The sequence below is a fragment of the Mesorhizobium sp. M1D.F.Ca.ET.231.01.1.1 genome (assembly GCF_003999155.2).
Classification (GTDB): domain Bacteria; phylum Pseudomonadota; class Alphaproteobacteria; order Rhizobiales; family Rhizobiaceae; genus Mesorhizobium.
On sequence record NZ_RZOZ02000021.1, the window covers coordinates 1 to 45,291 of the forward strand.

General features: G+C 64.9%; 39 protein-coding genes and 1 pseudogene. 20 read left to right on the plus strand and 20 right to left on the minus strand.

Annotated features, from left to right (window positions below):
* Positions 1-470 precede the first annotated feature (470 nt).
* Positions 471-1,394, plus strand: coding sequence for a DMT family transporter (locus EN874_RS31125; protein WP_127428734.1), 924 nt, complete (start codon positions 471-473; stop codon positions 1,392-1,394).
* A gap of 20 nt (positions 1,395-1,414) precedes the next feature.
* Here the strand turns inward: EN874_RS31125 and EN874_RS31130 are convergent, their stop codons facing one another.
* Positions 1,415-2,317: a phosphotransferase family protein gene (locus EN874_RS31130; protein WP_127428733.1), complete on the minus strand. Its 903-nt coding sequence runs from the start codon at positions 2,315-2,317 to the stop codon at positions 1,415-1,417.
* A 98-nt stretch (positions 2,318-2,415) separates the two neighbouring features.
* On the opposite strand from EN874_RS31130, the gene EN874_RS31135 reads away from it, so the two are divergent.
* Positions 2,416-3,048 carry a class I SAM-dependent methyltransferase gene (locus EN874_RS31135; RefSeq protein WP_127428737.1) on the plus strand — a complete coding sequence of 211 codons (633 nt, stop codon included), beginning with the start codon at positions 2,416-2,418 and terminating at the stop codon, positions 3,046-3,048.
* Positions 3,049-3,060: 12 nt separating this feature from the next.
* On the opposite strand, the gene EN874_RS31140 is transcribed toward EN874_RS31135, so the two are convergent.
* Positions 3,061-5,514, minus strand: coding sequence for an FAD-dependent oxidoreductase (locus EN874_RS31140; RefSeq protein ID WP_127428732.1), 2,454 nt, complete (start codon positions 5,512-5,514; stop codon positions 3,061-3,063).
* Positions 5,511-6,407, minus strand: a complete 897-nt coding sequence (locus EN874_RS31145) for a phosphotransferase family protein (RefSeq protein ID WP_245513810.1) — start codon at positions 6,405-6,407, stop codon at positions 5,511-5,513. The genes EN874_RS31140 and EN874_RS31145 overlap by 4 nt, the downstream gene beginning before the upstream one ends.
* 400 nt (positions 6,408-6,807) lie before the next feature.
* On the opposite strand from EN874_RS31145, the gene EN874_RS31150 reads away from it, so the two are divergent.
* From EN874_RS31150 to EN874_RS31185, 8 genes are all read left to right on the plus strand, one after another.
* On the plus strand, positions 6,808-7,572 hold the full coding sequence (locus EN874_RS31150; RefSeq protein WP_127428731.1) for a DeoR/GlpR family DNA-binding transcription regulator: 765 nt from the start codon (positions 6,808-6,810) through the stop codon (positions 7,570-7,572).
* 63 nt (positions 7,573-7,635) lie between these two features.
* On the plus strand, positions 7,636-8,547 hold the full coding sequence (locus EN874_RS31155; RefSeq protein ID WP_126086140.1) for a LysR substrate-binding domain-containing protein: 912 nt from the start codon (positions 7,636-7,638) through the stop codon (positions 8,545-8,547).
* Between the two features lie 279 nt (positions 8,548-8,826).
* Positions 8,827-9,981 carry an ABC transporter substrate-binding protein gene (locus EN874_RS31160; protein ID WP_126089612.1) on the plus strand — a complete coding sequence of 385 codons (1,155 nt, stop codon included), beginning with the start codon at positions 8,827-8,829 and terminating at the stop codon, positions 9,979-9,981.
* Positions 9,982-10,120: 139 nt separating this feature from the next.
* Positions 10,121-11,119 carry an ABC transporter ATP-binding protein gene (locus EN874_RS31165; RefSeq protein WP_127428730.1) on the plus strand — a complete coding sequence of 333 codons (999 nt, stop codon included), beginning with the start codon at positions 10,121-10,123 and terminating at the stop codon, positions 11,117-11,119.
* 14 nt (positions 11,120-11,133) lie between these two features.
* A complete protein-coding gene (locus EN874_RS31170) occupies positions 11,134-12,084 on the plus strand; it encodes an ABC transporter permease (RefSeq protein WP_189394148.1) in 951 nt (316 codons plus the stop codon).
* Positions 12,074-12,889, plus strand: a complete 816-nt coding sequence (locus EN874_RS31175) for an ABC transporter permease (protein ID WP_127428728.1) — start codon at positions 12,074-12,076, stop codon at positions 12,887-12,889. Before EN874_RS31170 ends, EN874_RS31175 begins: the two co-directional genes overlap by 11 nt.
* Before the next feature lie 105 nt (positions 12,890-12,994).
* A complete protein-coding gene (locus EN874_RS31180) occupies positions 12,995-14,422 on the plus strand; it encodes a gamma-aminobutyraldehyde dehydrogenase (protein WP_127428727.1) in 1,428 nt (475 codons plus the stop codon).
* Positions 14,423-14,522: 100 nt separating this feature from the next.
* Positions 14,523-15,008, plus strand: a complete 486-nt coding sequence (locus EN874_RS31185; RefSeq protein ID WP_127428726.1) for an ester cyclase — start codon at positions 14,523-14,525, stop codon at positions 15,006-15,008.
* A gap of 149 nt (positions 15,009-15,157) precedes the next feature.
* Here EN874_RS31185 and EN874_RS31190 read toward each other — a convergent pair whose 3' ends face one another.
* The 11 genes from EN874_RS31190 to EN874_RS31240 form a co-directional block, all read right to left on the minus strand.
* Positions 15,158-15,472, minus strand: coding sequence for a hypothetical protein (locus EN874_RS31190; protein ID WP_127428725.1), 315 nt, complete (start codon positions 15,470-15,472; stop codon positions 15,158-15,160).
* 43 nt (positions 15,473-15,515) lie between these two features.
* Positions 15,516-15,878, minus strand: coding sequence for a nuclear transport factor 2 family protein (locus tag EN874_RS31195; protein WP_126086132.1), 363 nt, complete (start codon positions 15,876-15,878; stop codon positions 15,516-15,518).
* Between the two features lie 75 nt (positions 15,879-15,953).
* A complete protein-coding gene (locus EN874_RS31200) occupies positions 15,954-16,427 on the minus strand; it encodes a carboxymuconolactone decarboxylase family protein (RefSeq protein WP_126086131.1) in 474 nt (157 codons plus the stop codon).
* A 108-nt stretch (positions 16,428-16,535) separates the two neighbouring features.
* Positions 16,536-18,089 (minus strand): alpha/beta fold hydrolase, encoded by a 1,554-nt coding sequence (locus EN874_RS31205; protein ID WP_127428724.1) that lies wholly within the window; start codon positions 18,087-18,089, stop codon positions 16,536-16,538.
* Between the two features lie 124 nt (positions 18,090-18,213).
* Positions 18,214-18,528 (minus strand): formate dehydrogenase subunit delta, encoded by a 315-nt coding sequence (locus EN874_RS31210; protein ID WP_127428723.1) that lies wholly within the window; start codon positions 18,526-18,528, stop codon positions 18,214-18,216.
* Positions 18,518-19,348 carry a formate dehydrogenase accessory sulfurtransferase FdhD gene (gene fdhD / locus EN874_RS31215; RefSeq protein ID WP_127428722.1) on the minus strand — a complete coding sequence of 277 codons (831 nt, stop codon included), beginning with the start codon at positions 19,346-19,348 and terminating at the stop codon, positions 18,518-18,520. Before fdhD ends, EN874_RS31210 begins: the two co-directional genes overlap by 11 nt.
* A 3-nt stretch (positions 19,349-19,351) precedes the next feature.
* Complete coding sequence (gene fdhF, locus EN874_RS31220) at positions 19,352-22,264, minus strand: formate dehydrogenase subunit alpha (RefSeq protein ID WP_127428721.1); 2,913 nt, start codon at positions 22,262-22,264, stop codon at positions 19,352-19,354.
* Between the two features lie 10 nt (positions 22,265-22,274).
* Positions 22,275-23,831: an NADH-quinone oxidoreductase subunit NuoF gene (locus tag EN874_RS31225; RefSeq protein WP_127428720.1), complete on the minus strand. Its 1,557-nt coding sequence runs from the start codon at positions 23,829-23,831 to the stop codon at positions 22,275-22,277.
* Positions 23,828-24,307 carry a formate dehydrogenase subunit gamma gene (locus EN874_RS31230; RefSeq protein WP_127428719.1) on the minus strand — a complete coding sequence of 160 codons (480 nt, stop codon included), beginning with the start codon at positions 24,305-24,307 and terminating at the stop codon, positions 23,828-23,830. Before EN874_RS31230 ends, EN874_RS31225 begins: the two co-directional genes overlap by 4 nt.
* Positions 24,308-24,501: 194 nt before the next feature.
* Complete coding sequence (locus EN874_RS31235) at positions 24,502-25,401, minus strand: LysR family transcriptional regulator (protein WP_127428718.1); 900 nt, start codon at positions 25,399-25,401, stop codon at positions 24,502-24,504.
* A gap of 92 nt (positions 25,402-25,493) precedes the next feature.
* Positions 25,494-25,871, minus strand: coding sequence for a VOC family protein (locus EN874_RS31240; RefSeq protein WP_126086122.1), 378 nt, complete (start codon positions 25,869-25,871; stop codon positions 25,494-25,496).
* Positions 25,872-26,092: 221 nt separating this feature from the next.
* On the opposite strand from EN874_RS31240, the gene EN874_RS31245 reads away from it, so the two are divergent.
* Complete coding sequence (locus EN874_RS31245; protein WP_245513814.1) at positions 26,093-27,268, plus strand: Mrp/NBP35 family ATP-binding protein; 1,176 nt, start codon at positions 26,093-26,095, stop codon at positions 27,266-27,268.
* Between the two features lie 175 nt (positions 27,269-27,443).
* Here EN874_RS31245 and EN874_RS31250 read toward each other — a convergent pair whose 3' ends face one another.
* Positions 27,444-27,896: a carbon monoxide dehydrogenase subunit G gene (locus tag EN874_RS31250; RefSeq protein ID WP_127428716.1), complete on the minus strand. Its 453-nt coding sequence runs from the start codon at positions 27,894-27,896 to the stop codon at positions 27,444-27,446.
* 150 nt (positions 27,897-28,046) lie between these two features.
* Here EN874_RS31250 and EN874_RS31255 point away from each other — a divergent pair, with 150 nt between their 5' ends.
* Together EN874_RS31255 and EN874_RS31260 are read left to right on the plus strand one after the other, a co-directional pair.
* Positions 28,047-29,852 carry an IlvD/Edd family dehydratase gene (locus tag EN874_RS31255; protein WP_127428715.1) on the plus strand — a complete coding sequence of 602 codons (1,806 nt, stop codon included), beginning with the start codon at positions 28,047-28,049 and terminating at the stop codon, positions 29,850-29,852.
* Between the two features lie 127 nt (positions 29,853-29,979).
* A complete protein-coding gene (locus EN874_RS31260) occupies positions 29,980-30,378 on the plus strand; it encodes a hypothetical protein (RefSeq protein ID WP_127428714.1) in 399 nt (132 codons plus the stop codon).
* A 28-nt stretch (positions 30,379-30,406) separates the two neighbouring features.
* On the opposite strand, the gene EN874_RS31265 is transcribed toward EN874_RS31260, so the two are convergent.
* Together EN874_RS31265 and EN874_RS31270 are read right to left on the minus strand one after the other, a co-directional pair.
* On the minus strand, positions 30,407-31,996 hold the full coding sequence (locus EN874_RS31265; RefSeq protein ID WP_127428713.1) for a trimethylamine methyltransferase family protein: 1,590 nt from the start codon (positions 31,994-31,996) through the stop codon (positions 30,407-30,409).
* Positions 31,997-32,214: 218 nt separating this feature from the next.
* Positions 32,215-33,708: a PLP-dependent aminotransferase family protein gene (locus EN874_RS31270; RefSeq protein ID WP_040993852.1), complete on the minus strand. Its 1,494-nt coding sequence runs from the start codon at positions 33,706-33,708 to the stop codon at positions 32,215-32,217.
* A 441-nt stretch (positions 33,709-34,149) separates the two neighbouring features.
* Between EN874_RS31270 and pgi the strand changes: the two genes are divergently transcribed.
* On the plus strand, positions 34,150-35,793 hold the full coding sequence (gene pgi / locus EN874_RS31275) for a glucose-6-phosphate isomerase (protein WP_127428712.1): 1,644 nt from the start codon (positions 34,150-34,152) through the stop codon (positions 35,791-35,793).
* Between the two features lie 5 nt (positions 35,794-35,798).
* Positions 35,799-36,524, plus strand: coding sequence for an HAD family hydrolase (locus tag EN874_RS31280; RefSeq protein WP_126086114.1), 726 nt, complete (start codon positions 35,799-35,801; stop codon positions 36,522-36,524).
* Here EN874_RS31280 and EN874_RS31285 read toward each other — a convergent pair.
* Positions 36,521-37,234 (minus strand): methyltransferase, encoded by a 714-nt coding sequence (locus EN874_RS31285; RefSeq protein WP_245513812.1) that lies wholly within the window; start codon positions 37,232-37,234, stop codon positions 36,521-36,523. The two genes, EN874_RS31280 and EN874_RS31285, sit on opposite strands and share 4 nt — an antisense overlap.
* Positions 37,235-37,236: 2 nt before the next feature.
* Complete coding sequence (locus EN874_RS31290; protein WP_127428711.1) at positions 37,237-39,213, minus strand: long-chain fatty acid--CoA ligase; 1,977 nt, start codon at positions 39,211-39,213, stop codon at positions 37,237-37,239.
* Positions 39,214-39,701: 488 nt separating this feature from the next.
* Between EN874_RS31290 and EN874_RS31295 the strand changes: the two genes are divergently transcribed.
* From EN874_RS31295 to EN874_RS31315, 5 genes are read left to right on the plus strand one after another with little or no spacing between them, the layout of a single operon-like run.
* On the plus strand, positions 39,702-41,300 hold the full coding sequence (locus EN874_RS31295; RefSeq protein WP_127428710.1) for an ABC transporter substrate-binding protein: 1,599 nt from the start codon (positions 39,702-39,704) through the stop codon (positions 41,298-41,300).
* Between the two features lie 51 nt (positions 41,301-41,351).
* The gene (locus EN874_RS31300; protein ID WP_127428709.1) at positions 41,352-42,359 is read left to right on the plus strand and encodes an ABC transporter permease subunit; all 1,008 of its coding nucleotides are present in this window, start codon (positions 41,352-41,354) and stop codon (positions 42,357-42,359) included.
* A 26-nt stretch (positions 42,360-42,385) separates the two neighbouring features.
* On the plus strand, positions 42,386-43,270 hold the full coding sequence (locus EN874_RS31305) for an ABC transporter permease subunit (protein ID WP_245468309.1): 885 nt from the start codon (positions 42,386-42,388) through the stop codon (positions 43,268-43,270).
* Complete coding sequence (locus EN874_RS31310; protein WP_127428708.1) at positions 43,270-44,121, plus strand: ABC transporter ATP-binding protein; 852 nt, start codon at positions 43,270-43,272, stop codon at positions 44,119-44,121. The genes EN874_RS31305 and EN874_RS31310 overlap by 1 nt, the downstream gene beginning before the upstream one ends.
* Before the next feature lie 13 nt (positions 44,122-44,134).
* On the plus strand, positions 44,135-44,959 hold the full coding sequence (locus EN874_RS31315) for a dipeptide ABC transporter ATP-binding protein (RefSeq protein ID WP_127428707.1): 825 nt from the start codon (positions 44,135-44,137) through the stop codon (positions 44,957-44,959).
* Positions 44,960-45,028: 69 nt separating this feature from the next.
* On the opposite strand, the pseudogene EN874_RS34115 reads toward EN874_RS31315, so the two are convergent.
* Positions 45,029-45,291, minus strand: a pseudogene (locus EN874_RS34115) (hypothetical protein); the annotation flags it as partial.

The window sequence follows — 45,291 nt, forward strand, 5'->3', positions numbered from 1 at the left end:
CCAGTGTCAGGCGCAACAGGTCGCTCGCCGATCTGATGCCGCGCGGGCGCAGGAACGCCTTCGTCTCGCGAGCACTTCCTGCGATCAACTCTTCCCCGCCGAGAAGCTCAATCGTCTCGGCCCAGCCGTCATCAACAAGCGATTCGTGTGTCATCCCAGCGTAGAATCACAATCGATTCCGCGCCGCAATCCCTATCTTAGCGCCTATGCCCACAAGGGGGGAGATCGGCAGTTCCTCCACGGCGCCATTCCTGCAACGTCGATGAGTGGCGAAGGCCGGCGTGACGGCCAATCTCCCCCCAAGTGGGTGAGATGTCCGGCAGGACAGAGGGGGCGCTGTCCCGCCGGCCCCTCAAAGTTCCTGCATCGCCGCAACGCCCTGTGCACTCACCACTAGAACCGGCGGCTTTCCGCCGGTGGTCTTACGGATTTCCCTCGTCAAACCGGCGGCTTGCGGCTAGGGAGCCGGCATGATTCAGACCATCGCCCGCAATTTCACGATCAGGAACGTCCTGCTCGCCGGCATCCTCTTGATGCTGGCCGGCGACTTCATGTTCGCGCTGAACGACGCCATGGGCAAATGGCTGGTCGCCTCCTTCTCGGTCGGCCAGGTGGTGCTGATCCGCTCCATCGGCGCCTTCTTCGTGCTCGGGCCGATGATCGCCAACCAGGGCACGGGCAAGCTGTTCCAGATGGAAAGGCCGCTGCTGCAGCTCCTGCGCGTCGTGGCGACGACGCTCGACACCGGGCTCTTCTACGCCGCGGTTGTCTATCTGCCGCTCGCCGATGTGATGAGCTTCTACATGGCGGGGCCGATCTATGTCGCCGCGCTCTCGCACCTGCTGCTCGGCGAAAAGGTCGGCTGGCGGCGCTGGCTGGCGATCCTGGTCGGCTTCTGCGGCGTGCTGATCATCCTGAAGCCCTCGTCGGCGGCGTTCTCGCTGTCGTCGACCTATGCCCTGATCGGCAGCATCGCTTTCGGCTTCGCCATCATCCTCGGCCGTCGTTTGCGTGGAACGAGCGACACGACGCTTGTCACCTGGCAGACCATCGGCACGCTGATCGTCGGCGGCGCGCTCACCATCGGCGCCTGGCGTACGCCGTCCGCGCTCGATTTCGGCGCCATGCTTTTGCTCGGCGTCGTCTCCTGCGCCGCCCACCTGATGATCACCCGGGCGTTGAAGCTGGCCCCGGCCTCGACGCTGGCGCCGTTGCATTACAGCCTGCTTCTGTGGGCCATCGTCTTCGGCCTGGTTTTCTTCGGCGATATGCCGAGCCCGCGCATCCTCGCCGGTTCGGCGATCGTCGTGCTCGCCGGCATCTTCATCTTCCACCGCCAGAAGGTGGTCGAGACCGTCGTGCCGCCGGAGAACGTCCCGAAGGGCGTGAACTGACACTCAGGATTCCCTGGCGCTCAGCCGGCCCGCACGGCTGCAAGGTGGCGTGAAAACTCGGCGGTCTCCATCAGCGCCCTGCAGCGGGCGAAGCGTCCGTCGGCATAGGCGCGGAAATCGTCGACCGGGTTGTCGTTGGCGAGCTGGATCAGCCCCCAGAGCGTCCAGAGCAGGTCGCACATGGCCTTGTAGATGATGACGCGGCCGCGTTCGGCCGGCCTTGCCTCGCCGCCGAAATAGGCGCGCATCAGCGCCTCGTCCTGGGCGGCGTCGAACCTGCCTTCGACGGAGAGGTCGCCAAGGTCCCACAGCGGATCGTTCATGCCGGAATATTCCCAGTCGACGATCCACATCCGCTCGCCGGTATCGAGAAAATTCTCGCAGAGCGGATCGCAATGGCAGGCGGCAAGCTGGATCGGATGGGCGGCAAGTGCTTCGCGCACCACTGCGGCCTCGCGCACCACGTCGTGATAGCCGGGAGGCAGCGCGACGTCTTTCGTCGACAGGACCTTCAGATAGTCGTCGATCATCGCGAACAGCTCGAAACGGAACGGAAAGACAGCGCCGGACGAATGCAGCTTGCGGAAGGCCTCGCCGGCGCGTGCCGGGCTGCCCTCGCGCGTTTTGAACTTCTCCGGCGACATCGTCTCGGCGCCAACGACGAAGCGCGTCGCCATGACACCGGTTGCGGCATCGACATGCAGCAACTCGGGGCTGACGCCGGCCTTGGCCGCCTCGCGCGCCGCAATCGCCTCGTTGGCGCGGTTGATGTATTCCTCCGTGCCCTTGCCAGGAATGCGCAGGCAGACCTCGCCGGCCCTGTAGACGCGGTTGGTGAGGCCGCCAAGCCGCTCCAGCGGACCCTCGTAGCCGGCAAGCGCCGGAATGGCGGCCAGCGCCGCGCGCGCCTCGTTCATCGTCATCCCCCTTTACCATCACGCCATGTTTAATGGCCGAACGGTTCCACAGTTTTTGCCGCTTGGCTACCATGGGCGAACGCGAATCGGCGGCGGGAGCGGCAATGAAGGACGGCAAGCACAACAGCGCGCTCGGTGCGGCGTACGCGGCGACGCGGCCTGACGAAGTGGCCGCCATCTATGACGACTGGGCGGAGACCTATGACGCCGACATGTCCGCGGCTGGCTATCGCCACCCGACGATCTGCCTGGCGCTGCTCGCCCGCCATCTGCCGCGCGGTGCCGAACCTGTGCTCGATGCCGGCGCCGGGACCGGGCTGATCGGCGAATGGCTGGCCATCACCGGTTACCCCCAAGTCGAGGCGCTCGACATCTCGCAAGGCATGCTGGACAAGGCGGCGGCAAAGGGCGTCTACACCGCCCTGCATCGCCTGGCGCTCGGCGGTGATTTGCCCTTCGCCGACGGCGCCTATGCCGGCATCGTCTCGGCCGGCGTCTTCACCTCGGGCCATGTCGGGATCGAAGGCCTGGACGAGTTGATCCGCATCTGCCGCCCTGGCGGCATCATCGTGCTGACAGTCAAGAACACGCTCTGGCAGGCCGGCTTTGCCGAGCGGATCGCCGACCTGGAGAAACGGGGCGTCGTAGCCCGCGTCGAGGAGACTCGTCCGTACGCCTCGATGCCCGGCGAGGCCGATACCGTGCCGAGCAGGGGGCTGGTGCTGCGCGTCGGCTGACGCTCCCGTGGCTTAGGCCCTGATCTTCGCCCCGGCCGGATCATACATTGGCTCGAGATGGATCTTGGCCGGCGTGCGCTCCATCGCCACCACCAGCTCATAGTCTCCTGAAGCCAGGAAATCGTCGCTGACGCCGTCGGCGTTGCGGACGTAGCCGTAGCCGATGTTCTTGCCGATGGTGTAGCCATAGCCGCCGCTGGTGAGGTAGCCAACCGGCTGGCCATTGCGCAGGATCGTCTCGCGCCCAAGCAGGACGACCTCCGGATCATCGACGGTGAAGCCGGCAAAGCGTTTGGTCGGCGGCAGGCCGGCCACTTTCTCCAGCGCCCGCCGCCCGACGAAATCGGTGTTCTTCCTGAGCTTCACAGCCCAGCCGAGACCCGCTTCCGGCGGCGTGTCGTTCGGCGTAATGTCGGAACCCCAGGCGCGGTAGCCCTTTTCCAGCCGCAGCGATTCCAGCGCCCGGTAGCCGACGGGACGGATGTCGTACTGTTTTCCCGCTGCCATCAGCGCGTCGAAGATCTCGCCCGTGGCGGCGATCGGCACGTGAAGTTCCCAGCCAAGCTCGCCGACATAGGTCACCCGCAGCGCCCGCACTATGTGGCCGGCAATCGCGATCTCGCGCGCATGGCCGAAGGGGAAGGCGGTATTGGAAACATCGGCGTCCGTCACCGCCGCCAGCACGTCGCGGGCGCGCGGTCCCATCAGCGACAGCGTGCCGAAATCGTCGGTGACGTCTTTCAGCCTGGCGTCGAGACCCTGGCCGATATGGTCGCCGATCCACGACAGATCATGCGTGCGGAAGCCGGTGCCGGTGACGATGTAGAACCGCTCCTCGCCGAGTCGCGCCACCGTGAGGTCCGCCTTGATGCCGCCGCGCGTGTTGAGAAGCTGCGTGTAGGTCAGCCGCCCGACCGGCTTGTCGATGTCGTTGGCGCAGATCCAGTCGAGCGCCTTCAGCGCGTCGGCCCCGGTCATCTCGAATTTGGCGAAGGAGGACTGGTCGAAGATGCCGACCCTCTCGCGCACATGGCGGTGCTCGTTGCCGACGGGTCCGAACCAGTTCTGCCGGTCCATCGAATAGATGTCTTGGGGCTCGACGCTATCGGGCGCGAACCAGTTCGGCCGCTCCCAGCCAAGCTTGGAGCCGAACACGGCGCGGTGCGCCTTCAGCCGCTGATAGAGCGGCGAGACGATGCACGGCCGGCCAGACAGATACTCCTCATGCGGGAAGCCGATCGTGTAGTGCTTGCCATAGGCCTCCAGCGTGCGGTCGTGCACCCAGTCGCGGTCGCGGTGCAGGCCGGAAAAGCGGCGGATGTCGACCACCCAGAGGTCGAGCGGCGCCTCGCCGTCGACCGCCCATTGCGCCAGCACCCAGCCGGCGCCGCCGCCGGACGCGATACCGAAGGCGTTGAAGCCGGCGCCGACGAACATGTTGGCGCATTCGGGCGCTGCGCCGAGGATGAAATTGCCGTCCGGCGTGAAGCTCTCCGGCCCGTTGATCATCTGCTTGACGCCGGCGTTGGCCAGCGCCGGAACGCGCTCGATCGCCTGGGCCATATGCTGCTCGAAGTGATCGTAATCGTCGTCGAACAGGCGGAACTCCCATTCGTCGGGAACGTCGCCGCCCGGGAGATCGGTCGCCCAGGCCTGCGGGTTCGGCTCGTAGCCGCCCATCACCAGCCCGCCGACCTCCTCCTTGAAATAGGTGCGGCGGTCGGGATCGCGGATCGTCGGCGCGTCGTTGGCGAGCCCATCGATCTTCTCGGTGACGATATATTGGTGCTTGACCGGCTGCAGCGGCACGTTGATGCCGGCCATTGCGCCGACCTGCCTTGCCCATTGCCCGGCGCAGTTCACCACCTTGTCGCAGGCGATGTCGCCCTTCTCGGTCTTCACCGCGGTGATGCGGCCGTCCTTCATCTCGAAACCTGTGACGCGCACGCCCTCGTAGAGCCTCGCGCCGTGCATGCGCGCGCCCTTGGCGAGCGACTGCGTGATGTCGGAGGGGCTCGCCTGGCCATCGGTCGGCAGCCAGGAGGCACCGACGAGGTCGCCGGTTTCCATCAGCGGCCACATGCGCTTCACGTCGGCCGGCGACAGAAGCTGCATGTCCATGCCGAAGCTCTTGGCGGTGGTCGCCAGCCGCTTGAACTCGGTCCAGCGGTCGGTGTTCGTCGCCAGCCGCAAACAGCCGGTCATCTTCCAGCCGGTCGCAAGCCCGGTTTCGGCTTCGAGCCCCTTGTAGAGCTCGACCGAATATTTGAGCACCCGGGTAATCGAGGCCGACGAGCGCAACTGCCCGACCAGGCCGGCCGCGTGCCAGGTCGAGCCCGAGGTCAGCTTGCCCTGTTCGAGCAGCACCACGTCGGCCTTGTGGTCGCGCGCCAGATGATAGGCTGTCGAACAGCCGATGATGCCGCCGCCGATGACGACGATGCCGGCATGGCTGGGCAAGGTCATGGCTTTGCCCCGTATTTCGTCCGGTAGTTTTCCAACGCCGCGTCGAGCCGCACGAGGTTCTCCTCGGTATAGGCAACGTAGTCGATGCCGGGCGCGTCGAGATAGAGTTCGGAGACCATGCTCCACATCGCCTCGCGCAGCAGCGAGGCGCATTGCATGGCGGCATGCGACCGCCTGATCTCGCCATCCGGCTCCTTCATGAAATAAGCGGTAAGGAAAGCGAAGGACTCCTCGTCGCTCATGCCGGCATTGGAGGCGGCGCCGGCGAGGTCGAACATGGCTGTGTTGAAGCCTGCGTATTCGAAATCGATAAGCCACAGCCTTTTGCCGTCGTCGAGGATATTAGCCGGCAAAAGATCGTTGTGGCCGAACACGATCGGTAAAAGCTTCTGCGCCCGTTCGAGCTCGTCCGCCAGCGCAAGATAGCGCGGCAGTTCGTCCTTCTTGCGGCTGCCGCCTTCGTCCAGTGTGCGGGCATAGTCGCGGATGACGTGGAACACCCAGAACATGAAGCCCGCGCCGGAGACATGGTTCGGCATCTCGCGATGGAAGCCGCGCAGCAGCGCCGCCACGCGTCCGAGATCGGCGCGCACATCCGCGGCGAGGAACGTCCTGGCGACGAGGAATTCCGTCACCAGAATTCCGGGCTCGGCATAATGCACGGCAGGCGCGAAGCCGGCCGCATGTGCCGCCCGCGCCGTCATCACCTCGCGCTCGCGAAAGACATGATGGAACGGAAAGTCCTGGCCGAAGCGCACGACATGCTGTCCGGCGGCGTCCGTGACGACATAATTGGCGTTGCTCAAGCCCCCCGGCAGCGGTTCGATCTCGATGCTGCTGGCCCAGCACGGCAGGGCGCGGATGCGGTCTTCGGCGATTGCGGGGGCGCTCACGGGTTCGTTCCTGCTTCAGCCGGCTTTCGACAAAGCGCCGGTTTCCGACAAAGCGGTAAGAGAGAACAAAAGAGCCTCGTCGGTGCGAGACGCTGGGATCGATATCCCGCACTGCACCGACGAGCCCCTTGGCCAGGTTTAGGATCCCGGCATCCGCCCCCGCGGATTTGAAAAAAGCGCGCGCCAGGCACGTTCCAGAAGGTCTGGTCGGTCGATTGCGGCTCTGCCATCACCCTCCCGTGGCAGTTCCGAGCCTGTCACTGGATCAGTCTCACGCCAGCGTGATCTTGCTGTCAATAAAAAGCTGTGACCTTTTTTGGGTGTTTTGCCCGAAAACATAAGCAATTCCTTTAAAAGCGTTAGGAATGCCTTAGAATCGGTCAAAATCGCGGACATCCACATGATCCACTCGAAACGGCATGGCGAGATCCTGCGACTCCTCAACGAGGAGGGCACCGTCACCATTGCCAGCCTGGCCGAGCGCCTGGGAGTGTCGCTGGAAACGGTACGGCGCGACGTCCGACCGCTCACCGACGAGGGATCGATCCTGAAGATGCACGGCGCCGTCAGCCTGCCCTCGATGGCGGGAGAAGCGCCGTTCGAACGCCGCATGCGCGAGAATGCCGAGACAAAGCGCCTGATTGCCCGAATGGTCGCGGCCACCATCCGCGACGGCGAGTCGATCATGCTCGACACCGGCACCACCACTTCCTTCCTGGCGCGCGAGCTGCTCGGCCATCGCCGGCTGACGGTGGTCACCAATTCGTCCGACATCGCCCGCACGCTGGCGACCGTCAACGGCAACAAGGTCTACATGGCCGGCGGCGAGTTGCGCAGCGATTCAGGCGCCGCCTTCGGCGCCACCGCGATCGAGTTCGTCAGCCGCTTCTCGGTCAGCCACGCCGTGATCTCCATCGGCGCGGTCGACGCCGTCGCCGGCCTGACCGACTACGAGCTGGAGGAGGCCGAATTCGCCCGCATGGTGCTGTCGCGCGGCCAGCGCTCGCTGGTCATCACCGACCACACTAAATTCGGCCGGCAGGGCCTGGTTCAGGTCTGCGGCTTCGACGGGTTTTCCGAGCTGGCCACCGACCAGCCGCCGCCGCGCGACATCGCCGCCGCGCTCAGCCAGGCCGGAGCGCGGCTCAGCATCGCCGCGGCCTGAGCGAGATCTGAAGGCGGCCGGCCGGCACTTCCCTCCGCCATCATCCCGGTGTTTAGTCCGGCCATGGCCTTCACCATCCGCCAACTCCAGTTCTTCGTCGCCGTCGCCGAGCAGGGCACCGTCTCCGGCGCCGCGCAAAACCTTTCGATCTCGCAATCCTCGGTCACCGAGGCGATCAAGGAGCTCGAGAGCGATCTCGGCGTCGAACTGTTCGAGCGTCATCCGCGCGGCCTCAACATCACCCACAAGGGCCACCAGTTCCTTCGCCACGCGACGAAGATCCTGGCCGATGTCTCCGACGCGCGCCGCGCCTTCCTCGGCGACCAGCTGACGGCGGGCGGGCGGCTGCAGCTCGGCGTCACCTCGCTGGTTGCCGGCTATGTGCTCTCCGACCTGCTGGCGCGCTACCGCCGCGCCTATCCAAGCGTCGAGGTCTCGGCCATCGAGGACAATGGCGACTATCTCGAGCACCTCCTGGTCGGCGGCAAGCTCGATATCGCCGTCATGGTCACTTCGAATTTGCGCGATCGCACCGCGCTACAGTCCGAAATCCTCGAAGTCTCGGCCTATCGGCTCTGGCTGCCGCTCAGCCACAAGCTCGCCAGCGCCGACATCATCTCGATCGGCGATATCGCGTCCGAGCCGCTGATCATGCTCACTGTCGACGAGATCGAGGAGAACACCGGCAAGCTCTTGTCGGCGATCGGCGCGAGACCGCATGTCGCCTTCCGCACCCGGTCGGTCGAGGCTGTGCGCAGCCTCGTCGCCACGGGGGCCGGCGTCGCGCTGCTGCCCGATCTCGTCTACCGCCCCTGGTCGCTGGAAGGCGACCGCATCGAATCCCGCGATATCTCCGGCTCGCTTCCGGTGGTCCAAGTCGGCATGGTCTGGCGGCGCGGTTCCGGCCTGCCGCAGGCCGCGCGCGACTTCATCGGCCTCGCGCAGTCGCAGCGCATGGTACGCCAGCGGCTCTGATCAGAGCAATTACAGGAAAAGTGTGAAACGGTTAGGTTCGGCGACTTCGACGTAGCCTTCCGCCCGGAATGGCGCTAAAGTATCGGAAAAACCGATATCGGCTTTCTGATAAATGAATTTGCGAAACCGGATTTTTCACAGCACCTTTCGCCAAGGGAACAAAGCCGCTCGGGAGCGCGGCTGTCAGGGCGCTGAGAGCTCTGGCGTTCAGGTTCGCGCATGATTCTTCCCGAAAACCGGACTGGTTTCGGGGTCACGCGCCAAAATGGGAGATCGATGATGAATGCATTCCTGAAGTCATGCACGGCGTTGACGGTTGCGCTGACCTTCTCGGGTCAGGCGATCGCGCAGGTCAAGGAGCTCGGCAAGGGCGAGGGCGAGCTCAACATCGTTGCTTGGCCGGGCTATATCGAACGCGGCGAGACCGACAAGAACTATGACTGGGTGAGCGCCTTCGAGAAGGAGACCGGCTGCAAGGTCAACGTCAAGACCGCCAACACCTCGGACGAGATGGTCTCGCTGATGAACGAAGGCGGGTTCGACCTGGTGACGGCTTCGGGTGATGCATCGCTGCGCCTCGTCGCCGGCAAGCGCGTGCAGCCGATCAACACCGACCTCATCAAGAGTTGGAAGACGGTCGACGACCGCCTGAAGGACGCGCCCTGGTTCACCGTCGACAAGGTGCATTACGGCGTGCCCTACCAATGGGGCCCGAACATCCTGATGTACAACACCGATGTCTTCAAGGAAGCGCCGAAGAGCTGGAACGTCGTCTTCGAGGAGATGAAGCTGCCCGACGGCAAGTCGAACAAGGGCCGCGTCCAGGCCTATGACGGGCCGATCCATATCGCGGATGCCGCCAACTACCTGATGTTCCACAAGCCGGAGCTCGGCATCAAGGACCCCTACGAGCTCAACGAAGACCAGTACAAGGCGGCGCTCGAACTGCTGCGCACCCAGCGCACGCTGGTCGGCCGTTACTGGCATGACGCCGCCATCCAGGTCGACGACTTCCAGAACGAAGGCGTTGTCGCTTCCGGCTCGTGGCCCTATCAGGTGAACACGCTGGTCGCGGCCAAGAAGCCGGTCGCCTCGACTGTTCCGGAAGAAGGCGTCACCGGCTGGGCCGACACCACCATGATGGAGGCCGACGCCGCCCATCCCAACTGCGCCTATATGTGGCTGGAACACTCGCTCTCGCCCAAGGTCCAGGGCGACGTCTCGTCCTGGTTCGGCTCGCTGCCGGTCGTGCCGGCCGCCTGCAAGAGTAATGAATTGCTCGGCGACGAGGGCTGCAAGACCAACGGCTACGACAATTTCGAGAAGATCAAGTTCTGGAAGACGCCGGTGTCGAAATGCGCCAGCCAGAACGACCAGTGCGTGCCTTACTATCGCTGGGTGTCGGACTACATCGGCGTGATCGGCGGGCGGTGAGTTTCTAACCCTCCCTCATGCGGGAGGGTCGCACACGGCGTCGGGTGGGGGGTAACCCCACCCGCGGCTTCCCCGCAAGGGGAGGCAGGACGTTGTGCGAACCCGCCTTCGCTGACCCGGCAACTGACTGACAGGGCTCATGACCTCCGCCGTTTCCTTCAAACAAGTCTCGCGCCATTTCGGCAGCGTGCGCGCCGTCGACGCGGTCGATCTCGAGATCGCGCCGGGCGAGTTCTTCGCCATGCTCGGCCCGTCCGGCTCCGGCAAGACGACCTGCCTCAGGCTGATCGCCGGCTTCGAGCAGCCGACGGCGGGCTCGATCTCGATCTTCGGCGAACGCGCCGAAGGCGTCCCGCCCTATCGCCGCAACGTCAACACCGTGTTCCAGGACTACGCGCTGTTCCCGCATTTGAACGTGCTCGACAACGTTGCCTACGGCCTGATGGTCAAGGGCGTCGGCAAGGCCGGGCGGCTGAAGGCGGCGGAAGAGGCGCTGTCGCTGGTGCGGCTGCCGGGCTACGGCGCCCGCCGCCCCGGTCAGCTTTCCGGCGGCCAGCGCCAACGCGTCGCGCTGGCCCGCGCGCTGGTCAACCAGCCCAAGGTGCTGCTGCTCGACGAGCCGCTCGGCGCGCTCGACCTCAAGCTGCGCGAGAACATGCAGGAAGAATTGAAGTCGCTGCAGAAGGTGCTCGGCATCACTTTCGTCTTCGTCACCCACGACCAGGGCGAGGCGCTGTCGATGGCCGACCGCGTCGCCGTTTTCAACGACGGCAGGATCATGCAGGTCGGCACGCCGGAGGATATCTACCAGCGGCCGAAGACGCGTTTCGTCGCCGACTTCGTCGGCTCCTCCAACGTGCTGCCGCCGGATTTCGTCCAGCGCTACTCCGGCCAGCGCCGCTGGGGCAGCCTGCGCCCTGAATCCATCCGCGTCTCCAGCGCGACGAGTGGCGACGGCGTCGCCGCCCGCCTCGTCGGGACCAACTATCTCGGCGCCACGACCAGGCTGGCGCTCGATGCGGACGGGCTGAGGCTCCACGCCATGGTGCCGGCGGGAACGGTGCTGCCCGCCGAGGGCGAGGCCGTCATGCTCACCTTCAACCGCGAGCACCTGCATCTGATGGACGAGACGGCATGAACCTGGATGCCGCCATGCCGCGCGCCACGGCCCCCGCCATCCTGCCGGGCAGCGGCGGCATGCGCGGCGCGCTCTCCGACCTCTTCTGGCGCCGACCGAAACTCCTGCTTGTTCTGATGCTGCTGCCGCCGGTGCTGTGGCTCGGCATCGTCTATATCGGCTCGCTCTTCGCGCTGCTTTTGCAGAGCTTCTTTTCGATCGACGAGTTTTCCGGCCTCATCAACCGCGAGTTCACGCTGAAGACCTACGGCGACCTGCTGCAGGCCGCCAATCTCGACATCATCCTGCGCACGGTGACGATGGCGGCGCTCGTCACGCTCGCCTCCGCGGTCATCGCCTTCCCCATCGCGTATTATGCGGCGCGCTATGCGCGCGGCCGCTGGAAGGCGCTGTTCTATCTCGGCGTGATGCTGCCGCTGTGGTCGAGCTACCTGGTCAAGGTCTATGCCTGGAAGCTGATCCTCGCCAAGGAAGGCATCCTCACCTGGCTGTTTGGCAAGCTCAATCTGCTTTGGCTTCTCGACGGCTGGCTGTCGCTGCCGATCGTCGGCGGCAACTCGCTGTCGGTGTCCTTCACCGGCACCTTCATCGTCTTCGTCTATGTCTGGCTGCCTTTCATGATCCTGCCTGTGCAGGCGGCGCTCGAGCGCGTGCCCGGCAATCTGGTCGAGGCCTCGTCCGATCTCGGCGCCTCGCCCGGCCAGACTTTTCGCAACGTGCTGTTCCCATTGGCGCTGCCCGGCATCGTCGCCGGCTCGATCTTCACCTTCTCGCTGACGCTGGGCGACTACATCATTCCGCAGATCATCGGCACCTCGCGCCTGTTCATCGGCCAGGCCGTCTATTCCCAGCAGGGCACTGCCGGCAACATCCCTCTAGCCGCCGCCTTCACCGTGGTGCCCATCGTCATCATGGGTTTCTATCTCTGGGGCGCCAAGCGCATGGGGGCTTTCGATGCGCTCTGACCGCGGCCAGTCCGCTCCGCTCGGCCTGAAGATCGCCGCGGCCTGCGGCCTGCTCTTCCTGCACCTGCCGATCCTTTTGATCTTCGTCTACGCCTTCACGACGGAAGAGAAGAGCTTCGTATGGCCGCCGCCGGGGCTGACCACGCAATGGTTCGCCGTCACCTGGAACCGGCCGGATGTGTGGGAGGCGCTGTCGCTGTCGATCCGCGTCGCGGCCATCTCGACGGCGAGCGCGCTGGTGCTGGGCACGCTTTGCGCCGCCGCCGTCTCGCGGACGCGCTTCTTCGGCCGCGAGACCATCTCGCTGCTGGTCATCCTGCCGATCGCGCTGCCAGGCATCATCACCGGTATCGCGCTGCGTTCCGCCTTCGCGCTCGCCGACATCCCGTTCTCGTTCTGGACGATCGTGCTCGGCCACGCCACCTTCTGCGTGGTCGTCGTCTACAACAACGCCGTCGCCCGCTTCCGCCGCACCTCGGGCTCGATGATCGAGGCCTCGATGGACCTCGGCGCCGACGGTTTTCAGACGTTTAGGCATGTCGTGCTGCCCAACATCGCAACCGCGCTGCTTGCGGGCGGCATGCTGGCCTTCGCGCTGTCCTTCGACGAGGTCATCGTCACCACCTTCACCGCCGGCCAGCAGCAGACCGTGCCGATCTGGATGCTGGAAGAACTGATCCGCCCGCGCCAGCGCCCGGTCACCAATGTCGTGGCGATGGTGGTCGTGCTGGTGACGCTGCTGCCGATCCTTTTTGCCTATTACCTGACCCGCGACGGCGACCAGATCGCGGGGAGTGGGAAATGAAAACAGCGAATAGGGAGTAGCGAATAGCGAATAGGGGACATCGACGGTCAAACCCTACTCGCTACTCGCTATTCGCTACTCGCTCCTGATCAAGGAGAAACCCACATGGACACCCAGATGCTGATTGGCTCGACCTTCCAGAAGGGCACCGAAACCGAGGAGCCGATCCTCAATCCGAAGACCGGGGCGACCATCCTCAACTTGGCCGAAGCGAGTCCGGCGCAGATCGATGCCGCGGTCGCGGCGGCCGAGAAGGCTTTCGCCAGCTGGTCGCGCACGACGCCTGCGCAGCGCTCAGGCTATCTCCTGAAGATCGCCGATCGCATCGAGGCCGAAGCCAAGGAATTCGCGGCGCTCGAGGCGCTGAACTGCGGCAAGCCGATCAACGCCGTGCTTAATGACGAGATCCCGGCGATCGTCGACTGCTATCGCTTTTTTGCCGGCGCGGTGCGATCGATGCCCGGCCAGGTGGCGGGTGAATATTTGCCCGGCCACACCTCGATGGTCCGGCGCGATCCGATCGGCATCGTCGCTTCCATCGCGCCCTGGAACTATCCGCTGATGATGATGGCCTGGAAGCTCGCGCCGGCGATCGGTGGCGGCAACACGGTCGTCTTCAAGCCGTCCGAGCAGACGCCGCTGACGACACTGAAGCTGGCGAAGATTCTCGCCGAAATCCTGCCCGAGGGCGTCGTCAATGTCGTGCTCGGTCGCGGCGACAGCGTCGGCAACACGCTGATCAACCACCCCAAGGTCAACATGATCTCGATCACCGGCGACGTTGCCACCGGCAAGAAGGTGCTGCAGGCGGCCGCGAAGTCGGTCAAGCGCACGCATCTCGAGCTCGGCGGCAAGGCGCCGGTCGTCGTCTTCGACGACGCCGACCTCGGCGCCGTGGTGGGCGGCCTACGCGCTTTCGGCTATTACAATGCCGGCCAGGACTGCACCGCCGCCTGCCGCATCTATGCCGGCAGGAAGATCTACGACAAGCTCGTCGCCGATCTTTCCTCGGCGGTCTCGACCATCAAGTACAATTTGCCCGACGACACCCAGAACGAGATCGGGCCGCTGATCTCGCGCCGCCAGCGCGACCGCGTCTCGAGCTTCGTCGAGCGCGCTTCGGAATTGAAGCACATCGAGATCACCACCGGCGGCAAGCCGGGCGAGGGCTCCGGCTTCTACTACCAGCCGACGGTCGTCGCCGGCGCGCTGCAGGAGGACGAGATCGTGCGCCGCGAGGTCTTCGGCCCGGTCGTCTCTATCACCCGCTTCTCGGAGGTCGACGAAGCGGTGAACTGGGCGAACGACAGCGACTATGGCCTCGCCTCGTCGGTGTGGACCAAGGATATCTCGCGCGCCATGGCGACGGCCGCCCGCCTGCAATATGGCTGCACCTGGATCAACACCCACTTCATGCTGACCAACGAGATGCCGCATGGCGGGCTGAAACAGTCCGGCTACGGCAAGGATATGTCGCTCTACGCGCTGGAAGACTACACCGCCGTCCGCCACGTGATGGTGGCGCACGGCTAGAGCAATTCCAGGAAAAGTGCCCAGCGGTTTTCCGTCCGGAATTGCGAAAACAGACCAACGCAGGAAGGAAAGGCAAGCATTCAACCGAGGGAGGAAGACAATGCAACGCCGCCAGTTTCTGACATTCGCAACCATCGCCGCCACGCTTTTCGCCGTGGCGCCGTCCTTCGCCGGCGACACCGCACAGTCGGTGGTCGAGGCCTACGTAGCGGCCTGGAACGCACATGACTCGGCCAAGGCCGCCGGTTACTTCGCCGACGACGTCAGCTATTACGACGCTTCCGTCGGCAAGCCGGTGGCGGGCAGGGATGCCGCCAAGACCGGCGTCATCGACAACTTCCTCAAGGCCGTTCCCGACGCGGTCTGGACGATGAAGGGCAAACCGTTGGTCGACGGCGACCGGATTTCGTTCGAATGGGAGTTTTCCGGCACCAACACCGGCGCCTGGGGAGACGGCACCGCGCCGACCGGCAAGAAATTCTCCATCAACGGCGCCTCGATGTTTTCCATCAAGGACGGCAAGATCGCGACCCAGAGCGACTATTACGACGCGCTCGGCTTCTACAAGCAGCTTGGCCTGATGTAGGGGCGAGTCTTTCCTTCTCCCCGTTTCGCGGGGAGAAGGTGGCCCGAAGGGCCGGATGAGGGGCAGCGCTGAGTTTGCTGAGGCTGGCTCTGCCCCTCATCTGCCTGCCGGCATCTTCTCCCCGTGGACGGGGCGAAGAAAGCAGGCCACTACTCAACAATCCGGAAGATCTGCCAGGCGCTGGTGCCCGACACGACATAGGGCTCCAGCTCCTTGCCCCATTTGGCATGCGCGTCGATCTTGGCGATCTTGGCGAAGAATTCCTCCAGCTGGGCCAGGCTTTCGACCTGATGGTGGGCCTCGATCGTCGCTTCGCGCGCGCCGACAGAACCGGTCATGAGTTGGAACTTCAGGTCGGCGAGCCCGACCTGCGAGCCGATCTCGCGCTCCCATTTCCGCATCAGCTCGATCGCGGTCTGCTTGTGACCGAACCTGGCGTCGATCTGCCATCTTGCGCTGAACATCTTGGTTCTCCTCCCTGTTTTGCAGACAAAGTCCGTTCTTGATCTACTCGTCCCAGGCCTGCACGACTGTCTGCCGTGAGATGCGGCCGTTCTTCAGCTCCAGCATCGCCGCGCAGAAAACCTTCGTGCCGTCCGGATAGGCGCAGGCCTGCGTGAAGGCGAGGCTGTCGCCCTCGGCGATGGTGGTGTCGACCTTGTGGGTCATCGCCCGGCTGCAGATGTCGTCCCAGAAGGTGCTGATAGCCGCGCGGCCGCGGATTTCGCGCGGCTTGCTCGGCGGATTGTTGCGGTCGATCACCCGCACAAGCGCATCGTCATTGTAGAAGCTCGACAGCAGCCTGCCGTCGCGGCCCTCGATCGCCTTCTTGATCGCGGCGCCGTCTACGACTTGTGTCTTGGTCAGCATTTCGATCTCCATATGCCCGTTCGACCGGGCGTTCGATTGAGGAGCTGCCCGGCGCAATGCCGGGCAGCTCGCGCTTCACTGCGACTTCGCCTTGACGGCGGCGAACAGGTCGTCGGTCTGCTTCTTGAAGGTGGCGAGGTCGACCTGGCTGCCGTTGAGCATCGTCGACCAGTGGCGCACGATCGCCGCCATCGCCACGGCCTCCTTGATCTCTTCGTCGCTGGCGCCGTTGGCCTTGGCCGCCAGCGTGTGGAAATAGATGCAGTACTGGCAGGGGATCTGCGAGGCGACCGCAAGGCCCATCAGCTCCTTGGTCTTGCCGTCGAGGGCGGTCTTGGGATTGAGCTGGACGCCCTTGATCTCGGCCCAGGCGCCGGCAACGGCGACGTCCGGCAGCGTCTTGAACATGTCGGGCACCGAGCCGAGCGTCGCCTGGATGTCCTTGTAGGCGGCGGTGGCCGAAGCGTCTTCGGCCCGTGCCGACGTGATGGCCAGCAATGCGCCTGCGGCAAATGCCAGCAATCCGATCCTGCCTTTCAGTTTCAGCATTTTATCCTCCATTCGCAGTGCCGTCTCGGCGACATCGCCCGGCCTGCATGGGAAGAATTCGTACCGCTTCCAGCGCTCGAGCCGCTTCGCTCGAAAGCGCCATGGCTCTCATGGCCCGTCCGGGCCAGCCTGCCTGGCCGAAAAGGCCGCCGCCGCCGCCCGCGACGGCAGGTCGAGCTTGAGCAATATGTTGGCGACGTGCCGCTTGACTGTGTGCTCGCTGAGCTTCAGCTCGGCGGCGATCGCCGCATTGCTCATGCCGTCCGCGATCAGGCTCACCACCTCGCTTTCCCGCGCCGTCAAGGCCGCCGGCTCCATTGCCCTGGGTTTGGGGCGGCAGGCCGGTTCCAGATGCTGTTCCGACGTCGCCTGGACCACCGGCAGCGGCTCGCCCAATTCATCGAGGCTGATGCGGCCGGCATCGATGAAATGCAGGCCGGAACCTGTCGCAAGCTCGGCGACCAGCCGCGAAGCGAGGATGTCGCCCCGTCCGGCATGGGTGGCGAGCTGCATCGTCACCCGCGCTGTCAGGCCGACCGGCTGGCCGCGCATTTCGATCTCGCCGACATGCACGCCTTGCGCGCTCGCGACGCCGATCTGCTGCGCCGCATCGCGCAGCGCCGCCGCGCAGCGTATGGCCCGCGCTGGCCCGTCGAAGCGCGAGACCATCAGCTCGCCATGCATGCCGGCGACACGCCCGCCATGGCGGCCGACCAGCAGCCGCCATGTTTCCTGGAAACGCTGGCTGCGCTCGCTCCACATGCGGTCGCCGAGCTTGGCGGTATCGTAGATGCGCGTCACCAGCAGCGCCGCGAGCACCCGCTCCGTGTCGGCCACCGCCGGCTGGCCGGTGAGGAACTCCTCGATCAGGTCGGCCACCCGGTCGACGTCCCCGGTCCAGATCGGATGGTCGCGTCCAGGCATCTCGACCAGCCGCGCGCCATGGATCTTCCTGGCAAGGAAGCGGCTGGCCTCCGGGTCGACGCGCGCGTCGTTGCGGCGATGAATGAGCAGCGTCGGTGCGGCGATTGTGGAGAGAATGCCGCGTACGTCGATCCCGGCATTCATGCGTGCAAGCGAAGCCGCGGCGGTCGGGCTGGCCGACAGCCGCTCGAACCGTCCCCACCACTGCGAAAAATGCGTGTCGTCCACCCGGCCCGGCGCGAAATTGGGCAAGGTCGCTCCGGTTCCCCACGAGGTTTCCACCGTTTCGATGAAGGCTTCCAGACGCTCCGGTGGCATCACCCATTTGTGGAAATGCGCATAGCCGCCATAGAGCACGAGTGACCGCGTCCGCACCGGATAGGTGGCGGCGAACAGCATCGCCATGGGCGCGCCTTCCGAAGCGCCGAGGATCGCCGCGCGGCCGCTGCCGGCGGCGTCCATCACCGCGCGCACGTCGTCCATGCGGGTCTCAAGGCTCGGCAGGTGACGGGGGTCGACGCGGTCGGAAAGCCCGGTGCCGCGCTTGTCGAACAGGATCAGCCGCGAGAAGGCCGAGAGCCGTTTCAAGAGGCGGCTGTAGCCTTCGTCTTCCCATTGCAGGTCGAGGTTGGAAATGAAGCCCGGCACGAAGACGAGATCGAACGAACCCTGACCGACCACCTGGTAGGCGATCCGCACATCCCCGCTACGGGCGTATCTGGTCTCGATCGGCCTCACGCAAGCTACCCCGCCCGGCCAGACGACTTCCTGCCGTCGACCATAGCAGAACGGTGCCGCTCACGGCAGCCAAACTTTGGAGAGCTGAAGTGTAAGACCTTCGGCGCCGATGGCGTTTCCCGCGCTATTTGTGCGGAACGGCGCCCTCGGCCTCAGCCGGCCTTGCGTAGCCGAGGCTCTTGTCGGCCTGTTCGGCCGTCAGCGGCCGCCTTATCCTGACCGAAGCAGCAATGACCAGGTCGTCGAAATCCTCCGGGTCGCCGTCCAGCATTTCGAACAACTGCCGCCGCATCCTGGGCTCCCAGAACTTGTTGATGTGCTCGGCGACGCCGTTGATGCCTTCCTCGCGCGGCTTCGAATGGAAGAAGGTGGCGATCTGGTTGGCCATGCGCACCAGCTTTTCCCTGGTGCTGGTGATGTGGTCTTCGTCATGCGACATGCTTGGCAACTCCGCAAGCCACCCGTTCGGGGTGGGTGAAAATATCGAAATCGTCGCCGCGCACCAGCGCCACCAGCGTCATGCCGGCGGCCTCCGCCGTTCGGATCGCCAGCGCTGTCGGCGCCGAGACCGCCATGATGATCGCGGCACCTATGGCGGCGGTCTTCTGCACCATCTCTACCGACACGCGCGAGGTCACCACGACCGCGCCGCTCGCGCCGTCGATGCCGCCTTTCGCCAGCGCGCCGGCCAGCTTGTCGAGCGCATTGTGGCGGCCGACATCCTCGCGCGCCATGACGATGCCTTTGCCGGGCACGTAGAAGCCGGCCGCATGCACTGCGCCTGTCTCCGTATGCAGCGGCTGCAGCTTCGACAGCAGCTTGACCGAGCGGGTGACGTCCTCGGCGTCGAGCGTAAGCTTCGACGAACCCACCGCGTCGACCGAGCGCATCGCTTCCTCGATGGATTCGATGCCGCACAAGCCGCAGCCGACCGGTCCGGCCAGCCTCCGCCGCCGCGCCTGGAAGCGCGTGTTGGCCTTGTCCTTCAGCCTTATCTGGATGTCGATGCCGGCGCCGAGATCCTCGACCTCGATCGCCTCGATCTCTGCCGGATCGGCAACGATGCCTTCGGTCAGCGAGAAGCCGAGCGCGAAATCCTCGAAATCGGCGGGGCTCGCCATCATCACCGCATGCGTCGTGCCGGCATAGGAGAACGCCACCGGCGTCTCCTCCGGCACCATGCGGTTCGCGGCCGCGGTGCCGCCAACGCGGCGCGCCAGCCGCGAGATCTGCGTCGTGGCTTTGCGGCGCGCGCCCAAGTCCTACTCCGCCGCCTGCAGCGGAGCGATGCGGCGGCTCTGCTTGGCCTGCTCGTTATAGTCTTTCTGCCAGTCGGTCGGGCCGTTGGACGGCGCCACCTGCACGGCGGTGACCTTGTATTCCGGACAGTTGGTCGCCCAGTCCGAGAAGTCGGTGGTGATCACGTTGGCCTGCGTGTCCGGGTGGTGGAAGGTCGTGTAGACGACGCCCGGCGAGACGCGATCGGTGATCAGCGCGCGCAGCGTGGTTTCGCCGGAGCGGCTTGCCAGCCGCACCCAGTCGCCGTCGCGGATGCCGCGGTTCTCGGCGTCATGCGGGTGGATCTCCAGCCGGTCCTCGGCATGCCACGTGACGTTCTCGGTGCGCCTGGTCTGCGCGCCGACATTGTACTGCGACAGAATCCGCCCGGTGGTGAGCAGCAGCGGGTAGCGCGGTCCGGTCCGTTCGTCCGTCGCCACATATTCGGTGCGGATGAACTTGCCCTTGCCGCGCACGAAGCCATCGACATGCATGATCGGCGTGCCGAGCGGCGCCTTCTCGTTGCACGGCCACTGCACCGAGCCGACGCGGTCGAGCAGATCGAAGGAAACGCCGGCGAAGCTCGGCGTCGTCTTGGCGATCTCGTCCATGATCTCCGACGGATGCGTGTAGTTCCAGTCGAGGCCGATGGCGCGGGCAAGCTCCTGCGTCGCCTCCCAGTCGGCGTAGCGCGCCTTCGGCTCCAGCACCTTGCGCACCATGTTGATGCGGCGCTCGGCATTGGTGAAGGTGCCGTCCTTCTCGAGGAAGGTCGAGCCGGGCAGGAAGACATGCGCGTAGTTCGCCGTCTCGTTGAGGAAGAGGTCGTGCACCACGACGCATTCCATCGCGGCAAGCCCGGCGGCGACATGTTTGGTGTCGGGGTCGGACTGCAATATGTCCTCGCCCTGGATGTAGATGCCCTTGAACGAGCCGTCGACGGCGGCGTCGAGCATGTTGGGAATGCGCAGGCCCGGTTCTTCGTCCAGCTTCACGCCCCACAGGCTCTCATAGATGTCGCGCACGGCCTCGCCCGAGATGTGGCGATAGCCGGGCAGCTCATGCGGGAAGGAACCCATGTCGCACGAGCCCTGCACGTTGTTCTGGCCGCGCAGCGGGTTCACGCCGACGCCCGGACGGCCGATATTGCCGGTGGCCATGGCGAGGTTGGCGATCGCCATCACCGTGGTCGAGCCCTGGCTGTGCTCGGTGACGCCGAGGCCGTAATAGATCGCGCCGTTGCCGCCCTTGGCGTAGAGCCGCGCGGCGCCCCGGATGAGCTCGGGATCGACGCCGGACAGCTTGCCGACCGTCTCCGGGCTGTTCTCCGGCAGGGCGACGAACGATGCCCAGTCCTGGAATTCGGCCCAGTCGCAGCGCTCGCGGATGAAGGCTTCGTCGAACAGGCCCTCGGTGACGATGACATGCGCCAGCGCCGTCAGCACCGCGACGTTGGTGCCGGGCTTAAGCGGCAGGTGATAGTCCGCTTCGACATGCGCCGATTTCACCATCTCGGTGCGGCGCGGATCGAGCACGATCAGCTTGGCGCCCTCGCGCAGCCGCTTCTTGAGCCGCGAGGCGAACACCGGATGGGCGGAAGCCGGATTGGCGCCGATGATGACGGCGACGTCGGTGAACTCGACCGAATCGAAATCCTGCGTGCCGGCCGAGGTGCCGTATGTCTGGCCGAGGCCGTAGCCGGTCGGCGAATGGCAGACGCGCGCGCAGGTGTCGACATTGTTGTTGCGGAAGCCCTGCCGCACCAGCTTCTGGACGAGATAGGTCTCCTCGTTCGTGCAGCGCGAGGAGGTGATGCCGCCGATCGAGCCGCGTCCATACTGATACTGGATGCGGCGGAATTCCTTGGCGGTATGGGCGATCGCCTCTTCCCAGCTCACTTCGCGCCACGGATCGGAGATCTTCTCGCGGATCATCGGCGACAGGATGCGGTCCTTGTGGGTGGCGTAGCCGTAGGCGAAACGGCCCTTGACGCAGCTGTGGCCGTGGTTCGCCTTGCCGTCCTTGTACGGCATCATGCGGATCACCTCGTCGCCCTTCACCTCCGCCTTGAACGAGCAGCCGACGCCGCAATAGGCGCAGGTGGTGACGGCCGAGCGCTCCGGCATGCCCTTCTCGAGCACCGTCTTCTCGCGCAACGCGTCGGTCGGGCAGGCCTGCACGCAGGCGCCGCAGGAGACGCATTCCGAAGCGATGAAATCCTCATGCATGCCGGCGACCATACGCGATTCGAAGCCGCGGCCCTCGATGGTCAGCGCGAAGGTGCCCTGCACCTCTTCGCAGGCGCGCACGCAGCGCGAGCAGACGATGCACTGCGCCGGGTCGTAGGTAAAATAGGGGTTGGAGTCGTCGCGGGCGATGTAGTCGACCGCCAGCGAGCCATGGCCGGGCGCGACGCCGTTCTCTTCCTTGACGTGGTTGCGGCCTTCGACGCCGTAGCGGTTTTCGGTCAGCCCGACCGACTTCGCCACCGCGTCGAACTCGCTGGCGCCGGTTCCGGCCTTTTCGTTCCACCCGGTCGGATGGTCGGAAACGTAGAGTTCCATGACGCCGCGGCGGATGGCGTCGAGCCGGTCGGACTGCGTGCGAACCACCATGCCTTCGCCGACCGGCGTCGTGCAGGACGCCGGCGTGCCGCCGCGGCCTTCGATCTCGACCAGGCAGACGCGGCACGAGCCGAACGAATCCAGCATGTCGGTGGCGCAGAGTTTCGGGATCTCGACGCCGCCTTCCATCGCCGCGCGCATGATCGAGGTGCCTTCCGGCACGGTGATGCTTTGCCCGTCGACGGTCAGCGTGACCTGCTTCGTCGCTTTCGACTCCGGCGTGCCGTAGTCGATCTCCTCGATGAGCGTCGGGAAGTCGGCTTTGATGTTCATCTGCCAGCTCCTATTCGGCAGCCACGCGCGTCGGCGCCGGCTTGAAATCCTCGGGGAAATGCGTGATCGAACTCATCACCGGGTAGGGCGTGAAGCCGCCCAGCGCGCAGAGCGATCCGAACTTCATCGTATTGCAGAGGTCGGTGACCAGAGCGAGGTTCTTCTCCGCCTCGACCCCTGCGGCAACCTTGTCGAGAACCTCCATGCCGCGCGTCGAGCCGATGCGGCAGGGCGTGCACTTGCCGCAGCTCTCGATGGCGCAGAACTCCATGGCGAAGCGCGCCTGCTTCAGCATGTCGGCGGTGTCGTCGAAGACGGTGAGGCCGGCATGGCCGATCAGCCCGTCCTTGGCGGCGAAGGCCTCGTAGTCGAACGGCGTGTCGAACAGCGCGCGCGGGAAATAGGCGCCGAGCGGCCCGCCGACCTGCACCGCTTTCACCGGACGCCCCGAAGCCGTGCCGCCGCCGATCTCGTCGACGATCTCGCCGAGCGTCAGGCCGAAGGCCGTCTCGAACAGGCCGCCATGCTTGACGTTGCCGGCAATCTGGATCGGGATCGTGCCGCGCGAGCGGCCCATGCCGAAATCCTTGTAGAAGGCCGCACCCTTGTCCATGATGATCGGCACAGAGGCCAGGCTGATGACGTTGTTGATCACCGTCGGCTTGCCGAACAGGCCCTGGATTGCCGGCAGCGGCGGCTTGGCGCGCACCACGCCGCGCTTGCCTTCCAGGCTGTTCAACAGCGAGGTTTCCTCGCCGCAGACATAGGCGCCGGCGCCGACGCGGATTTCCATGTCGAAGGCGTTGGGCGAGCCCAGCACATTGACGCCGAGCACACCGTGCTTGCGGGCGATAGCCACGGCCTTGTTCATCGTCGCCACCGCATGCGGATATTCGGAGCGGATATAGACGAAACCCTTGGTCGCCCCGGTAGCGATGCCGGCGATCGCCATGCCTTCGATCAGCACGAAGGGATCGCCTTCCATGATCATGCGATCGGCGAAGGTGGCGCTGTCACCCTCGTCGGCGTTGCAGACGATGTATTTGCGCTCGGAGGTGGTATCGAGCACCGTCTTCCACTTGATGCCGGTCGGGAAGCCGGCGCCGCCGCGGCCGCGCAAGCCGGATTCGGTCACTTGTTTCACGATGTCGGCCGGCGCCATGGCGACCGCATTCTCAAGGCCCTTCAGACCGCCATGCGACTTGTAGCTGTCGAGCGACAGCGGATCGATGACGCCGCAGCGGGCGAAGGTCAGCCGCGTCTGCTTGGCAAGGAAGGGAATCTTGTCGGGCGCGCCCAGCCAGCGCTTGTGATGCCCGCCCTTGAGGAAGCCGCTGTCGAACAGGCTCTTGACGTCCGACGGCTTCATCGGCCCGTAGGCGACACGGCCTTCGGCGGTCGCCACCTCGACCATCGGCTCTAGGAAATAGGCGCCGCGCGAGCCGTTGCGCACGATCTTGGCCTCGACGCCGCGCTCCTTGAGCTCCTTCTCGATCGCCTTGGCGACCTTTTCGGCGCCGAGCGCCAGCGCGCCTGAATCCGCGGGAATGTAGATGCGCGGGATCATGAACGCACCTCCGCGACGATCTCTTCGATCTTCTCGTCGTCGAGCCGGCCGATCACCTCGCCGTCGAGCATCGCCGACGGCGAGCAGGCGCAGAGCCCGAGGCAGTAGACCGGTTCCAGTGTAACCGATCCGTCACGCGTGGTCTCGTGGAAATCGATGCCGAGCAGCTGCTTGACCTTGGCGGCGACCGCTTCCGAGCCCATCGACTGGCAGGCCTCCGCCTGGCAGAGCTTCAGCACGTGCCGGCCGGCGGGCTGGGCACGGAAATCGTGATAGAAGCTGACGACGCCGTGCACTTCGGCCCTGGAGAGGTTCAGCCCGTCGGCAATGACGGGGAGCGCTGCCTGCGGCACATGACCGAACTCCTCCTGGATGCCGTGGAGGATCGGCAACAGCGGACCTTCGAGGTCCTTCAACTCCTCGATGATCGCCGCCGTGCGCGACGCGATCTCGGTACTTGCAGGCTGCATCGGCATGCAGCGCCCTCCCTGGTCGTTGGCGACCCAATGTATGTCACCCCAAATATAGAGCGGTTTTGGGGCGACGACATGCACAGGGTGCGATATCGCTAAGTCCTTACGAAATCAGAGGAAACCTCTGAGATCAATAAAGTCGTTTCGTTGCTCGATAGAAATTTTCTATCGACTTCGCTCAGCCTGCATTCTCTAACCTAGCGATGGGCGCGGAAATCGTCTGCCAGCGCCATTGCCTCGTCCAGCAGCGCCCGCACCAGCGGCGTGTGCGGCTCACGCGGTGCCGCCACCAGCCCGACAGTGTGGCTGGCATCCGGCTCGACGATCGGAATGGCCCGGATCGGCTCGGAAAAGCCGAATGTTTCCGCAAGGTTGAGCGGCATGATCGATGACCACTTGCCGGTCCGGATATGCGAGAACAGAACGATCATCGAGTTGGATTCCAGCGTCGGACGCACTTCCACGCCGGCTTCCGCCAGATGCTGGTCGATGATGCGGCGGTTCTGCATGTCGGGTGTGAGCAGGCAGAGCGGCAGCTGGCTGATCTCGGCCCACGTCACTTTGTCGCGGTCCGAATAGGGATTTCCGACCGCCGTGATCAGCTGGTAGCGCTCGTCATAGAGCGGCACGCTGGTCACCCGTCCGAGCGGCTCGTTGTCGAGATAGGTGATGCCGGCATCGACGTCGAAATTGCCGAGCAGCGACAGCACCTCGATCGAGGTCCGCGACAGGATGGAGAAGGTAACGCCGGGATGCTTTTCGCGGAACGGCGTCGTCAGCCGCGCCACCATGGCGAGCGCCGTCGGGACGGCGGCGATGCGGATGCGGCCGGAAAGGCCGCGGCGCGCCGCCCGCATCTCCTCGCGCATGGCCCGCGAGTCGCCGACGATGCGGCGCGCCCACACCAGCACCTGCTTGCCTTCCGGCGTCAGGCCCTGGAAGCGCGAGCCGCGCAGCACCAGCATGACGCCGAGCTGCTCTTCGAGCTGCTTGATGCCGGCCGACAGCGTCGGCTGGGTGACGCCGCACACTTCGGCCGCGCGGCCGAAATGCTCTTCCTTGGCCAAAGCGATGAAGAATTCCAGCTTGTCGATCATCGGCGCAAGCTATCCAGCCCGCAAAGACTGCGCCAGATGGGGCCGGCGCCGCAATTGCATGATCTCGCCGGTCGTTCGCAATCGCCGCCTGGCTACTCGCCCGCAAGGCACAATATGTTGCCGTCCGGGTCCTTGAACCATGCGACCTTCACGCCCTGGCCGACATGGATATCGCCCTCGAGTGTCAGGCCGGGCATCTCATAGTGCTCGAAGGCGATGCCCTTCGACTTCAGCGCCGGGACAATGGCGCCGATCTGATCGCCGACCGTCCAGGTCACCGCCGTCGCCTTGTTGGTCCCTGCGAACTCCGAATGATAGACGTTGATGACCGTGTCGCCGCTTTTATAGACGATCAGTTCTCCGGCCATGTCGTCCACCTGCTTGAGGCCCAGCGTGCCTTCATAAAAGCCCTTTGCTCTCGCCAGGTCTTTCACTGCCAGATTGGCCGCTGCATTGCTGTTTGCGAGCATGACAGTCTCCTTTCCGGTTGCCGTCGCTCATGGCAACCGAGATAGGGCCCGTGGATCGATTGGCCATGATCGAGCGGCAGAATTGCCGTCCGATTGGAACCGCCATCCGATAAAATCCGACGCCATCGGTCGCTTTCGGGAGCATGCCGGGCGCGCCTTTGCTGCACGGCTTGGTTCTGCCGGGAAACTGCACTATCTGGAACACCAAAGCCCGAGGAAAGATCATGACCGTAACCAAGGAATCCGTCATCGAACGCCTGAAGACGGTCAATGGGCCGGATTTCACCGGCAACATCGTCGACCTCGGCCTGGTCTCGGAGATTTTCATCGCCGACTCCAAGGTGTTCTTCTCGATCACCGTTCCCGCGGCCCGCGCGCAGGAGATGGAGCCGCTGCGCGCCGCCGCCGAGCGCGTGGTCAAGGCCATCCCCGGCGTCGTCAACGCCGTCGTCGCGCTGACGGCGGAGAAGAAGGGCGGCGGCATGGAAGCGCCGGTTCGGCCGCGCCCGGCTCCGCAGGCAGCGCCGCCGCGGCCAGCGCTGCAGCGCGCCACCCCGCAAGCGCCTGCCTCGCACAGCCACGGCAAGCGCGGCGTGCCCGGCATCCACGCGATCATCGCCGTCGCTTCCGGCAAGGGCGGCGTCGGCAAGTCGACGACCGCCGTCAACCTGGCGCTCGGGCTTGCCGCCAATGGATTGAACGTCGGCGTGCTCGATGCCGATATCTACGGGCCGTCGATGCCGAGGCTGCTCAACATCCATGGCCGGCCGCAGACGATCGACGGCAAAATCCTGAAGCCGATGCAGAACTACGGCCTGAAGGTGATGTCGATGGGCTTCCTCGTCGATGAGGAGACGCCGATGATCTGGCGCGGCCCGATGGTGATGTCGGCGTTGACCCAGATGCTGCGCGAGGTCGAGTGGGGACCGCTCGACGTCCTGGTGGTCGACATGCCGCCCGGCACCGGCGACGCCCAGCTCACCATGGCCCAGCAGGTGCCGCTGGCCGGCGCCGTCATCGTCTCGACGCCGCAGGATCTTGCGCTGATCGACGCGCGCAAGGGCCTTAACATGTTCAAGAAGGTCGACGTGCCGCTGCTCGGCATCGTCGAGAACATGAGCTACTTCCTCGCTCCCGACACCGGCAAACGCTACGACATCTTCGGCCATGGCGGCGCGCGCCGCGAGGCGGAACGGCTGGGCGTCACCTTCCTTGGCGAAGTGCCGCTCGAAATGGGCATCCGCGAAAGCTCGGACGCCGGCGCGCCGGTCGTCGCCTCGAAGCCGGACGGCGCCGAGGCGAAAATCTATCGCGATATCGCCGCGAAAGTCTGGGAGAGGGTCCAGGAGGAGCGCGGCGCGGCGGAAGCCGCGGTGCCCTCGATCGTGTTCGAGTAGGTCTGCCTGGCCGGCCGACGAGGGGCGGCGCCGGCGCTCGACAACCGAGTGTTCTTCAGGCGAGGCGCAAGCTAAAGCGTTTCAGCGATTCATAGAATTCGCCGAACCGCTCTAAGTATTTGTTTTTTGCGCAATTCCGGACGGAAAACCGCTACACGCTTTTCCTGGAATTGGTCTAAACGGCGCCGACTTTCTCGCCGAGCGTCGAGAAGAACTGCCCGGCCAGCTTCTTCGAGGTCGATTCAATTAACCGGCTGCCGAGCTGCGCGATCTTGCCGCCGACATCGGCCTTGGCGGCATATTTCAGCACCGTCGTGTCGGCGCCGTCGGCGGTCAGCGTCACATCGGCGCCGCCCTTGGCGAAGCCGGCGATGCCGCCCTTGCCTTCGCCCTGGATCGTATAGGAGTGCGGCGGCTTGAGGTTCTTCAGCATCACCTCGCCGTTGAAGGTCGCCTTGATCGGTCCGATCTTCAGCACCACGGTGGCGGCCATCTCGGTATCCGATTTCTTTTCCAGGCTCTTGCAGCCGGGAATCGCTTGCTTGAGGATGTCCGGGTCGTTGAGGGCTTTCCACACTTTCTCGACGGGTGCGGCGATGCGCTCCTCGCCTTCGATCACCAAAGCCATCAAGACCTCCCGGATTGCTGATGCCGATTGGTCGTAGCGCGCGGCCCGAAACAAGTCTATCGCACCAAAGTGCGGGGTCGCGGCGCTTGTACCTCTTGCCTGCATGAGCGCATTGGCATATCGATTTGTCATACAAATACGGAGACCACGATGGCAGGCGCCCCCACCAAGAAGAAGAAATTTCGCTCGCAGGAGTGGTTCGACAATCCCGACAATCCGGGCATGACGGCGCTCTATCTCGAGCGCTACCTCAATTACGGACTGACGCGCGCCGAGCTGATGTCGGGCAAGCCGCTGATCGGCATCGCGCAGACGGGCTCGGATCTGTCGCCCTGCAACCGGCATCACCTCGAGCTCGCCAAGCGCGTGCGCGAAGGCATTGTGTCGATGGGCGGCATTCCCTTCGAGTTCCCGTGCCATCCGATCCAGGAGACCGGCAAGCGCCCGACCGCCGCGCTCGACCGCAACCTCGCCTATCTCAGCCTGGTCGAGGTGCTCTACGGCTATCCGCTCGACGGCGTGGTGCTCACCATCGGCTGCGACAAGACCACGCCGGCGCTGCTGATGGCGGCGGCGACCGTCAACATCCCGGCGATCGCGCTTTCGGTCGGCCCCATGCTGAACGGCTGGCACAAGGGCAAGCGCACCGGTTCCGGCACCATCGTCTGGGAATCGCGCCAGCGCCTGTCGGCCGGCGAGATCGACTATGACGAGTTCATGGACATCGTCGCCTCCTCGGCGCCGTCGACCGGCTACTGCAACACCATGGGCACGGCCACCACGATGAACTCGCTGGCGGAGGCGCTCGGCATGCAGCTGCCGGGCTCGGCCGCCATTCCCGCCCCCTACCGCGAGCGCGGCCAGATCGCTTACGAGACGGGCAAGCGCATCGTCGACATGGTGCATGAGGACCTGAAGCCGTCCGACATCATGACGCGCCAGGCTTTCGAGAACGCCATCGTCGTCAACTCGGCCATCGGCGGCTCGACCAACGCGCCGATCCACCTCAACGCCATTGCCCGCCATCTCGGCGTGCCGCTCGACAATGACGACTGGCAGAAGATCGGCCTCAACGTGCCGCTGCTGGTCAACCTGCAGCCGACGGGCGAATATCTCGGCGAGGACTATCACCATGCCGGCGGCGTGCCGGCGGTGGTGGCCGAGCTGATGAAGGGCGGCCTGTTGCCGCATCCCGATGCGATCACCGTCAACGGCAAGACCATGGGCGACAATTGCAGGGATGCCGTCAACGAGAATCCGGATGTGATCAGCAGCGCCGCCAAACCGCTCAAGGCCAATGCCGGCTTCATCAACCTCAAGGGCAATCTGTTCGATTCCGCGATCATGAAGACCAGCGGCATCTCGCCGGAATTCCGCGAGCGCTATCTCTCCAACCCGAACGACCCGGAGGCCTTCGAGGGCAACGCCATGGTCTTCGACGGCCCGGAGGATTACCACGCCCGCATCGACGATCCGGCGCAGGGCATAGACGAGCATACCATCCTGTTCATGCGCGGCGCCGGTCCGGTCGGTTATCCGGGCGGCGCCGAGGTGGTCAACATGCAGCCGCCGGCCTACCTCATCAAAAAGGGCATCCATTCGCTGGCCTGCATCGGCGACGGCCGCCAGTCCGGCACGTCAGGCTCGCCGTCGATCCTCAACGCTTCGCCTGAGGCTGCCGTCGGCGGCGGCCTGGCGCTGCTCAAGACCGGCGACCGCGTCCGCATCGACCTGAGGAAGGGCACGGCCAACATCCTCGTCAGCGACGAGGAGATCGCCAGACGGCGCGCCGCGCTGCAGGGCAATGGCGGCTACCATTATCCCAAGCACCAGACGCCGTGGCAGGAGATCCAGCGCGGCATGGTCGACCAGTTCTCGGCCGGCATGGTGCTGAAGCCGGCGGTGAAGTATCAGGACGTCGCGCACACCAGCGGCGTGCCGCGCGACAATCACTGAGTCGCTTGCTTCGGGAATCGAGGGGCGGCTTGCGAAGCGCGGGCCGCCCTCTTCCTATGCCCTTGTTTCGGCGTCACGGCGCATCCAGATAGGTGTCACACCGGCTGGCTGAGAACATGGGACCTTCATGACCAAGCGGCGTTCTTCCCTCGGCTTCCTCGGCAGGTTCGGCCGCTCCGGCGACCTGCGCCAGCTCGACGACGCGCTGCGCCAGGCGGAACTGCATCCGGCGCTGGTGCCGGAGGGCGTGAAACTTACCATCGTCAATTTGATGAATGACCGCTGGCCGGACGAACCGCCGCCACAGGCCTATGTGTCGGTGGCGCAACTCTGCGGCTATTGCATCGCCGGGCCTGAGACCTTCGAGCAGGCCAATGGCAGGGAGCCGACGCTGGAAGCCGAACGCCGCATCGAGGCCGCGCTCGAAGCCGGCGACAGCTTCGATGCGCAGATCGTGCTGATGACGCTGCATGCGAAGCTGATCAACGCCGACGTCGTCGAGCGCTACGGGCTGAGTGTGGAGTGACCCGTTTGCAGACCGGCTCACCTGAATATTAGCCGCCCATCTTGTTGCGTGGCAACTTGATCATCTCACCGAAGCGGGCGCGCAGCTTGTCGTCGACGAGCCGCGACACATGCCGCGGGAAGCGCTCGGCCAGAACGCGCTTCTTCTCGGCGATCGCCCGCTGCAATATGTCGGGCCGGCCCTTCTCGTTCCATTCCTTCGGCGAGAAACGGTCGCCGACCGACGGATAGAAATATTCGGTCTGCATCAGCTTCAGCGTCTGCTCGTTGCCGAGATAATGGCCCGGACCCTTGAGGCAGACATCGGCGATGGTGTCGATCGACAGCGCCTCGTCGGTCACCTCGATGCCGCGCACGCAGCGCAGGCAGTGGCCGAGCATGTCGTTGTCGATGATCAGGCTTTCCAGGCAGAAGCCGAGCAGCGAGGCATGCATGCCGGCCGATTCATAGACCAGGTTCAGGCCGGAGAGACCCGCCATCACATTGGTGATGCCCTTTTCGTAGCCGGACTGGATGTCGGGCAGTTTCGAATCCGTCATGCCGGCCGCCGAGCCGCCCGGCAGGTCGTAATATTGCGCCATCTGCGCGCAGGCGGCGGTCAGCACGGCCTGCTCGGCCGAGCCGCCGGACATGGCGCCGGTCCTGAGGTCGGAGACGAACGGCCAGGTGCCGAAGATCGCCGGATGGCCGGGTTTTATCGCGTTGACGTAGACCAGCCCCATCAGCACTTCGGCCACCGCCTGCACGACCGCGCCTGCAATCGCGGCGGGAGCCGTGGCGCCGGCCTGGCCGGCCGACAGAAGCAGGATCGGAATGCCGCCCTCGACGCAGGCTTCAAGCACGCCGCAGGCGTCCTCGGCGAACTTCATCGGCGGTACGACGAAGCAGTTCGAATTGGACACGAAAGGCCGCGCCCGGAAATTCTCCTCGCCGCCGGCGATCGCATAGAGCATCTCCAGCGCCGGTTTGACGTTCTCGCGCACCGTGAACGAGGTGCCGACATGCTTGGACGTCCCCATCACGCAGGCATAGAGCGTGTTGAAGTCCATCTCGAGCGGGTCGGGAATGTCGCGCGGCACCATGGTGCGCTGGAAGAAATGGATGTTGTCGAGTCCGTCGACCAGGCGGGCGGCGTCGTAGATGTCCTGCAGCAGCGATTCCCGGTATTCGCGCTTCTCGACATCGACCAGGTGCACGGCCGCTCCAGCCGTGCCGTAATGCACGCGTTTGCCCTGGATCACCATGTCGTGCTTGGGATCCTGTCCGTGGAGCGTGAAGTGGCGCGCCGCTTTTTTGATCGTGTCCAGCACGAGCGCGCGCGGCAGGCGGACGCGCCCGTCATCGCCATAGGCAGCACCCACCCGGGTCAGCGCCTCGATGCAGGAGGGGATGGCGTTGGCGAAGCCGACGGTCTCCAAAAGCATCAGCACCGCCTCGTGGATGCGCTCGCGGTCGTTCTGGCTCAATGGCCCGTAGCTGCCCCCTTCGAGGCCTGGCCGCACCGGACGGATGTCGTCGGCTAAAGGCGCAGCCCGCATCGCGCGGCGCGCTTCGCGCCCGCCGGAGCGCCGCGAACGCTGGTCCGACGACGCTTCCTGCTTCTCAAGAGCCACTGACATGGAAAGCACTCCACCTCTAGTTTTTAGGGCAGGGTGCGTGGCGGTTGGTCCACCATCGGCCTGCCTCGTCCCCTTTGTCGCTCGACTATGCCGCCGGCATTGGTACAGCCTATGAGCCAGCCAATCCCGTCGAATATGCCAGAACGCTAAAGCGATGAGGCGTGCCAAAACAAAAAGAGCCGGCGAAAACGCCGGCTCTTTTTGGAAGTCGATGGCGATCAGGCCGCAGCGGGTCGGCGGCCTGCTGCCGTGGCGAGCTCGCGGATGCCGGGCTCGATGTGCTGCAGCGAGATCGAGGAGATGCCCAAGCGCATGAAACGAGAGGGCTTTTCGCTGCGGTCGAAGAACCGGTCGCCGGGTTCAATGATGACGCTTCGCGACGCCGCCGCCTCGGCCAGCCCGCGGGAATCGGTGCCGCGCGGCCCTTCCAGCCAGAGCGACGTTCCGCCGGCCGAATCGGTCGAACGCCACTCTGGCAGGAAAGCGGAAATCGCATGGACCAGACGCTTGCGCCGCTCGTCGAAGGCGGCGGAGAGCCTGCGCACCAGCGCCTCGTGATGGCCGAGCGACAAAAACAGCGCCACCGCGCGCTGGTTGTTGGCCGGCGGGTGGCGGAGCATGAAGCGGCGCAGCGCGCGAAGCTCGGCGATCAACCCGGCCGAGGCGACGATGTAGCCAAGCCTAAGACCCGGAGCCAGCGTCTTCGACATCGAGCCGACATAGATGACGCGGCCGGAGCGATCGAGGCTCTTCAGCGCCTGCTGCGGCGCCTCGTCGAGAAGCTGGCTGTCATAGCCGTCCTCGATGATGATCTGGTTGTTGCGGTTGGCCCGCGCCAGAAGGTCCTGCCGCCGCTCCGCCGACAGCGGCACCATGGTCGGGCAATGGTGGCTGGGGGTGACGAAAACGAAGCCGGAATCGCTGGGGATCGCCGAAGTCACGATGCCCGACTGGTCGACCGGGACCGGCTGGATATCGGCGCCCGCCAGCCGGAAGATCGAGCGGGCATCCGGGTAGCCGGGGTCTTCCATCGCCACCTTCGAGCCCTTGGTCATCAGCAGCGAGGCGAGCATGTAGAGCGCGTTCTGCGCGCCCAGCGTCACGATGATCTCGTCCGGATTGGCGAAGATGCCGCGGCGCGGCAAAAGCCGGGCCTGGATCTGCTCGATGAGCAGCGGATCGTCGCGGTCCACCATGTCGGACGCCCAGTTGCGGATCTCGAGCACCGCCAGCGCCATGCGGTTGCACTCGCGCCATTCGGCGGTCGGGAACAGCGCCGGATCGAACTGGCCGTAGACGAACGGATAGGAGGACTTGATCCAGTTGTCGTGCTTGGCCGGCGGCGGCATGTCGCTGGCGGCGATCTGCCGGCGCGCCTTCCAGTCGATCTCGTTCTGCTGGTCGGGCGCCTTCTGGTGCGGCTTGGCGGGTGTGGCCAGCACGTCAGGGTTGACGAAATGGCCGCGCCGCTCGCGCGCCACCAGGAAGCCCTGGTCGACCAACTGCTGGAAGGCAAGCACCACCGTGCCGCGGGCAACGCCAAGTTTTTCCGCCAGAATCCGGCAGGACGGCAGCGGCATCGAAGCGGCGATTTGTCGGTCGAGGATGGCTGCGACGATCGCCTGGCGGATCTGAGCCTGGAGGGTTTGTCCGGATTCGGCCGAAATCCGGAACAGGCCGGACCATATGGCCGTGTCATTGCGCTGTGGCATGGGGGATCTTCCTCGGATGGCCAGCTGTTTTCACTTGGCTGGACCAGTCGAGTGTAGGGGTGGCACAAGGGGTTGCGCCAATCAATTTTTCTGATCCCTGGGATTTATGCCAGTGATCCATCATGCGCGACGCGAAGCGTCGTCGCGACGCGTTTAAGCGCGATGCGAAGCATCGTCGCGGCACAATCCCAAGCGCGACGCAAAGCGTCGTCGCCACGCGTTCACGCGCGGTGCGGAGCATCATCTAAGCGCGATGCAGAGCATCGTCGCGGCGGATTCTCGCAATCTCACCGCCCAATACCGCGCATCATCAAAGCGTGATGCGCTGCGGCATCGCCGCGCTTGAATAAATCGAAATCGGCTCAATAGAATGACGCGCCGACACGCGCCGGAAACATCCGGCCTGTTAAAATGGTCTAAAAACCCGCCAGGAGCCCGCCAGTGGATCAGTCAGCCTTCGACAAGCAACTTGCCGCGTTGCGTGATCAGCGCGCCGCAGCCAAGGGCACCATGCGCGAGGCCTTCGCCGCCGATCCCAAGCGCTTCGAGAAATTCTCCGCCACCGATGGCGACCTTCTGCTCGACTGGTCAAAATGCGCGGTCGACGCCGACACCATGGCAATGCTGGAAAAGCTTGCCGGCGCGGCCGATCTCGCGGGACGTCGCGCCGCGATGTTCGAAGGCAGGAAGATCAACATCACCGAAGGCCGCGCCGTGCTGCACACGGCGCTGCGCAACCTGACCGGCAAAAGCGTCGTGCTCGATGGCCAGGACACCAAGGCGGATGTGATTGCCGTGCTCGACGCCATGGGCGCCTTCGCCGATGCCATCCGCTCGGGGAAGGCCGCCGGCGCCACCGGCAAGAAGGTCACCGACATCGTGAACATCGGCATCGGCGGTTCGGATCTCGGACCGGCGATGGTGACGCTGGCGCTGGCGCCCTATCATGACGGCCCGCGCGCGCATTATGTCTCCAATGTCGACGGCGCCCACATCCACGACACGCTGAAGGGTCTTTCGCCAGAGACGACGCTGTTCATCATCGCCTCCAAGACCTTCACCACCGTCGAGACGATGACCAATGCCGAAACGACACGCAAATGGGTGGAGAAGGCGCTGGGCAAGGAGGCGATCGGCAAGCATTTCGCCGCCGTCTCGACCGCGCTCGACCTGGTGTCGAAGTTCGGCATCGCCTCCGACCGCGTCTTCGGCTTCTGGGACTGGGTCGGCGGCCGCTACTCGGTCTGGAGCGCCATCGGCCTGCCGGTGATGATCGCCATCGGCCCGCGCAACTTCCGCGCCTTCCTCGACGGCGCGCATGAGATGGACGAGCATTTCCGCTCGGCGCCCCTGCAGAAGAGCCTGCCGGTGCTGCTGGGGCTGATCGGCTGGTGGCACCGGGCGGTCTGCAAATATCCGGCCCGTGCCGTCATTCCCTACGACCAGCGCCTGTCGCGCCTGCCGGCCTATCTGCAGCAGCTCGATATGGAATCGAACGGCAAGAGCGTCACGCTCGACGGCGGCGCGGTCACTACGCCGACCGGTCCGCTGGTCTGGGGCGAGCCCGGCACCAACGGCCAGCATGCTTTCTTCCAGCTTCTGCACCAGGGCACCGACGTCATCCCGGTCGAGTTCCTGGCGGCTGCCGTCAGCCATGAGCCGGAACTGAAGACCCATCACGACCTGCTGCTCGCCAACTGCCTTGCGCAGTCGGAGGCCTTCATGAAGGGCCGCACGCTGGAGGAGGCGCGCGCGCAGATGCTGGCCAAGGGCATGGAGCCGGCCGATGTCGACCGCATCGCGCCGCACCGAGTCTTTTCGGGCAACCGTCCCTCGTTGACGATACTCTACCGAAAGCTCGATCCGCGCACGCTCGGTCGCCTGATCGCGCTCTACGAGCACCGCGTCTTCGTCGAGGGGACGCTGTTCAACATCAACTCGTTCGACCAATGGGGTGTCGAACTGGGCAAGGAATTGGCGACAGGCCTGCTGCCTGTCGTGGAAGGCAAGGAGACTGCCGCAAAACGCGACGCCTCGACTGCCGGACTGGTGGCTCATATCCACCAACTGCGCGGCACGGAGTAAAAGGCTTGGCGGATATCAAGGGCATTCTCTTCGACAAGGACGGCACGCTGGTCGACTTCAACGCAACATGGCTCGGCATTGCCGATTTCATGGCGATGGACGCCGCCGAAGGCGATCGCTGGAAGGCGGACCGGTTGCTCGCCGCTGCGGGTTTCGATTTCGCCAGCAAGCGCTTCAAGCCCGATTCGATCTTTGCTTCCGGCTCGAACATGGATGTCGTCGAGCTCTGGTTCCCGCGCCTGTCGGACGAGGACCAGATGCTGGCCGTCTCCCGCTTCAACGAGATCACCTCGGTGCAGGGCTCGTCGATGGCGGTTGCGCTTCCGGGCATCGTCGAATCGCTGCGGGCGCTCCACAAGCGATCCTTCCGGCTGGGCGTCGCCACCAACGATTCCACCAGCGGCGCCGAAAAGACGCTCGCCACGCTCGGTGTCGCGCAGCTCTTCGACGCCGCCTTCGGCTATGATGCAGTGGCCAATCCCAAGCCGGCGCCCGATACCGTCGTCGCGTTCTGCGATCTGACCGGGTTGAAGCCCAGCGAGATCGCCATGGTCGGCGACAATCGCCACGATCTCGAAATGGCGCGCGCCGGCGGCTGCGGACTGGCGATCGGCGTGCTTTCCGGCACCGGCACGCGCGACTCGCTGTCGCCGATGGCCGACGTCATCCTGGATTCGGTCGCCGACCTGCCGGATTTTCTTGCCGCGCGGGTGAGCGTGGCGGCGAGCTAGCCAGCCCCGGCTGGGACGAACGCAAACACGCCGCTCGGCCTCGCCTCGCCGCCGCCATTCCCGCCGACATCGGGCACCTGATACTCAGCCAACAGGCGGAGCCTGGGCTTGGGCAGCCAGGCGCGGCCCGGATCGCCGACCAGCACCTCGATGCCGGCGGCGAGGCACCGGTCGAGGAAGGGGACGACCCGCCGTGCCACCGCCTGCCCATAGAAGACGTCGCCGGCGAGCACCAGGTCGACCGCGGGCGGCGGACCGGCGGTGATGTCCTCGCCAATTATGGTGATGGCGACGCCGTTGGCCGCAGCGTTGAGGCCGAGCGCGACGATGCCGTTGCGGTCGATTTCCGCCGCGATCACCGCGCTCGCTCCTGCCTTCGCCGCGGCGATCGCGACAAGGCCGGAGCCGGCGCCGAGATCGAGCACGCGGCGTCGGGCAACGGTCGAGGGCCGGTCGAGAATGTAGCGCGCCAGCACCGCCCCGCCGGCCCAGGCATAAGCCCAGTAGGGCGGCTGCGGCTCGGCCGTGCCGTCGTCGGCGTCATCATCCGGTTCGAGGAGCCGCCTCAGCCCGCTGCCGGGATGGGCCGTGTGAAGACGGATTTCGGGCAGCGACGGCACCGGCGACAAGCGCATGTTCGCCTTGATGAATTCCACCGGATCGGGGCCGCCGCGACGCTCTGGCGTCAGGCCGGCAACATTTTCGCTCAAGTCTACTCCCGCAGCGCCCGCCGCAGGATCTTGCCGACCGGCGTCTTCGGCAACTCGGTGCGGAATTCTATGTATCTCGGTCGCTTGTAGCCGGTCAGATTCTCGCGGCAATAAGCGGTCAGCGTCTCGACGGTGAGCGCCGGGTCCTTCCTGACCACGAACAGCTTCGGCACCTCGCCGGAATGCTCGTCCGGCACGCCGATCGCCGCCACTTCGAGCACGCCGGGATGCTGCGCCACGACCTCTTCCAGCTCGTTCGGATAGACGTTGAAGCCGGAGACCAGGATCATGTCCTTCTTTCGGTCGACGATCTTGGTGTAGCCGCGTTCGTCCATGAAGCCCATGTCGCCCGACTTGAAGAAGCCGTCCTTGGTCATCACCTTGGCCGTCTCGTCCGGCCGGTTCCAGTAGCCGGCCATCACCTGCGGCCCGCGGATGCAGATCTCGCCCACTTCGCCGAGCGGCACGTTGTTGCCGTCGTCGTCGCGGATGGCGATCTCGGTCGAAGGCAGCGGCAGGCCGATCGTGCCGGTGAATTCGCTGGAGCTGAATTTGTTGGCGGTCGCCACCGGCGAGGTCTCGGAGAGCCCGTAGCCTTCGCTCACCGGGCAGCCGGTCAGCGCCTTCCAGCGCTCGGCCACGCCTCTTTGCACCGCCATGCCGCCGGCAAGCGTCAGGATCAACGGCTTGAAGTCGAGCTTGCGGAAATCCTCGTTGTTGAGCAGCGCGTTGAACAGCGTGTTGAGGCCGGGGAAGATGTGGGCCGGGTATTTCTGCAGTTCCTTGACGAAGCCCGGAATGTCGCGCGGGTTCGGGATGAGCACGTTCTGCGCGCCCTGCTGCATGCCCATCAGCGCGTTCACCGTCAGCGCGAAGATGTGGTAGAGCGGCAGCGCGCAAATGAAGTTGAGATACGCGGGCTTCGGCTTGACCGTGTAGGCATCCTCCACCCAGAGCGAATTCTGCGCCACGTTGGAAAGCACATTCCGGTGCAGCAGCGTCGCGCCCTTCGAGACGCCGGTCGTGCCGCCGGTATATTGCAGGAAGGCGATATCGTCGCCCGAGACCGTTGCGGGCTTGAAGGCGAGGCCCGCGCCGGCCCTCAGCGCGGCGTTGAACTTGACATGGCCAGGCAGCGACCAGGCGGGAACCATCTTCTTCACCCGCCGCACGACGAGGTTGACGATCGCGCCTTTCAGTCCGCCCAGCATGTCGCCCATCGCCGCCACCACCACATGCTTGACCGGCGTCCGGGCGATCGCCGCCTGCAGCGTGTTGGCGAAGTTTTCCAGAATGACGATCGCCTGCGCGCCGGAGTCCTTGAGCTGGTGCTCGAGCTCGCGCGGCGTGTAGAGCGGGTTGACGTTCACCACCGTGAAGCCCGCGCGCAGCACGGCCATCATCGCCACCGGATATTGCAGCACGTTCGGCATCATCAGCGCCACGCGCGCGCCTTTCTCCAGGCCTTTCGACTGCAGATAGGCGCCGAAGGCCGCCGAGAGCCGCTCCAGCTCGGCGTAGGAGATCGACTTGCCCATGCACACATATGCGGGCTGGCCGGAGAACTGCTTGCAGGCGCCGACGAGGAAGTCGCCGATCGAATTGTAGGGGAGAGGGCCGATCTCGGCCGGCATGTTCTTCGGATAGTTTTTCAGCCACGGCTTTTCCGGCAATCCGGCCGTGAGCTCGGTGATTGCCTTAGGCAGCCCTTTGGCCTGCGGCGGTGCCGGCTTCGCGGCCGCGGGCTTGCCGGTCTTTGCGGTTGCAGCCTTGGCGGCGGGTTTGGAGCTCGTCTTTCTCGGAGCGGCGGCGGCCTTCGGCTTGGCAGTGGCCTTTGCAGGTGAGGACGTCCTGGCGGGTGAAGCGGTCTTGGCCGATGAAGCGGTCTTGGAAGATGAAGCCTTGGGCGCGCCGGCATTGCCGGTCGCGGCCTTGGCTTTTGCCTTCGCCGGGGGCGTTGTCTTTGCTGCTTTTGCCACCAAATCCCTCCCTGGTGTCTTTTGCTTAGGTCTTGCTGCCTCACACGCCGGCGCTTGCTCCCGATGTCGGAAACCTCCTCCGCCGCGGCAGATCGCGGATTCCCAAGAAATCCGGCATGACGTCTATGTATTGCCTCTATCAGCGGCGGTGCAAGTCTTGCCCCAGCGGCAGCGGCGGAAAGATTTGCCGCCGAAATCTCTTCGCCGACCGCTCCCTGAGGCGCGTGCCGGCGAGGACCGGGATCGCGAGCACGGCGCCCCTCGTTCTGATTTCGGGAAGCGCCCAATCAATAAAAAAATGCGGTCGTTAACAATGTCGTGAGCGAAAAATTCTGCTCATTTTTTCCGGTATTTGAGGAAAATGCGGATTCTTTTCCTGCTTACCATGGGGTACGCAAACGGGGTGTTCCAAAGCCCCAAAAACGGTGCTTATATGCGCGCTTCGCGAGCCTGATAGAGGGGCTTGGAAGAACATCAGGGAGTGCTCAATGAAAAAGACAATGACTTTTGCAGCCGCGTTGCTGGCTGCAAGCGTCCTGGGCGGCATGGCCAATGCAAAGACGCTTGTCTATTGCTCGGAAGCGTCGCCGGCCAATTTCGATCCGGGTACGACGACGGGCGGCAACGACTTCGACGCCTCGTCGCGCACGGTCTATTCGCGCCTGGTCGAGTTCAAGCACGGCGGCACCGAGATCGAGCCCGGCCTCGCCGACAAATGGGAAATCTCCGACGACGGCCTGGTCTATACTTTCCACCTGCATCCGGGCGTGAAGTTCCAGACCACCGACTATTTCAAGCCGACCCGCGACCTCAATGCCGATGACGTCGTCTTCTCCTTCGACCGTCAGTTCAACAAGCAGAATCCGTGGAACGGCGAGAAATATCTGCCGAACCTGACGTGGGACTACTACACCGGCATGGACATGCCGAAATACGTCGCCAAGTGGGAAAAGGTCGACGACCTCACCGTCAAGCTGACGCTGACCGAGCCGAACGCGCCGATGCTGGCCAATCTCGGCATGGACTTCGCCTCGATCGTCTCGAAGGAATATGCCGACCAGCTCGAGAAGGACGGCAAGATGGCCGACTTCTCGACCAAGCCGATCGGCACCGGTCCGTTCCAGTTCGTCGACTACCAGCTGGATTCGGTCATCCGCTATGCGGCCAACCCCGACTACTTCAAGGGCAAGGAAAAGATCGACGATCTGGTCTTCGCCATCACGCCTGACGCGACCGCCCGCATCCAGAAGGTGCTGGCCGGCGAATGCGACGTCGCGCCCTATCCGAACCCGGCCGACATCGCCACCATCAAGGCCAACAAGGACGTGACCTTGATGGACCAGGCCGGCCTGAACATCGGCTATATGAGCTACAACACGACGATCCCGCCGCTCGACAAGCCCGAGGTTCGTCATGCGCTCAACCAGGCGATCGACCGGGAAGCGCTGATCAAGTCGCTGTTCCAGGATGCCGGCGCCACGCCTGCCCAGAACCTGATCCCGCCGACCATGTGGTCGTGGAACAAGGCCGTGAAGTTCGATTCCTATGATCCGGAAGCGGCCAAGAAGGTGCTGGCCAATGCCGGGCTGAAGGAAATCCAGCTCTGGGCTTCCGACCGCGTTCGCCCCTACAACCCGAACTTCCAGCGCGCGGCCGAGCTGATCCAGGCCGACTGGGCCAAGGTCGGCGTCAAGGCCGAGATCGTCAACTACGAGTGGACGAAGTATCGCGAGGAAGGCAAGAAGAAGGAGCGCCCCGGCGCCTTCCAGATCGGCTGGACCGGCGACAATGGCGATCCGGATAACTTCTTCGCCACCCTCTTCGCTTGCTCGGCCATCGGCGTCTCGAACTACTCCAGCTGGTGCGACAAGGACTTCGAGGACCTGATCCAGAAGGCCAAGAAGACCAGCGACCAGGGCGAGCGCACCAAGCTCTATGAGCAGGCGCAGGAGATCTTCGCCAAGCAGGCGCCGGCCTTCCTCCTGGCCCACAGCCAGGTGTACTCGGTCGTTCGCAACAACATCTCCGGCTACAAGATGGACCCGCTCGGCATTCACCGCTTCGACGGCGTTGACAAGGCCGAGTAATATTGCGAACGGGGCGGCGCAAATTCCAGCGCCGCCCCGATCCATTCGACGATGCTCCGATATCTTCTCAACAAAATCGCCCTCCTGATCCCGACTCTCGTCGGCATCACTATTTGCGCCTTCGCTTTCGTGCGGCTGCTGCCCGGCGATCCGATCCTGGCCATGGCCGGCGAGCATGGCGTCACGCCCGCGCGCTACGAAGAGCTCAAGGAACAGTTCGGCTACAACCTGCCGGTCTGGCAGCAGTACGCGCGCTATGTCGGCGAGGTCGCGACCGGCGACTTCGGCGTCTCGATTTCATCCAAGCGCCCGGTTCTCGAGGAGTTCAAGACGCTCTTCCCGGCGACGCTGGAACTCTCCTTCTTCGCTATGATCTTCGCCATGGTGGTCGGCATCCCGGCCGGCATCTTCGCGGCCGTCAAGCGCGGCTCATGGTTCGACCAGTCGCTGATGGGCACCGCGCTCGTCGGCTATTCCATGCCGATCTTCTGGTGGGGCCTGCTGCTCATCATCTTCTTCTCGGGCTATCTCGGCTGGACGCCGGTTTCCGGCCGCATGGGCCTGCAGTTCTTCCTGAAGCCGATCACCGGCTTCATGACCATCGACAGCGTCCTATACGGCAAATGGGACGCGTTGCGCTCGGCGCTCAGCCATCTCGTCCTGCCCGCGATCGTGCTCGGCACCATCCCGCTGGCGGTGATCGCGCGCCAGACGCGCTCGGCCATGCTCGAGGTGCTCGGCGAGGATTATGTCCGCACCGCCCGCGCCAAGGGGCTTTCGGCCGCCCGCGTCATCGGCGTGCATGCGCTTCGCAACGCGCTGATTCCGGTCGTCACCACCATTGGCCTGCAGGTCGGCACGTTGCTTGCCGGTGCCATTCTCACCGAAACCATCTTCGCCTGGCCGGGCATCGGCAAGTGGATGGTCGACTCCATCTTCAAGCGCGACTATGTCGTCGTGCAGTCAGGTCTGCTTTTGATCGCGCTCATCGTCATGGCCGTGAACCTCATCGTCGACGTGCTCTACGCCGTCATCAATCCGCGCATCAGGGCCGCGTGATGAGCCAGTCGACCGAAATCGCCCCCATGGCCGCCGGCAGCCCCGACCGGCTGACCGGCTTCAAGACCTTCTGGCATTATTTCTCGGTGAACCGCGGCGCCGTCATCGGCCTGGTCGTCTTCGTCCTGCTGGTGCTGGCGGCGCTCTTCGCACCGCTGCTCGCGCCCTACGCGCCCGACGTCCAGGACAAGACCGCGTTCCTGAGGCCGCCGGCATGGCAGACGGGTGGCAGCACCCAATATCTGCTCGGAACCGATCCAGTCGGCCGCGATATCCTCTCGCGCCTGCTCTATGGCGCGCGCTTCTCGCTGCTCATCGGCGCCGTCGTGGTCACGCTGGCGCTCACCGGCGGCATCACGCTCGGCCTGCTGGCCGGCTATTTCCGCGGCTGGGTCGACGTCGCGATCATGCGCGTCATGGACCTGATCCTGGCTTTCCCGTCGCTGTTGCTTGCGCTGGTGCTGGTGACCATCCTCGGGCCCGGCCTGTTCAATGCCATGCTGGCGATCTCGCTCGTCCTGCAGCCGCATTTCGCTCGCCTGGTGCGCGCGGCCGTCATGGCCGAGAAAAGCCGCGAATATGTCGTGGCGGCCAAGGTCGCTGGCGCCGGACATCTGAGGCTGATGCTCAGGACCATCCTGCCCAACTGCCTGGCGCCGCTGATCGTCCAGGGCACGCTGTCCTTCTCGAACGCCATCCTCGAGGCCGCTGCGCTTGGCTTCCTCGGCCTCGGCGCGCAGCCGCCGACGCCGGAATGGGGCACCATGCTCGCCTCGGCGCGCGAATTCATCCTGCGCGCCTGGTGGGTGGTGACCTTCCCGGGTCTTGCTATCCTGATCACCGTGCTCGCCATCAACCTGATCGGCGATGGCCTGCGCGACGCGCTCGATCCGAAGCTCAGGAGGTCGTGATGGCATTGCTCGACATCCAGAACCTCGTCGTCGAGTTCCAGACCGCGTCCGGCCCGTTCCGCGCCGTCGACGGCGTCTCGCTCCGTGTCGACGAGCGCGAGGTGCTCGCCATTGTCGGCGAATCCGGCTCCGGCAAGTCGGTGTCGATGCTGGCGGTGATGGGCCTTTTGCCGTGGACGGCGACCGTCACCGCCGACCGCATGACGTTCGGCGGCCGCGACCTGCTCAAGATCAGTCCGGCCGAGCGCCGCAAGATCATCGGCAAGGACATTGCCATGATCTTCCAGGAACCGATCGCCAGCCTCAATCCGTGCTTCACCGTCGGCTTCCAGATCGAGGAAGTGCTGCGCTTCCATCTCGGCATGGACCGTGCGCAGCGCCGGGCCCGCGCCATCGAACTGTTGAAGCAGGTCGGCATTCCCGAACCGGCCGAGCGGCTCAACTCCTTCCCGCATCAGATGTCGGGCGGCCAGTGCCAGCGCGTCATGATCGCGATGGCGATTGCCTGCAATCCGAAGCTTCTGATCGCCGACGAGCCGACCACCGCGCTCGACGTCACCATCCAGAAGCAGATCCTCGATCTCCTGGTCTCGCTGCAGGCCAAATACGGCATGGGCCTGATCATGATCACGCACAATATGGGCGTGGTGGCCGAGACCGCCGACCGCGTCATCGTCCAGTACAGGGGCCGCAAGATGGAAGAGGCCGACGTCTTGTCGCTGTTCGAGAGCCCGAAGAGCAACTACACGCGCGCGCTGCTGTCGGCGCTGCCGGAGAACGCCGTCGGCGATCGCCTGCCGACCGTCTCAGACATGCTGTTCGAGCCGGCGCCCCCAGAAGCTAGCGCATGACCGGAGCCGGCGCATGACCAAGGTTGTCGAAGGCAAGAACATCAAGCGCGACTACCATGTCGGCGGCGGGCTGTTCCGCGGCGCGCGCACCGTGCATGCGGTGAAGGGCGTTTCCTTCAGCGTCGAGAAGGGCAAGACGCTGGCGATCGTCGGTGAGAGCGGTTGCGGCAAGTCCACGCTCGCCCGCATCATCACGCTGATCGATCCGGCGACGGCCGGCGAGCTGTTCATCGACGGCAACACGGTCGACATCGCCAGGGACGGGCTGACCAAGGAGATGCGCCGCAAGGTGCAGATCGTCTTCCAGAACCCGTACGGATCGCTCAACCCGCGCCAGAAGATCGGCGACGTGCTCGGCGAGCCGCTGCTCATCAACACCGACAAGCCGGCCGAGGAACGCCGCGATCTTGCGATGAAGATGCTGAAGAAGGTCGGCCTCGGACCCGAGCACTACAACCGCTATCCGCACATGTTCTCCGGCGGCCAGCGCCAGCGCATCGCCATTGCCCGCTCGCTGATGCTGAACCCGAGCCTGCTGGTGCTGGACGAGCCGGTCTCGGCGCTCGACCTCTCGGTGCAGGCGCAGGTGCTGAACCTGCTTGCCGACCTGCAGGACGAGTTCCAGCTGACCTACGTCTTCATCAGCCACGACCTCTCGGTGGTGCGCTACATCGCCGACGACGTGATGGTGATGTATTTCGGCGAGGCGGTCGAATACGGCCCGCGCGACAAGGTTTTTTCAGACCCCAAGCACGCCTACACCAAGACGCTGTTCGCCGCGACGCCGCGCGCGGATGTGGCGAGCATCAAGGCGAGGCTGGCGAAGAAGGCGGCGTAAACGTCCCTTCGTTATCCTAGGGCGGAGCGACGCGAAGCGGCGCGCAGACCCTAGGATCCATGCCGTTACCTACACTACAAGAGCGGCGGTGCAGAATTCTGTGCCGTTGCAACGCTCGAAAGTCACGGCATGGCAACTGTGTTCAGGCGAAGGCTGTTTTGTCGCGGATGATGGCGTTGAGGACGACCAGGAGTTTCTTGCGACTGCGATGATGGCCAGTTTCTTGGAGCCTGAGCGGGCTGCGAGGTCGGTGTAGAAGGCTCTGAAGCGGTCACAGGTTCGGATGGCACTAAGTGCCGCCATGTAGAGGGCACGGCGCACACGCGATCGGC

Excerpts from the sequence above, each read along its gene's own strand:
- EN874_RS31300 (WP_127428709.1), top strand. The coding sequence starts at position 41,352 with ATGCTCCGATATCTTCTCAACAAAATCGCCCTCCTGATCCCGACTCTC.
- EN874_RS31260 (WP_127428714.1), top strand. The coding sequence starts at position 29,980 with ATGACCAAGCGGCGTTCTTCCCTCGGCTTCCTCGGCAGGTTCGGCCGC.
- EN874_RS31125 (WP_127428734.1), top strand. The coding sequence starts at position 471 with ATGATTCAGACCATCGCCCGCAATTTCACGATCAGGAACGTCCTGCTC.
- EN874_RS31210 (WP_127428723.1), bottom strand. The coding sequence starts at position 18,528 with ATGTCGCATGACGAAGACCACATCACCAGCACCAGGGAAAAGCTGGTG.
- EN874_RS31270 (WP_040993852.1), bottom strand. The coding sequence starts at position 33,708 with ATGCCACAGCGCAATGACACGGCCATATGGTCCGGCCTGTTCCGGATT.
- fdhF (WP_127428721.1), bottom strand. The coding sequence starts at position 22,264 with ATGAACATCAAAGCCGACTTCCCGACGCTCATCGAGGAGATCGACTAC.
- EN874_RS31165 (WP_127428730.1), top strand. The coding sequence starts at position 10,121 with ATGACCTCCGCCGTTTCCTTCAAACAAGTCTCGCGCCATTTCGGCAGC.
- EN874_RS31155 (WP_126086140.1), top strand. The coding sequence starts at position 7,636 with ATGGCCTTCACCATCCGCCAACTCCAGTTCTTCGTCGCCGTCGCCGAG.
- EN874_RS31200 (WP_126086131.1), bottom strand. The coding sequence starts at position 16,427 with ATGCTGAAACTGAAAGGCAGGATCGGATTGCTGGCATTTGCCGCAGGC.
- EN874_RS31295 (WP_127428710.1), top strand. The coding sequence starts at position 39,702 with ATGAAAAAGACAATGACTTTTGCAGCCGCGTTGCTGGCTGCAAGCGTC.
- EN874_RS31225 (WP_127428720.1), bottom strand. The coding sequence starts at position 23,831 with ATGATCCCGCGCATCTACATTCCCGCGGATTCAGGCGCGCTGGCGCTC.
- EN874_RS31255 (WP_127428715.1), top strand. The coding sequence starts at position 28,047 with ATGGCAGGCGCCCCCACCAAGAAGAAGAAATTTCGCTCGCAGGAGTGG.
- EN874_RS31230 (WP_127428719.1), bottom strand. The coding sequence starts at position 24,307 with ATGCCGATGCAGCCTGCAAGTACCGAGATCGCGTCGCGCACGGCGGCG.
- EN874_RS31140 (WP_127428732.1), bottom strand. The coding sequence starts at position 5,514 with ATGACCTTGCCCAGCCATGCCGGCATCGTCGTCATCGGCGGCGGCATC.
- EN874_RS31130 (WP_127428733.1), bottom strand. The coding sequence starts at position 2,317 with ATGACGATGAACGAGGCGCGCGCGGCGCTGGCCGCCATTCCGGCGCTT.
- EN874_RS31175 (WP_127428728.1), top strand. The coding sequence starts at position 12,074 with ATGCGCTCTGACCGCGGCCAGTCCGCTCCGCTCGGCCTGAAGATCGCC.
- EN874_RS31195 (WP_126086132.1), bottom strand. The coding sequence starts at position 15,878 with ATGCTGACCAAGACACAAGTCGTAGACGGCGCCGCGATCAAGAAGGCG.
- EN874_RS31150 (WP_127428731.1), top strand. The coding sequence starts at position 6,808 with ATGATCCACTCGAAACGGCATGGCGAGATCCTGCGACTCCTCAACGAG.
- EN874_RS31305 (WP_245468309.1), top strand. The coding sequence starts at position 42,386 with ATGGCCGCCGGCAGCCCCGACCGGCTGACCGGCTTCAAGACCTTCTGG.
- EN874_RS31190 (WP_127428725.1), bottom strand. The coding sequence starts at position 15,472 with ATGTTCAGCGCAAGATGGCAGATCGACGCCAGGTTCGGTCACAAGCAG.
- EN874_RS31315 (WP_127428707.1), top strand. The coding sequence starts at position 44,135 with ATGACCAAGGTTGTCGAAGGCAAGAACATCAAGCGCGACTACCATGTC.
- EN874_RS31235 (WP_127428718.1), bottom strand. The coding sequence starts at position 25,401 with ATGATCGACAAGCTGGAATTCTTCATCGCTTTGGCCAAGGAAGAGCAT.
- EN874_RS31240 (WP_126086122.1), bottom strand. The coding sequence starts at position 25,871 with ATGCTCGCAAACAGCAATGCAGCGGCCAATCTGGCAGTGAAAGACCTG.
- EN874_RS31135 (WP_127428737.1), top strand. The coding sequence starts at position 2,416 with ATGAAGGACGGCAAGCACAACAGCGCGCTCGGTGCGGCGTACGCGGCG.
- EN874_RS31170 (WP_189394148.1), top strand. The coding sequence starts at position 11,134 with ATGCCGCGCGCCACGGCCCCCGCCATCCTGCCGGGCAGCGGCGGCATG.
- EN874_RS31250 (WP_127428716.1), bottom strand. The coding sequence starts at position 27,896 with ATGGCTTTGGTGATCGAAGGCGAGGAGCGCATCGCCGCACCCGTCGAG.
- EN874_RS31180 (WP_127428727.1), top strand. The coding sequence starts at position 12,995 with ATGGACACCCAGATGCTGATTGGCTCGACCTTCCAGAAGGGCACCGAA.
- EN874_RS31310 (WP_127428708.1), top strand. The coding sequence starts at position 43,270 with ATGGCATTGCTCGACATCCAGAACCTCGTCGTCGAGTTCCAGACCGCG.
- EN874_RS31160 (WP_126089612.1), top strand. The coding sequence starts at position 8,827 with ATGAATGCATTCCTGAAGTCATGCACGGCGTTGACGGTTGCGCTGACC.
- EN874_RS31265 (WP_127428713.1), bottom strand. The coding sequence starts at position 31,996 with ATGTCAGTGGCTCTTGAGAAGCAGGAAGCGTCGTCGGACCAGCGTTCG.
- EN874_RS31185 (WP_127428726.1), top strand. The coding sequence starts at position 14,523 with ATGCAACGCCGCCAGTTTCTGACATTCGCAACCATCGCCGCCACGCTT.